At 70.9% G+C, this 57,671-nt stretch carries 50 protein-coding genes and 1 riboswitch (1 of these 51 running past the window's edge); of the genes, 30 read left to right on the forward strand and 20 right to left on the reverse strand.

The features are described 5' to 3' along the window. Positions 1–338 precede the first annotated feature (338 nt). The 21 genes from MT347_RS02765 (at position 339) to MT347_RS02855 (ending at position 23,863) form a co-directional block, all read left to right on the forward strand. Entirely contained in the window at positions 339–1,418 is a 1,080-nt protein-coding gene (locus tag MT347_RS02765) for a LacI family DNA-binding transcriptional regulator (RefSeq protein WP_243497878.1), read from the forward strand. Between the two features lie 40 nt (positions 1,419–1,458). Then, the gene (locus MT347_RS02770; protein WP_243497879.1) at positions 1,459–2,742 is read left to right on the forward strand and encodes an ABC transporter substrate-binding protein; all 1,284 of its coding nucleotides are present in this window, start codon (positions 1,459–1,461) and stop codon (positions 2,740–2,742) included. Between the two features lies 1 nt (position 2,743). Next, a complete protein-coding gene (locus tag MT347_RS02775) occupies positions 2,744–3,718 on the forward strand; it encodes a carbohydrate ABC transporter permease (RefSeq protein ID WP_243497880.1) in 975 nt (324 codons plus the stop codon). Beyond that, a complete protein-coding gene (locus tag MT347_RS02780; protein ID WP_243497881.1) occupies positions 3,715–4,542 on the forward strand; it encodes a carbohydrate ABC transporter permease in 828 nt (275 codons plus the stop codon). Before MT347_RS02775 ends, MT347_RS02780 begins: the two co-directional genes overlap by 4 nt. 2 nt (positions 4,543–4,544) lie before the next feature. Continuing rightward, positions 4,545–5,612 (forward strand): glycosidase, encoded by a 1,068-nt coding sequence (locus MT347_RS02785; RefSeq protein ID WP_243497882.1) that lies wholly within the window; start codon positions 4,545–4,547, stop codon positions 5,610–5,612. 368 nt (positions 5,613–5,980) lie between these two features. Continuing rightward, complete coding sequence (locus tag MT347_RS02790; RefSeq protein WP_243497883.1) at positions 5,981–7,969, forward strand: hypothetical protein; 1,989 nt, start codon at positions 5,981–5,983, stop codon at positions 7,967–7,969. Positions 7,970–8,458: 489 nt separating this feature from the next. Next, positions 8,459–10,117: a DNA-3-methyladenine glycosylase 2 family protein gene (locus tag MT347_RS02795; RefSeq protein WP_243497884.1), complete on the forward strand. Its 1,659-nt coding sequence runs from the start codon at positions 8,459–8,461 to the stop codon at positions 10,115–10,117. Continuing rightward, entirely contained in the window at positions 10,114–10,611 is a 498-nt protein-coding gene (locus tag MT347_RS02800) for a methylated-DNA--[protein]-cysteine S-methyltransferase (RefSeq protein WP_243497885.1), read from the forward strand. Before MT347_RS02795 ends, MT347_RS02800 begins: the two co-directional genes overlap by 4 nt. A 414-nt stretch (positions 10,612–11,025) precedes the next feature. After that, positions 11,026–12,888 carry an ABC transporter ATP-binding protein gene (locus tag MT347_RS02805; protein ID WP_243497886.1) on the forward strand — a complete coding sequence of 621 codons (1,863 nt, stop codon included), beginning with the start codon at positions 11,026–11,028 and terminating at the stop codon, positions 12,886–12,888. Continuing rightward, entirely contained in the window at positions 12,885–14,702 is a 1,818-nt protein-coding gene (locus tag MT347_RS02810) for an ABC transporter ATP-binding protein (protein ID WP_243497887.1), read from the forward strand. Before MT347_RS02805 ends, MT347_RS02810 begins: the two co-directional genes overlap by 4 nt. Before the next feature lie 321 nt (positions 14,703–15,023). Then, positions 15,024–16,133 (forward strand): daptide biosynthesis RiPP recognition protein, encoded by a 1,110-nt coding sequence (gene mpaB / locus MT347_RS02815; protein WP_243497888.1) that lies wholly within the window; start codon positions 15,024–15,026, stop codon positions 16,131–16,133. After that, positions 16,130–17,380, forward strand: coding sequence for a daptide-type RiPP biosynthesis aminotransferase (gene mpaD, locus MT347_RS02820; protein ID WP_243497889.1), 1,251 nt, complete (start codon positions 16,130–16,132; stop codon positions 17,378–17,380). The genes mpaB and mpaD overlap by 4 nt, the downstream gene beginning before the upstream one ends. Continuing rightward, positions 17,377–18,591, forward strand: a complete 1,215-nt coding sequence (locus MT347_RS02825; RefSeq protein ID WP_243497891.1) for an iron-containing alcohol dehydrogenase — start codon at positions 17,377–17,379, stop codon at positions 18,589–18,591. Before mpaD ends, MT347_RS02825 begins: the two co-directional genes overlap by 4 nt. Beyond that, entirely contained in the window at positions 18,588–18,725 is a 138-nt protein-coding gene (mpaA1, locus tag MT347_RS02830) for an MpaA1 family daptide-type RiPP (protein ID WP_243497893.1), read from the forward strand. The genes MT347_RS02825 and mpaA1 overlap by 4 nt, the downstream gene beginning before the upstream one ends. Positions 18,726–18,770: 45 nt before the next feature. Beyond that, positions 18,771–18,893: an MpaA2 family daptide-type RiPP gene (mpaA2, locus tag MT347_RS18085; RefSeq protein ID WP_268774746.1), complete on the forward strand. Its 123-nt coding sequence runs from the start codon at positions 18,771–18,773 to the stop codon at positions 18,891–18,893. Positions 18,894–18,955: 62 nt separating this feature from the next. Continuing rightward, complete coding sequence (gene mpaA3 / locus MT347_RS18090; RefSeq protein ID WP_279390918.1) at positions 18,956–19,078, forward strand: MpaA3 family daptide-type RiPP; 123 nt, start codon at positions 18,956–18,958, stop codon at positions 19,076–19,078. A gap of 71 nt (positions 19,079–19,149) precedes the next feature. Beyond that, on the forward strand, positions 19,150–19,971 hold the full coding sequence (gene mpaM, locus MT347_RS02835; protein WP_243497895.1) for a daptide-type RiPP biosynthesis methyltransferase: 822 nt from the start codon (positions 19,150–19,152) through the stop codon (positions 19,969–19,971). Further along, positions 19,961–21,652 (forward strand): daptide biosynthesis intramembrane metalloprotease, encoded by a 1,692-nt coding sequence (gene mpaP / locus MT347_RS02840; RefSeq protein ID WP_243497897.1) that lies wholly within the window; start codon positions 19,961–19,963, stop codon positions 21,650–21,652. The genes mpaM and mpaP overlap by 11 nt, the downstream gene beginning before the upstream one ends. Next, entirely contained in the window at positions 21,649–22,365 is a 717-nt protein-coding gene (locus MT347_RS02845; RefSeq protein WP_243497898.1) for an ABC transporter ATP-binding protein, read from the forward strand. Before mpaP ends, MT347_RS02845 begins: the two co-directional genes overlap by 4 nt. Continuing rightward, the gene (locus tag MT347_RS02850) at positions 22,362–23,090 is read left to right on the forward strand and encodes an ABC transporter permease (RefSeq protein ID WP_243497899.1); all 729 of its coding nucleotides are present in this window, start codon (positions 22,362–22,364) and stop codon (positions 23,088–23,090) included. The genes MT347_RS02845 and MT347_RS02850 overlap by 4 nt, the downstream gene beginning before the upstream one ends. Then, complete coding sequence (locus MT347_RS02855) at positions 23,090–23,863, forward strand: hypothetical protein (RefSeq protein ID WP_243497900.1); 774 nt, start codon at positions 23,090–23,092, stop codon at positions 23,861–23,863. Before MT347_RS02850 ends, MT347_RS02855 begins: the two co-directional genes overlap by 1 nt. Before the next feature lie 60 nt (positions 23,864–23,923). Here the strand turns inward: MT347_RS02855 and MT347_RS02860 are convergent, their stop codons facing one another. Continuing rightward, positions 23,924–24,376 (reverse strand): GNAT family N-acetyltransferase, encoded by a 453-nt coding sequence (locus MT347_RS02860; protein ID WP_243497901.1) that lies wholly within the window; start codon positions 24,374–24,376, stop codon positions 23,924–23,926. A gap of 219 nt (positions 24,377–24,595) precedes the next feature. On the opposite strand from MT347_RS02860, the gene MT347_RS02865 reads away from it, so the two are divergent. After that, on the forward strand, positions 24,596–26,815 hold the full coding sequence (locus tag MT347_RS02865) for an NADP-dependent isocitrate dehydrogenase (RefSeq protein WP_243497902.1): 2,220 nt from the start codon (positions 24,596–24,598) through the stop codon (positions 26,813–26,815). A gap of 638 nt (positions 26,816–27,453) precedes the next feature. Here the strand turns inward: MT347_RS02865 and MT347_RS02870 are convergent. From MT347_RS02870 to MT347_RS02880, 3 genes are all read right to left on the reverse strand, one after another. Beyond that, positions 27,454–28,836 carry a L,D-transpeptidase family protein gene (locus tag MT347_RS02870; protein ID WP_243497904.1) on the reverse strand — a complete coding sequence of 461 codons (1,383 nt, stop codon included), beginning with the start codon at positions 28,834–28,836 and terminating at the stop codon, positions 27,454–27,456. A gap of 81 nt (positions 28,837–28,917) precedes the next feature. Next, positions 28,918–30,303 (reverse strand): FAD-binding oxidoreductase, encoded by a 1,386-nt coding sequence (locus MT347_RS02875; protein ID WP_243497906.1) that lies wholly within the window; start codon positions 30,301–30,303, stop codon positions 28,918–28,920. Then, positions 30,300–30,686, reverse strand: coding sequence for a YrdB family protein (locus MT347_RS02880; RefSeq protein WP_243497908.1), 387 nt, complete (start codon positions 30,684–30,686; stop codon positions 30,300–30,302). Before MT347_RS02880 ends, MT347_RS02875 begins: the two co-directional genes overlap by 4 nt. A gap of 125 nt (positions 30,687–30,811) precedes the next feature. Continuing rightward, positions 30,812–30,897: riboswitch (ZMP/ZTP riboswitch) on the forward strand. A 57-nt stretch (positions 30,898–30,954) separates the two neighbouring features. Between MT347_RS02880 and glyA the strand changes: the two genes are divergently transcribed. The 3 genes from glyA (at position 30,955) to MT347_RS02895 (ending at position 34,172) form a co-directional block, all read left to right on the forward strand. Continuing rightward, positions 30,955–32,229: a serine hydroxymethyltransferase gene (gene glyA, locus MT347_RS02885; RefSeq protein ID WP_243497910.1), complete on the forward strand. Its 1,275-nt coding sequence runs from the start codon at positions 30,955–30,957 to the stop codon at positions 32,227–32,229. Positions 32,230–32,606: 377 nt separating this feature from the next. Further along, on the forward strand, positions 32,607–33,488 hold the full coding sequence (locus tag MT347_RS02890; protein WP_243497912.1) for a bifunctional methylenetetrahydrofolate dehydrogenase/methenyltetrahydrofolate cyclohydrolase: 882 nt from the start codon (positions 32,607–32,609) through the stop codon (positions 33,486–33,488). Positions 33,489–33,692: 204 nt separating this feature from the next. Next, positions 33,693–34,172 (forward strand): cytochrome C5, encoded by a 480-nt coding sequence (locus MT347_RS02895; RefSeq protein WP_243497914.1) that lies wholly within the window; start codon positions 33,693–33,695, stop codon positions 34,170–34,172. Between the two features lie 75 nt (positions 34,173–34,247). Here the strand turns inward: MT347_RS02895 and hxlA are convergent, their stop codons facing one another. Both hxlA and hxlB read right to left on the reverse strand, forming a co-directional pair. Further along, entirely contained in the window at positions 34,248–34,871 is a 624-nt protein-coding gene (hxlA, locus tag MT347_RS02900) for a 3-hexulose-6-phosphate synthase (RefSeq protein ID WP_243497916.1), read from the reverse strand. 32 nt (positions 34,872–34,903) lie between these two features. After that, positions 34,904–35,482 (reverse strand): 6-phospho-3-hexuloisomerase, encoded by a 579-nt coding sequence (gene hxlB / locus MT347_RS02905; RefSeq protein ID WP_243497918.1) that lies wholly within the window; start codon positions 35,480–35,482, stop codon positions 34,904–34,906. A gap of 100 nt (positions 35,483–35,582) precedes the next feature. Here hxlB and MT347_RS02910 point away from each other — a divergent pair, with 100 nt between their 5' ends. Next, on the forward strand, positions 35,583–36,416 hold the full coding sequence (locus tag MT347_RS02910; RefSeq protein ID WP_243497920.1) for a LuxR C-terminal-related transcriptional regulator: 834 nt from the start codon (positions 35,583–35,585) through the stop codon (positions 36,414–36,416). 13 nt (positions 36,417–36,429) lie between these two features. On the opposite strand, the gene MT347_RS02915 is transcribed toward MT347_RS02910, so the two are convergent. The 6 genes from MT347_RS02915 to MT347_RS02940 form a co-directional block, all read right to left on the reverse strand. Then, positions 36,430–37,257 (reverse strand): aldolase/citrate lyase family protein, encoded by an 828-nt coding sequence (locus MT347_RS02915; RefSeq protein ID WP_243497922.1) that lies wholly within the window; start codon positions 37,255–37,257, stop codon positions 36,430–36,432. Continuing rightward, positions 37,242–38,027 (reverse strand): fumarylacetoacetate hydrolase family protein, encoded by a 786-nt coding sequence (locus MT347_RS02920; protein ID WP_243497924.1) that lies wholly within the window; start codon positions 38,025–38,027, stop codon positions 37,242–37,244. Before MT347_RS02920 ends, MT347_RS02915 begins: the two co-directional genes overlap by 16 nt. A gap of 89 nt (positions 38,028–38,116) precedes the next feature. Then, positions 38,117–39,265, reverse strand: coding sequence for a 3,4-dihydroxyphenylacetate 2,3-dioxygenase (gene hpaD / locus MT347_RS02925; protein WP_243497926.1), 1,149 nt, complete (start codon positions 39,263–39,265; stop codon positions 38,117–38,119). A 158-nt stretch (positions 39,266–39,423) separates the two neighbouring features. Then, on the reverse strand, positions 39,424–40,938 hold the full coding sequence (hpaE, locus tag MT347_RS02930) for a 5-carboxymethyl-2-hydroxymuconate semialdehyde dehydrogenase (RefSeq protein ID WP_243497928.1): 1,515 nt from the start codon (positions 40,936–40,938) through the stop codon (positions 39,424–39,426). 89 nt (positions 40,939–41,027) lie between these two features. Beyond that, the gene (locus tag MT347_RS02935; protein WP_243497930.1) at positions 41,028–41,720 is read right to left on the reverse strand and encodes a GntR family transcriptional regulator; all 693 of its coding nucleotides are present in this window, start codon (positions 41,718–41,720) and stop codon (positions 41,028–41,030) included. Then, positions 41,720–43,318 carry a fumarylacetoacetate hydrolase family protein gene (locus MT347_RS02940; RefSeq protein ID WP_243497932.1) on the reverse strand — a complete coding sequence of 533 codons (1,599 nt, stop codon included), beginning with the start codon at positions 43,316–43,318 and terminating at the stop codon, positions 41,720–41,722. Before MT347_RS02940 ends, MT347_RS02935 begins: the two co-directional genes overlap by 1 nt. Positions 43,319–43,438: 120 nt before the next feature. On the opposite strand from MT347_RS02940, the gene MT347_RS02945 reads away from it, so the two are divergent. Further along, positions 43,439–44,821: an MFS transporter gene (locus MT347_RS02945; protein WP_243497934.1), complete on the forward strand. Its 1,383-nt coding sequence runs from the start codon at positions 43,439–43,441 to the stop codon at positions 44,819–44,821. A 265-nt stretch (positions 44,822–45,086) separates the two neighbouring features. Here the strand turns inward: MT347_RS02945 and MT347_RS02950 are convergent, their stop codons facing one another. From MT347_RS02950 to MT347_RS02975, 6 genes are all read right to left on the reverse strand, one after another. Continuing rightward, complete coding sequence (locus MT347_RS02950) at positions 45,087–45,731, reverse strand: thioredoxin domain-containing protein (protein ID WP_243497936.1); 645 nt, start codon at positions 45,729–45,731, stop codon at positions 45,087–45,089. A gap of 3 nt (positions 45,732–45,734) precedes the next feature. Then, entirely contained in the window at positions 45,735–46,415 is a 681-nt protein-coding gene (locus tag MT347_RS02955) for a cation diffusion facilitator family transporter (RefSeq protein ID WP_243497938.1), read from the reverse strand. Next, positions 46,412–46,756, reverse strand: coding sequence for a helix-turn-helix transcriptional regulator (locus MT347_RS02960; protein WP_243497940.1), 345 nt, complete (start codon positions 46,754–46,756; stop codon positions 46,412–46,414). Before MT347_RS02960 ends, MT347_RS02955 begins: the two co-directional genes overlap by 4 nt. 97 nt (positions 46,757–46,853) lie before the next feature. Next, positions 46,854–47,087: a hypothetical protein gene (locus MT347_RS02965; protein WP_243497941.1), complete on the reverse strand. Its 234-nt coding sequence runs from the start codon at positions 47,085–47,087 to the stop codon at positions 46,854–46,856. Between the two features lie 91 nt (positions 47,088–47,178). Continuing rightward, positions 47,179–48,831, reverse strand: a complete 1,653-nt coding sequence (locus MT347_RS02970; RefSeq protein WP_243497942.1) for a thiamine pyrophosphate-binding protein — start codon at positions 48,829–48,831, stop codon at positions 47,179–47,181. 228 nt (positions 48,832–49,059) lie between these two features. After that, positions 49,060–49,764, reverse strand: coding sequence for an IclR family transcriptional regulator (locus MT347_RS02975; RefSeq protein ID WP_243497943.1), 705 nt, complete (start codon positions 49,762–49,764; stop codon positions 49,060–49,062). A 97-nt stretch (positions 49,765–49,861) separates the two neighbouring features. Between MT347_RS02975 and MT347_RS02980 the strand changes: the two genes are divergently transcribed. Both MT347_RS02980 and MT347_RS02985 read left to right on the forward strand, forming a co-directional pair. Continuing rightward, positions 49,862–51,736 carry an FAD-dependent monooxygenase gene (locus MT347_RS02980; RefSeq protein ID WP_243497944.1) on the forward strand — a complete coding sequence of 625 codons (1,875 nt, stop codon included), beginning with the start codon at positions 49,862–49,864 and terminating at the stop codon, positions 51,734–51,736. 275 nt (positions 51,737–52,011) lie between these two features. Beyond that, positions 52,012–53,484: an NAD-dependent succinate-semialdehyde dehydrogenase gene (locus tag MT347_RS02985; protein WP_243497945.1), complete on the forward strand. Its 1,473-nt coding sequence runs from the start codon at positions 52,012–52,014 to the stop codon at positions 53,482–53,484. A 259-nt stretch (positions 53,485–53,743) separates the two neighbouring features. Here MT347_RS02985 and MT347_RS02990 read toward each other — a convergent pair whose 3' ends face one another. After that, positions 53,744–55,183 (reverse strand): helix-turn-helix transcriptional regulator, encoded by a 1,440-nt coding sequence (locus tag MT347_RS02990; protein WP_243497946.1) that lies wholly within the window; start codon positions 55,181–55,183, stop codon positions 53,744–53,746. Between the two features lie 118 nt (positions 55,184–55,301). Here MT347_RS02990 and MT347_RS02995 point away from each other — a divergent pair, with 118 nt between their 5' ends. Then, positions 55,302–57,206 (forward strand): phosphoenolpyruvate carboxykinase (GTP), encoded by a 1,905-nt coding sequence (locus MT347_RS02995; RefSeq protein WP_243497948.1) that lies wholly within the window; start codon positions 55,302–55,304, stop codon positions 57,204–57,206. 327 nt (positions 57,207–57,533) lie between these two features. On the opposite strand, the gene MT347_RS03000 is transcribed toward MT347_RS02995, so the two are convergent. Continuing rightward, positions 57,534–57,671, reverse strand: the 3' end of a protein-coding gene (locus MT347_RS03000; RefSeq protein WP_243497949.1) for an ABC transporter ATP-binding protein. 1,743 nt of this gene lie beyond the right edge of the window; 138 of the gene's 1,881 nt are visible here — the last part of the coding sequence; the start codon falls outside the window, past its right edge; it ends in the stop codon at positions 57,534–57,536.

Raw genomic sequence — 57,671 nt, forward strand, 5'->3', positions numbered from 1 at the left:
GGCTGATCCCGCCCCGGAACGGCCAATCCCGCCCCAAACGGCGAATCCCGCCCCAACGGCTGATCCCGCCCCGAGCGGCCAATCCCGCCCCAAACGGCGAATCCGCCCCAACGGCCAATCCCGCCCCAGACGGCGAATCCCGCCCCGGAACGGCCGACCCCTGCCCCAAACGGCTGATCTCACCCGCGGCACCCGCGCCATCCGGGCGCGGCAACCCGGTTGCGGCGAGCCGGACGCATCCTGAGCGAACTCTGCGAGCCCTTGTCCCTACTCCTGAACCGGTTTAGAGTAAGACCTGAACCGGTTTAGGCCGAGACCGCGACACGACGAGGTGACGGATGACGAACGACACGCGACCCACGATCGCCGACGTCGCCCGCCGCGCGGGAGTCAGCAAGGGGCTCGTCTCGTTCGCCCTGAACGGGCGCGCCGGGGTCTCCCCGGAGACGCGGGAGCGCATCCTGTCGGTCGCCGCCGACATGGGGTGGAGCCCGAGCCTGCGCGCGCGCTCGCTGAGCGTCGGTCGGGCGTTCGCGTGCGGACTGGTCATCGGCCGGAGTCCCGACGTCATCGCTGCCGACCCCTTCTTCCCCTCTTTCATCGCGGGCGTCGAAGACGAGTTCTCGGTCTCGGGGCAGGTGCTCGTGCTCGCCGCGGCCACCCCCGGCCGCCACGAGGAGCAGACCTACCGCGGTCTCGTCGCCGACCGCCGGGTCGATGGCGTCATCCTCTCCGACCTGCGCGCGGGTGACACCCGCGTCGCCCTGGTCGCCGGGCTCGGCATCGCGGCCGTGACGCTCGGCGCACCCGACGTGGAAAGTCCGTTCACGTCGGTCTCCGTCGACGACGGCGCCGGAATCCGCCTCGCGGTCGACCATCTCGCCGAGCTCGGTCACACCGACATCGCGCACGTCGCCGGTCCGACGGCGATGCTCCACGGCCGCAACCGTGCGGCGGCGTTCGAGGCGGCGGCCGCCGCCCGCGGCATCCGCTCGCGCGTGGTGTCCACCGACTTCAGCGCCGCGGACGGCGCCCGGGCCACCGACGCCCTTCTGGATGCCGATCGACCGCCGACGGCGATCGTCTATTCCAATGACAACATGGCCATCGCCGGCCTGGGGCGCGCGCAGAGCCGGGGCCTGGTCGTGCCCCGCGACCTGTCGATCACGGGCTTCGACGACGCCGAGATCGGCCGCCACCTCTTTCCGGCGCTCACCAGCGTCGCCACCGACGCCCGCGGGTGGGGAGCGGCGGCGGCCCGCGCGCTGATCGCGGCCACGACCGGCGCCCCGGCGGAGGAGCTCGTGCTCCCCGATCCCCGACTGCACGTGCGCTCCTCCACCGGAGCGCCCCCCCGCGTTCCCGCGCGCCGCGTCGCCGCACCGGCGCCGCGGCCCGACGGGCCACCCATCGCTTGACGTACCGCGGGAGCACCCCCGCATTCACAAGGAGGAAGACATGCGACGACGCATTCTCATCACCGCAGCCGCCGCCACCGGCATCCTGGCCCTGTCCGCGTGCAGCGGCGGGGGAGGGGGAGCCGGGGGCATGGACGCCCGCGGGGGCATCACCATCTGGTACTCCAACAACGACGCGGAGATCGCGTGGGGCGAGCAGATGGTGGAGGCCTGGAACGCCGACCACCCCGACGAGCAGATCACCGCGCAGGAGATCCCGGCGGGCTCTTCGAGCGAGGAGGTCATCGGGGCCTCGATCACCGCCGGCAACGCCCCGTGCCTCATCTTCAACACCTCGCCCGCCGCGGTACCGGGCTTCCAGCGGCAGGGCGGTCTCGTCAACCTGTCGGAGTTCCCCGACGGCGAGCAGTACATCACCGAGCGCAGCGGCGACCTGGCCGACCAGTACCGTTCCGACGACGGCGGCTTCTATCAGCTGCCCTGGAAGAGCAACCCGGTCATGATCTTCTACAACAAGGACCTCTTCGCCCAGGCCGGCCTCGATCCCGAGAACCCGAAGCTGTCAACGTACGACGAGTTCCTCGAGACGGCGCGGACGCTCAAGTCGGCAGGGGTCGCCCCGTACGCGATCAACCCGGCGCCCACGAGCGAGTTCTTCCAGTCGTGGTTCGACTTCTACCCGCTGTACGCCGCCCAGACCGGAGGCACTCAGCTCGTCGAGGACGGCACGGCCACCTTCGCCGACGCGAACGGAGAAGCGGTCGCGGAGTTCTGGCGCACGATCTACGGGGAGCAGCTCGCCGGCAACGAGCAGTACCAGGGCGACGCCTTCGCCGACGCGCAGGCCGCGATGGCCATCGTCGGTCCGTGGGCCATCTCGGTCTACGGCGACAGCGTGAACTGGGGCTCGGTGCCCGTCCCGACGGAGCAGGGCACGTCCGCTGACGAGACGTGGACCTTCAGCGACGCCAAGAACGTCGGCCTCTTCACCGCGTGCGAGAACAAGGCCACGGCCTGGGACGTGTTGAAGTTCGCCACCAGCGAGGAGCAGGACGGCGAATGGCTGAACGCGACCGGTCAGATGCCGCTGCGCCAGGACCTCACCACCGTCTACGCCGACTACTTCTCGGCCAACCCCGCCTACGAGCAGTTCGGCGCCCAGGCGGCCCGCACCGTCGAGGTGCCGAACGTGCAGAACTCGGTGGAGATCTGGCAGGCGTTCCGCGACGGGTACTCGAAGGCGGTCATCTTCGGCGAGGGCGACGTGTCGTCGTTCCTCTCGGATGCCAAGACCCAGATCGACCAGCTGGCGGCGGGGAACTGACATGACCACGTCCGTCGCCGGCACGCCCGGCCGCACCGGGGGCGACCCCGAGCGGCCCGGTCGTGCGGCGGGTGCGGAGACCGCGACCAAGAAGCGGCGTCGCCCGTTCGGAGCGCAGCCGCTCGGCATCCTGTTCTCCGCCCCGTACCTGATCTTCATCGGGGTCGTCTTCGCCTACCCGATCATCTTCGCGGTGTGGATGTCGTTCCACGACTACTTCTTCACCGCCCCCGGCGCCAACGTCGACCGACCCTTCGTCGGGTTCGACAACTACGTCACCGCCCTCACAGACCCGGCCGTCTGGCGCGCGTTCGGCAACGTCGGGATCTTCCTGCTCATCAACGTGCCGCTGACGGTGGTGCTGTCGATTCTGCTGGCCACGGCGCTCGACCGCGTGGCGCGAGCCCGCGCCTTCTTCCGCGTCGCGTTCTACGTGCCCTACGTCACGGCATCCGTCGCCGTCGTCGCCGTGTGGCTGTTCCTGTTCTCGAACACGGGACTGGTCAACAACGTTCTCGGACCTCTCGCGCCGAGCCCGTCGTGGCTGGTCAACTCGGCACTCGCGATGCCGACGATCGCGCTGTTCGTCACGTGGAAGGGGTTGGGGTTCTACATCCTGCTCTACCTCGCGGCGCTGCAGAACGTGCAGCGCGAGCTGTACGAGTCGGTCGCCGTCGACGGGGGCGGTCGCATCCGCCAGTTCTTCGCGGTAACCGTGCCGGGTGTGCGGCCGGCGACGTTCCTCGTCGTCCTGCTGTCGACGATCACGGGCGCGAACCTCTTCACCGAGCCGTACCTGCTCACCAGCGGCGGCGGGCCCAACGGCGCGTCCACCTCTCCCGTGCTGCTGATCTACCAGAAGGGCATCGAGCAGCAGAACCCCGACGTGGCCGCGGCCATCGGCGTGGTGCTGATCATGTTCGTGCTCGTCATCGCGCTGCTGCAGCGCCGATTCGTCGGAAGGGAAGAGTCGTGAGAAGCAAGATCGCCACCTACGGCATCCTCACCGTCGGCGCGCTCGCCTTTCTGTTCCCCTTCTACTACATGGTGATCGGGTCTCTGCAGACGAGCCCCGACACCTCGATCGGCGGTGCCTTCCCGCACCCGTCGAACCTGACGGTGGAGAACTACACCGCGATCGACGGGCGCATCAACCTGCTGCAGGGTCTCGCCAATTCCGGGATCTTCACCGGCGGCGTCATCCTCGGCACGATCGTGTTCGGGGTGCTCGCCGGGTACTCCCTCGCGGTGCTGAAGTGGCGCGGGCGCTCGGCGACCTTCGCGCTGGTGCTCCTGGTACAGGTGATCCCGTTCCAGCTGCTGATGATCCCGCTCTACGTCATGATCGCCCGCGACTACGGCCTGAGCGACAGCTACCTCGGCATGATCCTTCCGTTCTTCATCAACTCCACCGCGGTCGTGATCTTCCGGCAGTACTTCCTGCAGCTGCCCCAGGAGCTGTTCGACGCCGCACGCATCGACGGCGCGGGGGAGTTCCGGCTGCTGTGGAACGTCGCGCTGCCCCTGGTGCGCCCGGCGTTGCTGACCGTGGTGCTGCTGACCTTCATCGGCCCGTGGAACGAATTCCTCTGGCCGTTCCTCATCACGAAGGAAGCGGCGATGCAGCCCCTGGCGGTCTCGCTCGCCAACTTCATCTCCACCATCGCCGCCAGCACGTCCAACCCCTTCGGCGCGATGATGGCCGGCGCCGTCGTGCTGGCCGCCCCCGCAGTGGCGCTGTTCCTGATCTTCCAGCGCTACTTCACCTCGAACGACCTCGGATCCGGAGTGAAAGGATGACAATGACCCCCGCATCCCCCGTCCCCTACCGCCTCACGCGCGTCGGGGTGGTGATGACCCCCGAGCCCGGCAACCCCGACGAGGCGGAGGGCGTGCTCAATCCGGCATCCGGTCGTGGTCCCGACGGCCGTCTGTACCTCCTGCCGCGTCTCGTGTCGGAGGGCAACGTCTCGCGCGTGGGCCTGGCCCGCGTCGTCGTCGAGGACGGCGTGCCCGTCTCGGTCGAACGCGAGGGGGTCGTCCTCGCCCCAGACCGCGGGTGGGAGCGCGGCGCCGACAACGCCGGGACCGAGGATCCGCGCACGACGTGGATCGAGGCCCTCGGCCTGCACGTCATGACCTACGTCGCCTACGGCCCGCTCGGGCCGCGCACCGCAGTCGCCGTGTCGGACGACCTGCGCGAGTGGCGACGGTTGGGTCCGGTGCTGTTCCGGTACCAGGAGGACCTCGACATGGACCTCAACCTGTTCCACAACAAGGACACGGTGTTCTTCCCGGAGCCCGTGACGGCGCCCGACGGCACCGAGGCGCTCGCCGTGCTGCATCGCCCGATGTGGGACCTCGGCGAGACCAAGCCCGGACAGGGGGTGCGCGTGCCGGCCGGGGTGGAAGACGAGCGGCAGTCGATCTGGATCAGCTACGTGCCCCTCGCGGCCGTCCGCGACGACCTCTCGGCGCTGACCCTGTGGGGCCAGCACCACTTCGTCGCGGGACCGGAGTTCGCCTTCGAGGAGCTCAAGATCGGCGGCGGTCCGCCGCCGCTGCGCATCCCCGAGGGGTGGCTCGTGCTGCACCACGGGGTGACCGGCGTCATCGACGGCGCCTTCTCGCAGCAGCAGAAGGTCAACTACGCAGCCGGGGCTTTGATCCTGGATGCCACCGACCCCCGTCGAGTGCTCGCCCGCACGCCCGAGCCGCTGCTGGCCCCCGAGACCGACGACGAGCGCAGCGGGATCGTGCCCAACGTCGTGTTCCCCACCGCGATCGAGGAGATCGACGGCCGCCACTTCGTGTTCTACGGCATGGCCGACTCCAAGATCGGCGTCGCCCTGCTCGAGCGCACGGACTGACCGATCCGCCGCGCCCGATGCCGTGGTGGCGCGGGCGCGGCGGGCCTTCCCCGTCCGCGCGGCTCGTCGCTCCGGGCGGGTCGCCGCCGGGGCGAACGCAACGGTCGCCGCCGCCCGGCAGGGTCGACGCAACGGTCGCTGCCGGCCGGCGGGGCGAGCACAACCCGCGCCGCCGAAGCGGCAGCGCGAGCACAACGGTCTCCGCCGAAGCGGCGGCGGGAACGCAACGGTCGCCGCCGACCCGGCAGGGCGAACACAACGCAGGAGATTCCGCCCCGCGGCATCCGCTCACCGCGGAATTCCGCGATCCGCCCTTACGCGAAGAGCAGATCTCCTGCATCCTGTACCTCCATCGAAAGGAACCCCCCATGAACGCACGACGAAGTGCGCGCATCTCGGCGGTGCTGAGCGCCGCCGCCCTCGCGGTGACGCTGACGGCCGTCCCGGCCGCGGCGGCCTCCCCGTCGCCCGGAGCGTTGACGAACCTCGACCACCTCGACTTCTTGCTCGACGAGGCCACGCCGCCCGCCGAGGTCGCGGGTCACTCGACCTACCGCCAGGCGGAAGAACCCACGCTGCTCGCCCCCTGGACCTACGCCGACGCCCGCGACGGTGGCACCTTCGAGCGCGTGGGCGGCGGTCCGCTCGACCCCGCCACCGGCGACTGGGCGCAGGGCGCCTACAACGCCGACGACAACACCCGCGCCGCCGTCGTGTACACGCGGCACTGGGAACTGACCGGCGACGCCGAGAGCCGCCGGAAGGCCTACGAGCTGCTCCGCACCGTCGCCTACCACCAGACCACCGACGGCCCCTCCGCCGGGAACGTCGTGCTGTGGATGCAACCCGACGGCGACCTCAACCCCTCGGCGGAGCCCGTCGAGCTGCCCGACCCCTCCGACTCCGGACTGAGCTACTGGACGGCGCGCACGGTGTGGGCGCTGGGCGAGGGCTACGCCGCTTTCGTCGACGACGACCCCGCCTTCGCCGCCTTCCTGAGGGACCGTCTCGCGCTGTCGCGCGGGGCGATCGAGCGCGATGCCCTGTCGAAGTACGGCCAGTTCGTCGAGGCCGACGGCAAGAAGGTGCCCGCGTGGCTCATCGTCGACGGGGCGGATGCCACGGCCGAAGCCGTTCTCGGACTCGTCGCCGCCGTGAAGGCGGGCGACGACACCTCTGCCACCGCGGCGCGTCGACTCGCCGAGGGCATCGCCGCCATGGCATCCGGATCCACCCGTCAGTGGCCGTACGGCGCCGTCCTGCCGTGGGCGCAGTCTCCCGCGATCTGGCACGCGTGGGGCTCGCAGATGCCCGCCGCGCTCGCCGTGGCCGGTGACCTGTTCGACGATGACGCGCTCGTGCAGCCGGCGATCACGGATGCCACGGGCTTCACCACGACGCTGCTCACCGCGGGCGGACCCGACAACGGCTGGAACCCCAGCCCCACCGACCGGGTGCAGATCGCGTACGGTGCCGACTCGCGCGTGCAGTCGCTGCTCGCCCTCGCCGACACGACGGGCTCCGCCGCGTTCGCGGAACTGGCCGGGATGCAAGCCGCGTGGTTCTTCGGCGCCAACCACGCCGGGGCGCGCATGTACGACCGCTCGACCGGAGTGACCTTCGACGGTCTGCAGCCCGACGGCACCGTGAACCGCAACAGCGGAGCCGAATCGACGATCCACGGTCTGCTCACCGCCCTCGCACTCGACGCGCACCCCGCGGTCGCCGAGCGGGCAACGGCCCTCACCTCCGTCGACAACCGCGTCGGGCTCACCTACGTCGAGGCCGAGGATGCCACGCGCACCGACGGTGCCGTCTTCACGCCGGAGTCGTCGTGGACGGGGGAGTCGAGCTGGTCGGGAGACGCCCTGACGCTCCAGCCGCGGCAGACCGCGACCTGGGACATCGGAGCCTCCGACACGCGCCGCTGGATCGAGCCGGTGGTCTGGACCCGCCCCGGTGAGAAGACGCAATCGACCTGGCGCAGCGGCGGTCTGCTGAGCGTCACCGGCCCTGCCCAGGGGATCTCGCCCACGCCCGGGGCACTGCTGCCGTACGCCCTCACGGCCCCCGAGTCGGGGTCCGAGGTGCGGGTACGCGCTGTACGCGGAGAGCTCACCCTCGACGGGATCATCGTGCGGCCGTGGATCTCACGGCTGGTGCTCGGCGGCGACGCGCGCAGCGAGCTCGTGCACTCGAGCGCGATCGCGCCGCAGCGCACGACGATCGGTGCCGACGGCATCCCCTCGAGGGTGAACGTGTACGACGCCTCGGGTTCGCTCGTGCGCACCACCTCGTCGACCGGCTCGGTCAGTGTGATCGTGCCCGCGGGCGGCTTCGCGATCGCGCAGGGCTGAGCGCGAACGCGACGGCGGCCGGGTCCTGCGTGGCCCGGCCGCCGTGTCGTGGGGCCAGGCCGGTCGCGGGGCCCGGCCGCGTGTCGTGGGGCCAGGCCGGCGTGTCGTAGGGACCCGGCCGGCGTGTCGTGGGGACCCGGCCGGTCGTGGGGGCCAGGCCTGCGTGTCGCGGGGCCCGGCCGCGTGTCGTGGGGCCAGGCCGGCGTGTCGTAGGGACCCGGCCGGCGTGTGGGGCGGGGTCGGGCGGGGGTGCGCCGTCGTGTCGGCACGGGGCCGTCGTGTCGGGCGCGGGGAGGCGGGGGACGCGCGGGGAGAGGAGGGGATCGGGCCGGGGAGGATGCTGGGGCGTCGGGCGATCCTCCGCTCGCAGAATCTCCTCCCGTGGCGGCCGCCGGTCGGGCCCCTCGCCGAACAAGGGCGTGACCCGCCGGAACGGCCATGTCCGATTTCCGCCGGTCGATGTCGGAGGTCGGTGGCAGAGTGGATGCCATGACCCCCACCACCGTCGACGCACCGGGCTTCCCCGAGCGCTATCGCGCCATCCAGTCGCGTGACCGCCGCTTCGACGGGCAGTTCGTCACGGCGGTGCGCTCCACGCGCATCTACTGCCGTCCCAGTTGTCCCGCGCGCACGCCGAAAGAAGAGAACGTCACGTTCTTCGCCACCTCCGCGGCCGCCCACGAAGCCGGCTACCGCGCCTGCAAGAGATGCCTTCCCGAGGCCGCACCCGGCTCACCCCTGTGGGACGTGCGGGGTGACGTGGTGGCGCGGGCGATGCGTCTCATCGTCGACGGTGTGGTCGACCGCGAAGGCGTGCCCGGTCTCGCGCGACGACTCGGTTACTCCTCTCGTCACCTCACGCGGTTGCTCGCAGCTGAGCTGGGCGCCGGGCCCCTGGCCCTCGCGCGCGCCCACCGGGCTCACACCGCGCGCGCCCTGCTCGTCGGCACCGACCTCTCAGCGGCTGACGTCGCGTTCTCCGCCGGGTTCTCGAGCATCCGGCAGTTCACCGAGACGATCGGCGAGGTGTTCGGGATGCCGCCGCGAGAGCTGCGGGCGCGCCGACCGGCGGGCCGCGGCGCCGATGCCGCCGACGCCGGGGCTGTAGCGGGCGAGATCGATCTCGCCCTGCCGGTGCGCGGGCCGATCGACACGATCGGCCTGTTCGGATGGATGCGTGCCCACGCGGTGCCGGGCGCCGAGGTGGGCGGCGACCGCTCGTTCACCCGCGTGGTGCGCCTCCCGGGTGGGCCCGCCTGGTTCGAGGTGCGCCTCGCCGACGACGGTCGGCTCCGCCTCCGCGCACGGCTGAGCGCCCTGGCCGATCTGGGCACGCTCATCGCCCGCGTCCGTCGACTGTTCGACCTCGACGCCGACCCGCTCGCGATCGACGAGGCGTTGTCCCGGCATCCCGAGCTGGCACCCGCGGTCGCGGCGATCCCGGGTGTGCGCGTGCCGGGGGCGATCGACGCCGACGAGATGCTTCTGCGCGCCATGATCGGCCAACAGATCAGCGTCGCCTCGGCCCGCACGATGCAGGGGCGTCTCACCGCCCAACTCGGTGAGCCCGTGACCATCGGACCGGAGCCGATGTCGCTGTTCCCCGACCCGGCGGTGATCGCCGAACGAGGTCTCGAGGTCCTGCGCGGGCCCGCCGCCCGAATGAGGGCGATCGTCGAGGCGGCCGCGGCGCTCGTTGACGGAACGCTCGCGCTCGGACCGGGCGACGACGGCGTCGAGCAACGACAGCGCCTCCTCGCGATGCGGGGGATCGGCCCCTGGACGGCCGATTACGTGCGCATGAGGGTCCTGGGCGACCCCGACGTCCTCCTCCCGGGAGACGTCGCGGCCCGAGCCGGGGCGGCCGCCCTGGGGCTGCCCTCCGATCCGGCAGGCTTCACCGCCTGGTCCGAACGCCTCGCGCCCTGGCGCAGCTACGCGATGGCGCACTACTGGTACGCCGCTCCCGTCACCCAGGCGTGGCGATCACCGGCCGAGACCGCGGCCGCCGCCGTCGTCTCGCGACCGCGTCGATCGTCGCGGACCGCGTTGACCGACGTCGTCGTGAACGACGTGGCGATCGACCTGCCCCATGCCGCCGCGACCACGACTCCCCCTCCCCGACCCGAGAGCGAGATTTCCTCATGACCACCGCGACCCTGCAGTTCGTCGAGACGCCCGACGGCCCCTTTGCGATCCTGGCCGACGAGGACGATCGGGTCATCGTGTCGGGCTGGACCGGCGACCCCGAAGCGGTGGCGGCTCGCCTCCGTCCGGATCGCCGCCCCGCGACCGTCGTCGCCGGTGAGACGGCGGCGGCCGAAGCCGTCCGCGCCTACTACGCCGGCGACCTCGCGGCCATCGACGACGTCGCCGTCGCGCAGTGGGGCACGACGCTGCAGCTCGCGGGCTGGGTGGCCCTGCGGCGCATCGCCCCCGGCGACCCGCTCACCTACACGGGCTTCGCCGCGGCGCTCGGATCGCCCGCGGCGGTGCGAGCCGCGGCATCCATCTGCGCCCGCAACGCGGTCGCGCTGTTCGTCCCCTGCCACCGCGTGCTGCGCGGCGACGGCACGATGGGCGGCTTCGCGTGGGGTACCGACGTGAAGCGCGCGCTCCTCGCACGCGAGACCGCCGCCTGACCCGGTTGCGGATGGAAGGCCGCCGCCCTCGTCCGGTTTCTGATGGACGACCGCCGCATGATCCGGTTGCGGACGCGCGGGGCCGTGGTCCGGCCTGTCTGGAGACGCGTGCAACCGCGGCTCAACCCGGCTGCGGCAAGACGCTCTTGCCTCTGGCGCCCTCGCGGAGATATTCTGGAGGGCTGCCGTCCCCCCGCGGGAGCTTCACTCGACCAAGGAGGATGCTATGGAACCGATCGACGCCCCCGTCGCCCCGGCAGCCGCCTCCTTCGTCGTCGTGCGCCTCGCCCGACGCTCCTAGGGCCCCGGTCTGCGCTCCGGCGCCGCCGCTCCGCCCGGCCGACGATCCTCGTCGCGCCCCCGACTTCCCTGTCCGCGCCCGATCCCGGCGCCCGCTTCGACCCCACGAGGATCATGACCACCTCAACGCCCCCTCTCCGTCTCTCCACACCGCGCGCCCTCGCGCGATTGCTGCCCATCGCGCGGCCGGTGCTGCCGCGCCTCATCGCCGGTGCTGCCACCGCCCTCGTCGCGAGCCTGCTCGCCCTGGCCATCCCGCTCGTCCTCGAGCAGATCGTCGCCGGCCCGATCGCCTCGCTCGATCCGGGCGCTCTCGTCTGGGGGTCGCTCGCCGTGCTCGGACTCGGCCTCGCCGAAGCCGCGATGGTGTGGTTGCGCCGCTGGTTCGTGCTCGCGCCCGCCACCAAGGTCGAGTACGACCTGCGTCAGTCGTTCTACTCGCGCCTGCAGAGCCTCCCCGTCGCGTTCCACGATCGGTGGCAGTCGGGTCAGCTGCTCTCGCGCATGATGCAGGACATCAGCATGCTGCGCCGCTGGTTGGCCTTCGGCGTCATCCTGCTCGTGGTCAACATGCTGACCATCGGCATCGGCGCCGTCCTGCTGTTCCGCTGGCACTGGCTGTTGGGCGCGCTGTTCCTGGTGACCTCCGCTCCGGTGATCTACGTCGGCTTCCGCTTCGAGAAGCGTTACGGGGCGCTGACCCGCCAGAGCCAGGACCAGGCCGGTGACCTCGCCACCTCGGTGGAGGAGAGCGTCCACGGCATCCGCGTGCTCAAAGCGTTCGGCCGCGGCAAGCACGCGCTGCAGAAGTTCACCCGTCAGGCCGAGTCGCTGCGCGAGACCGAGATCGACAAGGCCCGTGCCGTCGGCTGGATCTGGTTCTGGCTCGTGCTGCTGCCCGACATCGCCTTCGCGGTGTGCCTGGGCGCGGGCATCGTGCTGACTCAGCTCGGAGAGCTGCAGGTGGCCGAGCTCGTGGCCTTCTTCGCCATGGCCACCGTGCTGCGCTGGCCCATGGAGTCCATCGGCTTCCTCTTCTCGTTCCTACTCGACGCACGCACGGCGACCGACCGCATCTTCGAGGTGTTCGACGAGCAGAACACCATCGTCGACCCCGAGAACCCGCGCACGATCACCGAGCCGCGAGGGGAACTCACGTTCGAGAACGCCCACTTCCGGTATCAGGATGCCGCCGCCACCGAGCGCGACCTGCTCGACGGCGTCGACCTCGTGCTGCGTCCGGGCGAGACGATGGCGCTCGTGGGACTCACCGGCTCCGGCAAGACGACGCTCACGACCCTGCCCGGTCGCCTCTACGACGTCACCGGCGGTCGCGTGCTGATCGACGGCGTCGACGTGCGCGACCTCACGCTCGCCGAGCTGCGCCGCCACGTCGGCATGGCCTTCGAGGACGCCACCCTGTTCTCGCAGACGGTGCGCGACAACGTCCTGCTCGGCCGTGAAGACCTCACGCCCGGCTCCGAACGCGCCGAGGAGATCCTGCGCGAAGCGCTGCAGGTCGCCCAGGCGCACTTCGTCTACGACCTGCCCGACGGTCTCGACACGGTCATCGGCGAAGAGGGGCTCAGCCTCTCCGGGGGCCAGCGTCAGCGTCTGGCGCTCGCGCGCGCCGTCGCCGCGCGTCCCGCCGTGCTCGTGCTCGACGACCCCCTGTCGGCGCTCGACGTCGACACCGAGGCGCTCGTCGAAGACGCGCTGCGCGAGGTGCTGAGCGAGACGACCGCCCTGGTCGTCGCGCACCGCCCCTCGACGGTCACCCTCGCCGACCGCGTCGCCCTCCTCGAGGACGGACGCGTCACGGCGGTGGGCACCCACTCCGACCTGCTCCGCGAGAGCGACCACTACCGCTACGTCATCTCGAGCCTCGAAGAGGCCGAGCGGGAGGCACGCACGGGGGCGATCCCGGTGATCACCGCCGACGACGATGCCCGCGCCGAGAAGGAGGCGACCCGATGACCACCGCGACCGTCTCCGGAACGAGCGGCGAAGACCGCTCCGACTACACGCGCGACGAGAGCCGCGCCATCCGTCAGCGCTCCCTCCGCCTGCTCGGCTCCCTCGTGTCGCCCCTGCGCAGGCAGCTCGTGCTCGCCGCCGCGGTGCTGGTGGTGTCGACGGCGCTGCGCGTCGCAGGTCCCGCGCTGATCGCCTTCGGCATCGACAACGCCCTGCCCGCCGTGATCGAGCGCAGCGACTGGATGCCGACCATCGGCGTCGTCGGGGTGTACCTGCTCGCGGGAATCGGCGGGGCGGTGCTCATCGGCTGGTACGTCGTCGTGGCCGCGCGCCTCACGCAGGCGGTGATGCTCGACCTCCGCAAGCGCATCTTCCTGCACACCCAGCGCTTGAGCCTGGAGTTCCATGAGTCCTACACCTCGGGGCGCATCATCTCGCGCCAGACCAGCGACCTCGACACCATCCGCGAGCTCCTCGACGGCGGTCTCAACGAGCTGGTGTCGGGCGTGCTCTACGGCCTGTTCACCCTGGCCGCACTGTTCCTCATCGACTGGCAGTCGGGCCTGATCCTCACGATCATGGGCCTGCCGATGTACCTGCTCATGCGGTGGTTCTACACGCGCTCCCAGGTCATCTACCGCGAGTCTCGCGTCATCAGCGCTCAGGTCATCGTGAAATTCGTCGAGACGATGACCGGCATCCGTGCCGTCAAGGCGTTCCGCAAGGAACCGCGCAACGACGAGGAGTTCGGCAAGCTCGCCGGCGACTACCGCGACGTCAACATGCGCTCGATCAAGCTGTTCGGCACGTTCGAGCCGGGCATCATGGCCGTCGCCGCCGTCTCGGTGGCGGTGGTGTTGTTGTGGGGCGGAGGCCGGGTGATCGCGGGTCCGCTCGAAATCGGCGTGCTGACGGCCGCCGTGCTGTACGTGCGCAACTTCTTCTCGCCGTTGCAGGAGGTCGCGTTTTTCCTGAACTCCTACCAGTCGGCCACCGCGGCGCTCGAGAAGGTGTCGGGCGTGCTCGAGGAGCGGCCCACGGTCCCCGATCCGACCGACCCGATCGACCTGTGGTCGGCGCGCGGGCACGTGCACTTCGACGACGTCACGTTCGGCTACTCCGACGACCGCGTCATCCTGCCGCACTTCTCGCTCGACATCCCCGCGGGACAGACGATCGCCCTGGTGGGCACGACCGGCGCCGGCAAGTCGACCTTGGCGAAGCTCGTGTCGCGGTTCTACGACCCCACCCGGGGAGCCGTGACGCTCGACGACGTCGACCTGCGCCGGCTGCACCCCAAGGATCTGCGCCGAGCGATCGTCATGGTCACGCAGGAGGCGTACCTGTTCAGCGGGACGGTTGCCGACAACATCGCCCTCGGCAAGCCCGACGCCTCGATGGACGAGATCCGCGCTGCCGCTCGTGCCGTGGGCGCCGACGGATTCATCCAGAAGCTGCCCGACGGCTACGACACCGACGTGAACAAGCGCGGCGGACGTGTGTCGGCGGGTCAGCGCCAGCTGATCTCGTTCGCGCGGGCGTTCCTCGCCGACCCGGCGGTGCTGATCCTCGACGAGGCGACGGCGTCTCTGGACATCCCCAGCGAACGCCAGATCCAGGACGCGCTGCAGACCCTGCTCGCCGACCGCACGGCCATCATCATCGCCCACCGGCTGTCGACGGTGGCGATCGCCGACCGGGTGCTCGTCATGGAGCACGGCCGCATCATCGAGGACGACACCCCCGCCGCCCTCATCGCGGGCACGGGCAAGTTCGCGAAGCTGCACGCCGCCTGGCGGGAGTCGCTGGTCTGACCTCTACCGTGCTGTCGTGTCGTCACTGGCCCCGCCGTCGCGTCATCTCTCGACCGTGACGTCCTGTCGTCGCTGGGCGTGATGTGCTGACGTTCCCTGACGGTGACGTCCTGTCGTCGCCGGGCGTGATGTCGCCGCGCGCGCTCGCCGTCGATCGGCCCGCTCGTCTGATGAGGTGATCGCCTCAGGACGACCGGGTGAACCGGAACTCTCACCCCTCGCGCGGCGAGCAAGGCATGTATACATTTCTTCTCAGTCCTCCGTCTCAACGGGGACCTCCGCGCTCCGGGAGCGCGGAGCTGCGGCGAGGGGAGGTGCCCGGTGGCCGGAGGAACCGTCGACGAGCGCGACGCCCGCGTCGTCCTGGAATGGATCACGGGGCGGCCCCGGTCGTTCCGGCGTGCGGTGTTCTGCGCTCCGGGCGCATCCGCCGGTCGGGTCGCGGTCGCGCTCGGCGCGGACGACATCCTTCTCGTCCCCGACGCCCTCCCGGTGGAGACGGCGGCGCGGGTCATCCGCTACCGGGGTGCGTTCGACGACATCGGCGACATGCTCCACGTCGCCGGTCACGCGGTCGAGCTGCAGCACTACGCGTCGGCGGCCTACGTCGAGCTCGTGGGTCCGACCGCCATGCGCTTCTTCGACTTCGACGGATGGCGTGCTTTCCTCGACGACGCCGATCTCGCCCGAGACGCGGGGGTCTTCGCCGGTCCGCTCGTCGACCCGAGACTGCGGCTCGCCGATGCCGGGACGGTCGACGCGCCGTTCGACGTCGCCCCGCCCGAAGCGCTTCACGTCCACGCCGATGGTCGCATCACCGCGGGCGCCCAGGGCGAGCGACTCGGAACCGTCGACACCGCCATCGACGACCTGTGGGCCGCCCGCCCGCGGTGGATGGCGCTGACGGGTGTCGTCTCTGAAACCGTCGTCGTCGACGGACTCGGCTCCCGGTCGTGGCTCGCGCGTTACCTGCGCGCCGCACAGGTCTGGGGCGTGCTCGGAATCCGACCCGGCGAGGGGCGGATCGACGGGTTCGGCTGGTCGGCGGACGCGGCGTCGGAGGGTGATGCGCAGCCGGGACCCGACGACGCCTTCCTCGTGGAGACGGCGGCGGGCGTGCTCCTCGCCGACCTGCGCACGCGTCGCCGGCAGCGCCTCTCAGACCTGACGGCCAGAGTCGTGGCGACCCTGCAGACCTCCAGCGATCCGAACCGTGCCACAGAGCGTCTCGCGCGGATGGAGCGGATCCCCGAGACGACCGCCGCGCAGTTGTGCGCCGAGGCCGCGGGGCGTCTCGGAGTCCGGGCCGGCGTGCCCCTGGCCTCCCGGCCCGCCCGCTCCGCGCGCGCGGTCTCGGCGTCGCCGGTTCCCGGGCCGGGGGCATCGGGCGCTGGTCGCTCGGCGACGGCGGTTCTCGGAGGAGGCGCGTGAGCGACGTCTGGCCGGCCCTGGTGCGCGCTGACGCGACCTTCGGCGCCGATCGGATCGCGATCTCGGCGCGCGGCCACCGCATCCGCTACGCCGACGGGTCGGAGCGCCTGTGCGCGACGAGCGGCCTGTGGAACGTGCCGCTCGGCTACGGCCACGAGGGTGTCGCCGACGCGGTCGCGAAAGCCCTGCATGATGCGTCGTATCTCACGCTGTTCCGCGCCGTCCACGGCCCCGCGCTCGAGGCTGCGGACGCCCTGCTCGACCTGACGGGGCGCGAGTCGTACCGCCGCGTGATCTTCTCGACATCGGGCGGTGCGGCCAATGACGCGGTGATGAAGCTCGTGCGGCAGTACCACGGGCAGCGCGGCGAGGGTGCGCGCACGATCGTCGTCGGCCTGCGCGGCAGCTACCACGGCACGATGTACGGCAGTCACGCGCTCAGCGGCGACGCGCTCGGCCAGGGCGCGTACGCACTCGACCGCCGCACGGTGCGTCACGTCGAGCATCGCGACGAGGGTGCGGAGCTGAGGGCGCTGCTCCGACGCGAGGGGCCCCGCGTGGCCGCCGTCGTCGTCGAGCCGGTGCTCGGCACCGGCGCTCACCCGCTCTCGAGAGCGTTCGTCGAGACGGTTCTCGACCTCCGCGACGAGCACGGCTTCCTGCTCGTCGCCGATGAGGTCGCGACGGGATTCGGTCGCACCGGGCCGCTCTTCGCCTCGGGGGAGTGGTCGCGCTCGCCTGATCTGCTGGTGCTGTCCAAGGCCCTCACCAACGGAGCGGTCGGAGCCGCGGCCGTCCTCGTCGGTGCGGGTGTCGCGGCGGAGTTCGCCGACCGCGGTGCCGTGTTCGTCCACGGCGAGACCCAGGCCGGGACGCCGACGTGCGCCGCTGCCGTGAGCGCCGTCGCAAAGGAGTTCCGCGGGCGCGGGACGCGGGATGCCGTTGCGCGTGTGAGCGCGGGCGTCCGGACGCTCGCCGACGGCCTCCTCCGCGACGGTCTCGCCGTCGAGGTCCGGGGTCGCGGTGCCTTCCTCGGCCTGGCGCTCGCAGACCCCGCCGAGCCCCGCCTGCCCCCTGCGCGCGTCGCCGGGCTGGTGGACGCGATCCACACGGCCGGGGCGATCGTGCATCCGGGGGTCGACGGCATCCAGCTCCTCCCCGCCTACGGCTACACCGACGCCGATTTCGCGGAACTCGACGCGGCCATCCGGGTGGGCATCGCCCGGACGACGGAGCGGTGGTCGTGAGCGCGATCGTGCACCGGCGACGCTCGACCCTCGTCGCCGGGTTCTCCGTCGCTCGTTCGGCGTGCGCGGCGGCGACGGCGGGACGTCGGACGGCTGTCGTGGTCGACGCGCGGCTCGTGCATCTGGCCGATGTCGTCGCGCATCCCGCGGTCGTCGTCGCCCTCGACACCGCCCGCGTCGACGCCTCGGCCGTCGATGCCGTCGCCGCGCGACTCCGGGACGCCCGGGTCGAGACGGTCGTCGCGGTGGGAGGGGGCACGACGATCGACACGGCGGCGGTCGCCGCGGTCGGCGTCGCGTCGCCCCGCACGCTGACGTGGGCGCTCGATCGGTCGGCGCGTGTCGCGGTCGTGCCGCTCCCGACCCCTGACGTCGCGGCGGTCGACGTCGTCGCCGTCCCCACCACCCTCGGCACGTCCGCGGAGACGAATTCCGTCGCGATCGTCCGTACGGATCACGGGCAGCGCCTGATCGTCGGCGAGGGCCTTCGCCCGCGCTTCGCCGTCCTGGACGCCGATCACTACACCACGCTCCCGGGCGTGCAGGTCCGGACCGGATGCCTCGAAGCGCTCCTGCGTCTGGCGGGTGCCAGTACGGCGGAACGCGCGCACCCCCGGGCGCATGCGCACGCCGTCGCGATCGGCCGCGCCCTCGTCGGGCTCGGCGACGGGTCCTTGTCGCCCGCGGCGCGGCTGATGATCGCGCGCTGGAGCGCAGCCACGCAGCGCACGGCCGCCTTGCGCGGGCGCGCGTCGTTCAGCCCCCGTCATTGGTACCTCGCCAATGAGGTGTCCTTCGTCGCCAGCACGACGAAGATGTGCGCGACGGCGTCGATCGTCGCCGGCGTGTGGCGATGCATCGAGGACGGCGACCCGCGCTGGGGATCGCCGCGGCCGTTGAAGGCGTTCTGGCGCGAGGTGGTCCGCGGGACGCAGCTCCCGACGGCTCCCTCGGTCGGCATCGATGCTCTTGTCACGCGATGGGCGCTCCCTCTCGCGACCCGACCCGACCCGGACGCCCTGGCGTCGATGGCGGTCCGCGTGGAGCGGTGGTGGGGTGGGCGGGCACCCGCTCTGCCCGGGCTCACGGCGTCCGACGTGCGCGCAGTGCTCGAGGGGGCCCGGTGGGCTCCGACCTCCGCACGCGCCGACGCGTCACGACTCGCCCCGGAGACCATCCCGATGAGATCGAGAGGAGGTGACCACACATGACGTCTCCCGCTCTTTCGCCGCAGCTGCAGTTCGAGGAGCTCGACGCCCTGGAGACCCCGAGCTGGGAGAGCTTCTATCAGGGCGTCCTGGGCGGACTCGCCGTCGTCGGTATCGGCATCGCCATCGCCACGTGAGGGTGAACCGATCGACCCCACGATTGTCGAGGAGGTGACATGCACATGACTTCCACCCTGGAGTTCGTCGAGCTCGACTCGATGGACGCCCCTGACGACGGATGGGATTGGTTCCGCGGCTTCAGCTACGGGGTGGCTCTCGGGCTCATCGCCCTGTCCGCCACCTGAGACCTCTCGCCGGATGCCGCGACCGTGGCATCCCTTCCTCTGCCTCACCGAGGAGGTGACACATGCCGAACGATCTCGCTTTGGGCTTCGAGGAACTCGACGCCCTCGACGCGCCGATGGAGTGGTGGGAGCACGCCAGCTACATCATCGCCATCGCCGCCGCGACGGTCGCCATCGCGACCTGAACGCCATCGAGGGGGAGACGCCGCCCGCGTGTCCCCCTCGACGGTCCACCACCACACCTCTAGGAGGAGCCATGACCGCACCGCTCACCGACTCCGTGCGCCACCGCCTGGCGGAAGCCGGATGCGTCGCCGACCCGAGCGACGTGTACGCCAGTGTCGGCGCACGGTTCTACGACGACCTCGTCGGGCCGGACCGATCCGAGATCCTCGAGGTGCTCGCCGTCGCGCGCCGCAGCGGTCCCGAGGTGCTCGACCTCGCCGCCGGGACCGGCCGGCTCACCGTCCCTCTGCTGCGCTCCGGCGCGCGTGTCACCGCCCTCGACCTCTCGCCCGACATGCTCGCGCGACTTCGCGACGCCGTCCCGCCGCAGGCGCCCTGCACGTTCGTCGTCGCCGACATGTGCGCGTTCGATCTCAAGCGAGCCTTCGATCTCATCGTGCTCGGCGCGACCTCCATCACGCTGCTCGGCGGCGCGGACCGTCGACGCCTCTACGCTGCCGTCCGTCGGCACCTCGCTCCCACCGGGAGCCTGCTGCTCTCGGTCGCGGGGTCTGGCGCGGTCGCCCAGCTACGCGTTTCCTCCGAGCGGGAGATCGCCGTCGAGACGGCACGCGGACGCGCGGCCTACCTGCAATCCCAGCAGGTCGAGGCGGGCGGCGCCACGCGCATCGTGAATTGGATGCCGTTCCCGCTGCCCGCGTCGCCGGGCCCCGTGCGCGTGTTGACCACACGACTGCAGCTCCTCGACGCGGCGACGGTGAACGCCGAACTGCGGGACGCCGGGTTCGCGCCGCCCGCGACGATCCCGGTGCGCACGAACGGGGCCGTCCCGGGTGAAGGCATGGTGCTGCTGCACACCCTCGCCGAGGACGGAGGCGCCGATGTCGCGTGATGCGCTCCGCCCGCCCGCCCGTGCACCGCACGCCGCGGTACCGCCGCGGCTCTCCGACACCGTGCGCATCGAGCCCGCGGCCGACGGTGGGCACTGGCTCGTCAGCGTCGACGGCGTGCCGGTGTCGCGGGCGTCCTCGACCGTCGCGGCGACCCTGAGTGCGATGGACGGCGCTGCCGCCGTCGATGACCTGCGCCGGCGCTTCGCCCCCGACCAGGAGCCGGAAGCGTTCGCCGCACTCGTGGAGCGTTTCCGCCGGGCCGGTCTGCTCGAGGGTGCACCGCGACGCCCCGCCGGGCGCGTGACCTATCGGCCGCCGCTGACGATCCAGCTCGCGACGCTGCGCGCCCCTTTCCTCTTCGATCGTCTGCATCGGCTGCTGCGGCCGCTCCTGCGCCGGTGGCTGGTGTGGCCGCTCGCGGCGATCGTCGTCCTGGGTGGCGTCGCTCTGCTGTGGCAGGCCGAGACGGCCGCCCGCGCGCTCACCTCTCCGCTCCCGCTGGCCGACCTGGGCCTCGTCGCGGCGGTGATGATCGCCGCAACCCTGGCCCACGAGGCCGCGCACGGCCTGACGCTTTCTCACGCGGGTGCGCGGCCGCGTCGCGCCGGGGTGATGCTGTTGTACCTCGGCCCGGCGTTCTTCGTCGACGTCACCGACGCGTGGCGCCTTCCCTCGCGCGCCTCCCGCGTCGCGGTGGCCTTGGCGGGTCCGGCGGTCCACGCCGTCCTCGGCGGGGCCGCAGCCCTGGGGGCGCTCGCCGTTCCCGACTCCGACCTGCGCCGGGCGCTGCTCGTCGTGGCGTGCACGTGCGGCACGGTGGTCGTGGTCAACCTGGTCCCGTTCGTCCGCTTCGACGGCTACCTGGCGCTCATGAGCGCGCTGGACGAGCCCCGTCTGCGCGCCCGCACGATGGGCGACGCCGCGGACGCCCTCCGTCGCGTCCTCTTCGGCGGCCCGGCGGGACCGCGGTCGTTTCCGCGTCGATGGAGCGTGCCCTTCGGGGTGCTGAGCGCCCTCGTGCCCACCGTCATCGTGGGGTTCGCCGTCGAACGGGCGGTGCGTGCCCTCGCCGGCACGGGACCGGTGGGCGCGTTCCTCGTCCTCGCCCTCCAATCGTTCGTCGTGGTCGCCGTCGGCGTACGGGTCGCGCGATGGCTCGCGGCGTGCTGGCGGCGGGGCGCAGGACGCTTCCGATTCGTCCTGCTGGCGGCGTTGTTGACCGCCGCCGCACTCGGCGCGGCGGCCTCCGTCCCGGTCGACGACGTCCGCACGACCGGCTTCGTCGTAGCCGACGACCGGGTGCTCCTCGTGTCGACGGACGATTCGCCCGCGCCGCTCGCCGTGGCCGACGGCAGTCCGGTCGACCTGTCGACGAGCGGAATCCTCTCCGCGCACGTCGCGACCGGGACCGCGTGGGCGACGGCGCCGCGCCTCCGGGCCGTGCCCCTCTCGGCGTTCTCGCCCCTCGAGGTGAGCGGAGTCGACGTGGACGCCGTCGTGATCGGCGCCGTCGATGTCGCCGAGAGCTCCGAACTGCCCGTCGCCGGCCGCGCGAGCCTCCGCCTCGGCTCCCGTTCCGCACTCGAGGCGGCGTGGACGACCCACGTCGTCGAGCCGGCGTCCGTCCTCCTCTCGTTCCTGAGCCCGCCGGACACCGATACGAAAGAGACCCGACGATGATCGACCCCGCTATCGAGGTGCGCCACCTCACCAAGAGATACGGTTCCCGCACGGCCGTCGATGACGTTTCGTTCGCCGTGCGTCGCGGCAGCGTCGTGGGGCTGCTCGGCCCGAACGGAGCGGGGAAGTCCACGACGCTGCGCACCGTCGTCGGGCTGTCCGCCCCGACCGAGGGCGAGTCGCTCGTCGACGGCGTGCCGTTCCGCCGTCTCGTACAGCCGTCGGCCCACGTCGGTGTGCAGATGGACGGATTCGGCTTCGAGCCCGGCATCACGGCGCGACGACACCTCGACATCGCATGCCTCGCTGTCGGTGCCCCCCGCCGGCGTGTCGACGAGGTGCTCGACGAGGTCGGGCTCGCCGGCGACGCCCGGCGTCGAGTGAAGTCCTTCTCGACGGGCATGGTGCAGAGGCTCGGACTCGCGGCCGCGCTCATCGGCTCGCCCCGCACGCTCGTGCTCGACGAACCCTCGAACGGCCTCGACCCGGACGGCATCCGGTGGTTGCGTCGCTACCTCCGATCCTTCGCGCAGGCCGGGGGATCGGTGCTGGTGTCGAGCCATCAGCTCGCCGAGCTCGAGCACACCGTCGACGAAGTCGTCATCCTCCAGCGTCGGGTGCTGTATTCCGGCGCGCTCGACGACCTGGTGCGCGGCCCCGGGGACTCCCTCGAGGATCGCTACTTCGACCTCGTCGAGGGGAGCCGCGCGTGATCGGGGCGATGCGTGCCGAGATCCTGCGCGCGCGCAGCGGGTTCAACACCCTCGCGGTCCTGCTGCTGGCGGGGTTCGTCCCCGTCATCGTCCTCACCAGCGACGACACCCTCGGGCGGATGACGAGCCTGGATGCCGAGACCGCCGCGGGTCTGCTCTTCGCACCGGTCGCGTGGACCTTCGTGGTGGCGGCGTTCGCGGGGGCGTTCGGCGTGACCCGCGAGTCCTATTACGGATCGATGGGCCGGACGGTCGTCCAGGTCGGGTTCGCGCGCGCATTCGTCGGCAAGGTCCTCGCGGCGATGGTCGTCGGACTGGTCCTCACCGCCGGCCTGATTCTCCTCTGGTGCGGTGTCGTCGCCGTGGTGCTGAACGCGAACGGGCTCGCGTTCGCTCCGTCCCCGGCGGTGTTCCGGACGGCGCTCGGCGCGCTTCCCGCGACGGCGCTGGGGTCCGTCTTCGGCGCCGCGGTCGGCTGGATCGTGGGCAACTACTACGCCGCGGCCGCCCTGGTGCTGGCAGGCCCGATCGCCCTCGAGCTCGCTCTGCTCGGCACTGCACCCGACGTGGCCCGCTTCCTGCCGGGGCTGTCGCTCGCTGCACTGGCGTCGCCGCAGAACCATCCCGTGCTGCTCTCGCCGGGCGGTGGTCTGGCCGTAGCCCTCGCCTGGGCTCTCGCCCTGACGACGGGTGCGTGGATCGTCGGACGACGGCGGTTCGCGTGATGGCCGCTCCCGTGGTGGACGGGCCCTCCCTGCCGCGGCGCGTGGGTCGCGCTCTCGCCGCTCAGGGGCGGAGCTTCGGGGCCGACCTGACCCTCGGCGGGATCGGTGCGGCCACGCTCGTGCTCTCCGCGTCCATCGCCGCGAGCATCCCCCCTGACGTCGCCGGGGCGCCCGAGAACGTGAAGATGCTCGTGGTCGGGCCGCTGTCGGCGGTCATCGGCGTCTATGCCGCTGTCATGGCCGCGATCTACGGCTCGTTCCGGTACACGGTGGACCGTCGCTCCGGGGTCGTCGCGCAGCGGGCGACGCTGCAGTCGCGCCCCTGGGCGCTCGTCGGTCGGGTGCCGTTCGCGGCGCTGGGCGGAGTGACGGTCGCTGCCGCGGCGGTGCTCGGCGGGCGTCTCGCGCTGGCGTCGACCTTCGGTCTCGCCGGCGTGGATCTCGGCGATATCCTGGCGATCCTCGCCGTGGGCGCGGTCGCCGCGGTCTGGGGACTCGGCGTCGGGCTCGTCGTCCAGGCGCATCTGCCGGCGCTGTTCATCGCCCCGTTCTCGATCAGCGCCGCGTTGATGGCGGCGTCCCTGTGGCCGGACATCTCGGCCTGGATGCCGCTACCCACGATGCTCCGCGGCGCCGGCCTCGATCTCGCGGCGCTCGGCATCGGCGAGACCGTCGGACCGGGACAGGGGCTCGCGTCCGCTCTCGCGACCGCATGGGTAGCCACCGCGCTCGCCGTGGGCGCGTGGTCGTTCCTGCGGCGAGACCTGCGGTGACCAGAGCGCCGTCGGCGCTCTTCGGGAACGACGGAGAAGTGGATCGTCCCGTCGGTCGCCTCAGACGCGCACGCGGGCGATGATCTCGCCGTATTCGGTCTCGCCGACCGCCGCGAAACCGACGCGCTCGAAGAATGCCTCGGGGCCGCCCACGCCGGGTTCGTAGATGACGTCGACGTGGTCCATGCCGCGGCCGCGGGCCTCGTCGAGCACGGCGGAGATCGCGTAGCTTCCCACGCCGCGACCCTGCTCGTCGGCGTCGACGTTGATACGCCACAGCACCGACTGGAAGTGCTCCTCGTGCGCTTCGGCGTCGAAGTTGGCGCTGACGAAGCCGACGACCTCGTCGCCGTCGAGGACGACGCGTTGCCACGAGGTCTGCGGGTTGCTCACCGTGGCGGCGATGCCGTAGCTGACCGGGGCGAGGAACTGCTCCTGGCCGGGCTTGAGCGACAGGGTGTTCACCGCCACGATCGTGGCGGCGGACAGTTCGACGAGACGCAGGTCAGCCATGCGCCCAGGCTAGCGGCACCATGACCGAGTCCCAAGATCGCATGCCGCCGCATGCGTTCCCGGTCACCCTCGGGGCGGCGATACGCTTCCGCGCGTTCACCCGCCGCAGTGCGGCTCTCACGCACGAGTGTGCACCGCAACTATCTCGACATCAAGAGACTTTCCCGCGGTGCGATAGGCTGAAACGTAACCCTGGCCGCCTCTACGGAGAGATCTGACGTGCCCGATTCCACCATCATTTACACGTACACCGACGAGGCGCCGGCTCTCGCCACCGCGTCGTTCCTGCCCATCGTGCAGGCCGTCACGAAGCAGGCGGGTGTCGACGTCGAAACCCGCGACATCTCGCTCGGCGGCCGCATCCTCGCAGCCTTCCCGCAGCGCCTGACGCCCGAGCAGCAGGTCGGCGACGCGCTCGCCGAGCTCGGAGGACTCGCGACCCTCCCCGAGGCCAACATCATCAAGCTGCCGAACATCTCGGCATCCATCCCTCAGCTCAAGGCCGCGATCGCCGAGCTGCAGTCGCAGGGCTACGACATCCCCGACTACCCCGACGAGGCGTCGAGCGATGCCGACAAAGACGTGCGCGCCCGCTACGACCGCATCAAGGGGTCGGCCGTGAACCCGGTGCTGCGCGAGGGCAACAGCGACCGCCGTGCGCCGCTCGCGGTGAAGAACTACGCCAAGAAGCACCCGCACCGCAACAAGCCCTTCGCCGCGGGCTCGAAGACGCGTGTCGCCACCCTGGGCCACGACGACTTCCGCTCCAACGAGAAGTCGGTCGTCCTGGGCGACGACGACGTCCTGTCGATCCAGCACGTCGGCGCCGACGGCACCACCACCACGCTGAAGGAGGGCCTCAAGGTCCTCGAGGGCGAGATCGTGGATGCCACCTTCCTCTCCGCCGCGGCCCTCGACGCGTTCCTCGCCGACACGCTCGCGCAGGCCAAGGCCGACGACGTGCTCTACTCGGTGCACCTCAAGGCCACGATGATGAAGGTCAGCGACCCGATCATCTTCGGCCACGTCGTGAAGGCGTTCTTCGCCGACGTCTTCGACCGCCACGGCGACGCCCTGACCGCCGCGGGTCTCACCGCCAACGACGGCCTCGGCTCGATCCTCGCGGGTCTGTCGAACGTCGAGGGCGGCGACGCGATCGCCGCCGAGATCCACGATGCTCTGGCATCCGGCCCCCGCCTGTCGTACGTCAACAGCGACAAGGGCACCACCAACCTGCACGTGCCCTCCGATGTGATCGTCGATGCGTCGATGCCCGCGCTCATCCGCAACGGCGGCAAGCTGTGGGGCGTCGACGGGGGAGAGGACGACACCCTCGCCGTCATCCCCGACTCCTCGTACGCCGGCGTCTACCAGGCGACCATCGAGGACGTCATCGAGAACGGCCCGCTCGATCCCGCGACCATCGGCTCGGTGCCGAACGTGGGGCTCATGGCGCAGGCCGCCGAGGAGTACGGCAGCCACGACAAGACGTTCGAGATCGCTGCCCCCGGCACCGTGCAGGTCGTCGCCTCCAACGGCGACGTGCTGCTCGAGCACGAGGTCGGCGCGGGCGACATCTGGCGCGCGACGCAGACCAAAGACATCGCCGTGCGCGACTGGGTGAAGCTCGCCGTCACCCGCGCTCGTGCCACGGGCGTTCCGGCCGTGTTCTGGCTCGATGAGAGCCGCGCGCACGACCGTAACCTCGTCGCCAAGGTGCACGAGTACCTCACCGACCACGACACAGAGGGCCTCACCATCGAGATCCTCGCCCCCGCTGACGCGACGAAGTACTCGCTCGAGCGCATCCGCCGCGGCGAGGACACGATCTCCGTCACCGGCAACGTGCTGCGCGACTACCTCACCGACCTGTTCCCGATCCTCGAGGTCGGCACGAGCGCCAAGATGCTCTCGATCGTGCCGCTGCTCGCCGGCGGCGGACTCTTCGAGACGGGCGCCGGTGGCTCGGCTCCCAAGCACGTCCAGCAGCTGCTCGAAGAGGACTACCTGCGCTGGGACTCGCTGGGCGAGTTCTTCGCGCTGGCGGCGTCGCTCGAGCACCTCGCCGACACGACGGGCAACGAGAAGGCGCGCGTCCTCGCGCAGACCCTGGATGCCGCGACCGGCACGTTCCTCGAGAATGACAAGTCGCCCGGTCGTGCCCTCGGCACGATCGACAACCGTGGCAGCCACTTCTACCTGGCCCTTTACTGGGCGCAGGAACTGGCGAAGCAATCGAGCGATGCCGACCTTGCGGCGACCTTCGCGCCGGTCGCTGAGAAGCTCGAAGCCTCGGAGCAGACCATCGTCTCCGAGCTGAACGCGGTGCAGGGCCACGCGGCGGAGATCGGCGGCTACTACCGCCCCGACACGGCCCTCGTCGAGAAGATCATGCGCCCCTCGGCCACGCTGAACGCGGTGGTCGACGGACTGCGTTGAGTCGCTGACTCGCTGACCCGTGAGGGGCGGATGCCATGGCATCCGCCCCTCTTGCGGCTCCGGTATCGGAACGGGTCGCGGCTCGAGCGGGAACGTCGCAGCCGGCACAACTTCCTGCACGCGTGAGTTCTCCGCGTCGCTCGGGTGGCTCCGCTCGACACAACGCAGGAGTCGTGCGCGACGCGGCACTGCACAGCGGGGCTCAGCGAGGTGGGGAGAGCGGAGTTCCTGCGTTGTGTCTCGGCCCGGGGAACCGTCGCACGGCGCGGCGTCCCCCCGCGGCGAGCACGGCAACCATCGCACGGCGCCGCACACACTCTCGCTCGGCAAGCGCGGGAACCGCCGCACAGCACCGCACCGTCCCGCACGGGAACCGCCGTGCGGGACCGTAAGCCCCTCGCCGGGCACACACGGGAGCCGCCGCACAGCACCGTACCCCCCCGCACGGGAACCGCCGCGCGGGACCGTAAGCCCCTCGTGCGGCGCGAGGGAACCGCCGCACGGGACGGGAGGGCCACCGCACGGGAACCGGCGCGAAGCGATCGCGGTCGGCGCGCTGTGCAAACGTGCGGCACTCGCGTCACCGACACGAAGAGGGGCGGATGCCGACCGGCATCCGCCCCTCGCACGTTCCGGGCTCAGTAGTGGACCGAGACCTCGGTGCCCTTGTAGGCCCAGTCGTAGAGTTCTTTGGCGTTGTTCACCGTGAGGTTGACGCAGCCGTGGCTCATCGGCGTGCCGAAGTTGTTGTGCCAATACGTGCCGTGGAACGCCTCATCGCCGTTGAAGTAGGCGACCCACGGAACATCTTTGGTGCACCAGTCGTAGCCGGGGACGCAACCCATGTCTTGCATCGAGGTCTTCCAACCGATGCGGTAGTCACCCGTGTGGGTCTCCCACCCGCTCTTGCCCGACGACATCGACCAGTTGCGGTAGACCTGGCCGTTCTCGTAGAGCGTCACGGACTGGGCGGCGAGGTTCACGTCGATGCGCCGCTCGGTCTTCTTCGTGTCGAAGGGTGTCTCGGTGACGGCGAGAGCGTACCGAGCGTTGCCGTCTGCGAGCTGCGAGGCGAAGGCGGCGGCGACGCCGCTCGTGTCGCCGAGCGAGCGGCCCGTTTGGCCCTCGGTGAGGGCCTTGATGACCTCTCCGCCGCTGTCGACGATGACGTCGGCGTTCACCGCTGCGCGGTCGACGCTCGCGCCGAGACCGGCGACGGCGTTCTGGATCGCGGCCTCGTCGGCCGAGATGGCGAACTCGCCCGCGCCGTCGGGGGTGACGGTGATCCACGATGCCGCGGTTGCGCGGTCGACAGGGACAGTGCGTTCGTCGCCGATGTAGAACCCGGCCGAATCGAGGATGCCGTTGAGCTTCGACACAGCGGCGTCGGCCTCTTCGGTGGTGACTGTGGCGTCGACGGGCACGAGACCGGCCTCGACGGTGGTGGAGGGGGTGCCGGCGTCGAAGGCCGTCTGCAGCGCGGCGGTGACGGTGGCGACGTCGATGCCCTCTCCGGCTTCGGCGGGGGTCGTCACATAAGCCTCGGAGCCGGCGTCGTACGCCAGCGACGCGTCGACCGGAGCGCGGAACGCGCCGGGGGAGCGCTCGCTCAGGACGGCGGCCGCCTCGGCGGCGTCGATCTCGACCGAGACGCCGGTGCCCTGGGGGAACCACGACGCGGGCTTCCACATCGGGTTGTCGGAGAACGCCTTCTCGGCGAGGGCCTCCGCGTCGACCGTGGCGCCGAGGTCGGCGCCGGTGACGGTGATCTCGCCCGCGGGGCTGTCGACCGTGACGGTCGTCTGCGCGAGACGGGTGTCGATGGCCTGCGCCGCCGCTCCCGCGGTGAGCCCGCCGATCTGCACTCCCGCGACGGAGGCGCCGGGGGCGATCAGCACGAGCGAGGCCGCGATCAGAGCCACGGCGGTTGCGCCGGCGGGGATGCCGATCCACAGGCCGGAGCGGTTCTTGCGCGTCTTGGGCTCGGCCGGAGCCCAGGCGTACGTTGCGCCGTCGGTCATCAGTGAAACCCCCCGGTTTGTCAGTCTTTCCATGCTACGTGAGCTCACTGCGCATTCGCCGGGAGGCACATCACGGTCTGATCACGCGGACGGGTGCTGCGGTCGAGGAGCGAAGACCTTTCCGGGATTCAGGATGCCGAGCGGGTCGAAGACCCGCGCGATGTCACGCTGCAGCTGCCACTGGTCTTCGCCGAGCTCATCGGCCAGCCAGCGTCGTTTCAGCACCCCGATCCCGTGCTCGCCCGTCAGCGTGCCGCCCAACGCGAGAGCGGCGCGGAACACCTCCTCGGCGGCATCCCACACCACGGGCGGGACGTCGGAACCCTCGAACACGAAGTTCGGGTGCAGATTGCCGTCGCCGGCGTGGGCGACCGCGGGGATGACCAGCCCGAACTGCCGCTCGATGCGTGCGATCTCGTCGAACATGTCGGGCAACGCGCTGCGGGGGACCGAGACGTCCTCGATGAGGGTGGTCCCGAGCGTCTCCATGGCGGGATGCATCGCCCGTCGCACGGCGAGGAGGGCTTCCCCCTCCGCGGCGTCGGCGGCGACCGCCACGCGCCCTCCCGCCGAGGTGAGCACGTCGGCGATCACCCGCGCTTCATCGGAGGCCGCGGGCCCGTCGGTCTGGATCGTCAGTTGCGCCGCGCCCGCCGGAAGAGTCGGCAGCGACAGCAACCGGTGCACGGCCGCGAGGCTCGTGGCATCCATCAATTCCATGATCGCGGGCTGCACCCCGGATGCCGTGACCGCGGCCGAGGCGACGGCGGCGGCGCGCACCCCGTCGAACAGGGCCGTCAGCGTGACGCGTTCGCCCTCGACGTGGCGGCGGAGCTTGAGGGTCGCCCCCACGACGACTCCCAGCGTCCCCTCGGAACCGATCACGAGGGAGGTGAGGTCGAGTCCGGTCACACCCTTGACGCTGCGATGGCCCAGATGCAGGAGGCGACCGTCGGCCAGCACGAGGTCGACGCCCAGCACCGCGTCGCGCACCACGCCGTACTTCGCGCACAGGAGCCCGCCGGCGCCGGTGGCGATGTTGCCGCCGACGGTCGAGATGGCGCGGCTGGCGGGGTCGGGCGCCCACCACACGCCGTGGGGTTCGAGCATCGCGTTGAGGTCGGCGTTCAGGATGCCGGGTTCGACGACGGCGAGGAGGTCGTCGGGTCGCACCTCGAGGATCCGGTCCATCCCGCGTACCGAGAGGCTGATCTCGCCGCTCCCGGTGTTGGCGCCTCCGGCGAGCCCCGTGCCGGCGCCGCGCGTGACGACGGGCGTGCGGGTGGCCGATGCGATGCGCAACGTCGCCTGCACGTCGGAAACGGATGCCGCGTGCACGACCGCGAGAGGCCGCCCCTCTGCGGCGTGGCCCGATTTGTCGGCGCGCACCGCCTCGAGGGCGGCGGGGGTGGTGTCGACGCGCTCGCCGAGCTCCGCGCGGAGCAGGGCGACGACGTCGGTGCTCACGCCAGGCGCCGGCGGCCGTTCAGGGCGCCGAAGACAACGGCGACGATGGCGAAGACCAGTCCGATCACGGCCTGGCCCATGCTCCACCACGCGATCGTCGCGGCGGCGTAGACGAAGAGCTCGACGATGGCGCGGATGAAGGGGTGTACGGCGAGGACGGCGCGGGGAGAGACGAACAGCGCCCAGACCAGGATGGCCAACGCGGGCGCGCCGATGCCGGCGACGATGTTCCAGGGGAACGGCCAGGCCGCGAAGCCCCAGATGGCCAGCGTGATGAAGGCGAAGAGACCGCAGACGACGCTGCCGATCTCGACCGCCGACGGCCGCGGACGCATGCCGGGGGCGAGGGGCGCCTGCGCGCGGACGTTGCGGGAGTCGGTCACAGCGCCATTTTACGTGGCTCCGCTGTCCCGGCCGCCGGGGTTCCTCGCCGTCGAGCCGACCGGCATCCTGTGGAGGAACCGAGGATGCCGGGACACGCCGAGACGCACGCCTTTTCCCGCTAAAGTGGCACCGTCGCGACTGGCGTTGAGGTGGGGAACCACCGGGGAGCGATTGCTTGACGGTATTCGACCGCACGCCTGGGTCGATGCGGTATCTCCGCGGGCTCGCCGAGTCTGCGGCATCCGGAATTCTCGTCAAGGAGATCGCATGACCGATCCGTACTTCAACGCCCCCCTCTCCGAGGTCGACCCCGAGATCGCCGAGGTCCTCGAGCGCGAACTGAACCGTCAGCGCGGTTTCCTCGAGATGATCGCCTCCGAGAACTTCGTGCCCGTGTCGGTGCTGCAGTCGCAGGGCTCGGTGCTGACGAACAAGTACGCCGAGGGCTACCCCGGTCGCCGGTACTACGGCGGCTGCGAAGAGGTCGACGTCGCCGAGTCCCTCGCGATCGAGCGGGCCAAGGCCCTCTTCGGCGCCGGGTTCGCCAACGTGCAGCCCCACTCGGGAGCCTCGGCGAACGCCGCGGTGCTGCACGCGATCGCCCGCCCCGGCGACACCCTCCTCGGTCTGGCCCTCGACCAGGGCGGTCACCTGACCCACGGCATGAAGATCAACTTCTCCGGCCGCCTGTACGACATCGTCGCCTACGGGGTCGACCCCGAGACCTCGATCATCGACATGGACGAGGTGCGCCGCCTCGCCCTCGAGCACAAGCCGAAGGTCATCATCGCCGGCTGGTCGGCCTACCCCCGTCAGCTCGACTTCGAAGCCTTCCGCGCGATCGCCGACGAAGTGGGTGCGCTCCTGTGGGTCGACATGGCGCACTTCGCGGGCCTCGTCGCCGCGGGCGTGCACCCCTCGCCCATCCCGCACGCGCACGTCGTGTCGACCACGGTGCACAAGACGATCGGCGGCCCCCGCTCGGGCCTCATCCTCACGAACGACGCCGATCTGGCCAAGAAGATCAACACCGCGGTCTTCCCGGGCCAGCAGGGTGGCCCGCTCATGCACGTCATCGCCGCCAAGGCGACGGCGTTCAAGCTCGCGCTGACGCCGGAGTTCAAGGAGCGCCAGGAGCGCACCCTGCGGGGCGCGTCGATCCTGGCCGATCGTCTCACCCAGGACGACGTCAAGAACGCCGGCATCGCCGTGCGCTCGGGCGGCACCGACGTGCACCTCGTGCTCGTCGACCTGCGCGAGGCCGAGATCGACGGCAAGCAGGCCGAAGACCTGCTGCACGAGATCCACATCACCGTCAATCGCAACGCGGTCCCGAACGACCCGCGTCCGCCGATGGTGACCTCGGGCCTGCGCATCGGCACCCCCGCGCTCGCGACCCGCGGCTTCGGCGACGCGGAGTTCACCGAGGTGGCCGACATCATCGCGCTCGCGCTGATCCCCGGCGCCGACGTCGAGGCCCTGCGCACGCGCGTCGCGACGCTGACCGACGCCTTCCCGCTGTACCCCGACCTGCAGCAGTGAGCCTCGCCGGGGCGGGCCGCGGTTTCGCGCGGCGGCTCGTCCCGGCATCCGCTGCTCACGACGGCGGTCCCGGCGCGCTCCGCCCCCGGAACGGCATCGCCCGGCCTCGCCGCGGTGGCATCCGGCATTCAGCTCGTTCGGTCTCGCGGTGGGGACCGGGCTGGGCCGATCCCCAGGGGCGGCGCTCGACACCGCTCCCCGGCATCCGTCGCTCGTCACCGGCGACGGTGGGCGCGACAAACGCCGATCCTCGCGAGACACGTTTCGACACGGCGTTTCCGAGGAGGATGGGCGTTTATCGGCGGGTTGGCGGGCCCACCTCAGCGCCCGGCCGAGCGCGAACCGACATCAACGACACACACAGAACGAGGGATGCCATGACGGCGACGATTCTCGACGGCAAGGCCGCTTCGGCGGCGATCAAGGACGAACTCGCCGAGCGGGTCGCGGCCCTGCGCGAGCGCGGCATCGTGCCGGGCATCGCCACGGTGCTCGTCGGCGCCGACCCGGCCTCGCAGCTGTACGTCGGCATGAAGCACCGGCAGTCCGAGGCCATCGGCATGAACTCCATCCAGGTGGAGCTGCCGGCGGAGTCCACGCAGGAGGACGTGGAGGCCGTCATCGACCGGCTCAACGCCGACCCCGCCTGCCACGGTTACATCGTGCAGCTGCCGCTGCCGAAGCACATCGACACCGACGCGATCCTCGAGCGGATCGACCCGGCCAAGGACGCCGACGGCCTGCACCCCACCAACCTCGGGCGCCTGGTGCTGAACGTCAACGCGCCCATCACGACGCCGCTGCCGTGCACGCCCCGCGGCGTCATCGAGTTGCTGCTGCGCAACGACTACGACCTGAAGGGCAAGGAGGTCGTCGTCGTCGGTCGCGGCGTGACCATCGGCCGCTCGATCGGGCTGTTGCTCACCCGCCGTGAGATCAACGCGACCGTGACCCTCACCCACACCGGCACCGCCGACCTCGCGAAGCACCTCCGCCAGGCCGATGTCATCGTCGCCGCCGCGGGCGTGAAGCACATCGTGCGCGCGGAGGACGTCAAGCCCGGCGCCGCGGTGCTCGACGTGGGCGTCACGCGCGAGACCGACCCCGAGACCGGGAAGTCGCGCGTGTACGGCGACGTCCACCCCGACGTGATCGAGGTCGCCGGCTTCGTCTCGCCCAACCCGGGGGGCGTCGGCCCGATGACGGTGGCGCTGCTGATGACGAACGTCGTCGAGGCGGCGGAGCGCGCGTCGGCGTGAGGCACCGCCCTCACCGGCGAGTCGCGGAGCCGGTCGTGCCCACGCGGACACCGTTCTGCGTGCGACTCGATCGGCGCCCGGTGACCCCTCACGGCGACCGTCAGACCGCGGTCCCGTGAACCGCGGCGCTCCGCCGGTTGAACAGACGGAGCGTCGCACGCAATGGGGGAGGCGCGGACGGTTCGGACGTGTCAGAGTTCATCCATGACTGAAGCCGTACTGAACGACCTCCTCCGCCGTGTCACCGAGAGCGGCCTGCTCGATGACGTCCAGATCGATGAAGACAGCGTCATCGGTGTCGGTCATCTGGATGCCGCGGGCGTCGAGGTGGAGGTCGACCTCGACCCCGAGCTCGAGGACGAGGAGACTCCCGACCTCGACGCCATCATGGCGGGGCTGAAAGACGTGCTGTCGGTGAGCGAGGACCGCTGGCGCGCGATCGTCGAAGAGATCGCGAGCGACATCGAGGACGCGCTCGACGACGGGGAGCTCGACGCCGACGTGGACCTGCGCACTGACCTCGAAGCGATCGGCGTCGGCGTGTTCGCCGACGCGATCATCGTCGTCTTCGCGGGTGAGACCTCGTTCCCCGACGCGCTCGTGCACGTGCAGCTGACGCCTGAGCTCGAGATCGAAGACATCGAGATCATCGGCGACGAGGATGAGGACGACGACGAGGACTGAGACGCGTCACGAGTGAGGGGGTCGAGCAGTGCGGCTCGACCCCCTCACTCGTTTCGTGCGACCGGGCGCGGGCGATCAGACGATCGCAGCGCGCAGGGCCGCCGCGGCGGCGCCCACGTCGGGCGCGCTGTAGATGGCGCTGCCCGCGACGGCGACCTGAGCGCCCGCCTTCTGCACATCGGCGATGCTGTCGGCGTTGACGCCGCCGGCGACCGAGAACGGGACACCGGCCGCCTCTCCGTCGCGCAGCAGGGTGCCGAAGGTGAAGCCCTCCTCCGCCTGCTCGTCGAGTCCCGCGTGCATCTCGACGAAGTCGGCGCCGAGGGCGACAGCCTCCTTCGCGCGCTTCGGCTTATCGGCCACGCCGATCAGGTCGACCACGACGCCCTTGCCGCGCTTCTTCGCGGCCGTGACGGCACCGGCGATCGTGCTGTCACCGGCGGATCCGAGCACGGTGACGAGGTCGGCGCCGGCGCGGAAGGCCATGTCGGCCTCGAGCTCTCCGGCATCCATGGTCTTGAGGTCGGCGAACACGATCTTGTCGGGGTGCGCCTGCTTGATCGCGGTGATCGCGGACACGCCCGCGCTCTTGATCAGCGGGGTGCCGAGTTCGAGGATGTCGACGTGCGGCGCCGCGGCGGCGGCGAGCTCCAGGGCGGCGTCGGTCGAGAGGGTGTCCATGGCGAATTGCAGTTTCATGCGGGTGTCCTTGCTTCTGGGGGAGGGGGAGGTCATTCGAGGTTCGCGTGGCGGGGCCAGAGGTCGTCGGCCGAGAGTCCGGATCGTCGCCAGAGGGCGTCGAACACCGCGTCGCCGACCAGCACGACGCTCTGCTCGAACAGCCCGCCCGCGTACTGCGTCGAGGTCGTCGCCGAGCGATCGAGCTTGGCCGCGGCGGGAACGACGATGACGGCTTCGGCGGCTCGCGCGAGAGGAGAGTCGGGGGCCGTGGTGATCGCGACCACGCGCGCACCGGCCTCGACGGCGGTCTCGGCGGCGCGGACGATACCGGCCGTCGTGCCCGACCCGCTGGCCGTCAGCAGTGCGTCGCCCGCGCTGATCGCGGGGGTCGTCGTCTCGCCCACGACGTGCACGTCGAGGCCCAGGTGCATGAGCCGCATCGCGGTCATGCGCAGGGCGAGTCCCGAACGGCCCGCGCCGAGCACGAAGACGCGGTCGGCGGAGGTGAGCGCGTCCAGCACCGGGTCGAGTTCGCCGGGGTGGGCCGCGACGCGCTCGACGACCGCGCTCACCTCAGCCGCGACACGGGCCAGGGAGGCCTCGACCGTGGCGTTTTCGTCGGAACTCATGTGTCCATGCTGCGCCGCCGGACCCCTGGGGAGCGCCGGTCTATGGCAGGGGGTGACCTACCCGATCGGGTAGGGAGTAGGCCTCGACTAGGGTAGGTGGATGACCGAATCGGTGGATCTGACGTCGCCCGCCTCCCGGGCGCTGGTCACCGAGCACGAGCGCATCGTCGCCGAGCAGGCCGATCGCCACGCCGTGACCCTGGAGTCGATTCTGGCGATCCTCCGCTCGTCTCGACTGGACGATCGCGCCGCGCGCACCCTGGCGACCGAGACCGCCGCCGCCGCGCTCGTCGGGCTGCGCACCGCGACCGACCGGCAGCGCAGCAGTCTGCTCGAACCGGTGACCGGCGCGTTCGCGCGCCTGCGCAGCGACCTGCGTCCGCTGGTGCGGCACAGCGACCTCGACGTGCAGTTCGTCGAGCCGCCGACGACGGGCAGAGCCCTTCCCGGGGAGGTGGCCCACGAGGCGCGCGCGATCGTGCGCAGCGCCGTGCTGGCTCTGCTCGATCGGGGCGCACCGCACCGCGTGCGCATCCAGTGGGACTGCGACGGCCTGCATCTGCTGATCGGCATCCGTGACGACGGCGAGGGGCGCCTCACCGCCCACGACGACTCCCTCCGCCCGATCGTCGAACGCGTCAGTGCGCTCAACGGCGCTTTCGAGGTGGCGTCGACACCCGGGTGGGGGTCGGAGCTGTCGGTGTCTCTTCCGCTCGATCCGCCCCCGCGTCCCGAGTTCCTCGACGAGACGGTCGACCTCAGCCCCCGCGAGCGGGAGGTGCTCAACCTGATCGTCGCGGGCTCGCGCAACCGCGTGATCGCCGAGAAGCTCGGGATCAGCGAGAACACGGCGAAGTTCCACGTGTCGAACCTGTTGCGCAAGGCCGGCGTCACGACCCGAGCGGAATTGGTGGCGCTGGGCGCGTCGCGCTGAGGCGTCCGCGTCCTCAGTAGCTGTCGCGCTCCTCGTCCCGTGCGCCAGCATCGGTCGCCGCTCCGCGAGCAGTGACGAAGCGCGCGGTGAGCGCCTCCGACGCCCGCGCGAGCAGAGCCACGTCGGCACCCACGGCGACGAAGTCGGCTCCCGCATCGAGGTAGGCCTCGGCCACCGCGGGGTCGAACGCGTTTACGCCGACGGGGGGTCCGGCATCCCGGCACGCGGCGAACACGGCGTGTACGGCGGCGACGACGTCGGGATGGGACTGCTGCCCGAGGAGACCCATCGACGCCGACAGGTCGGACGGGCCGACGAAGACGGCATCCACCCCCTCGACGGCGGCGATCTCGGCCGCGGCCGCGACGCCGGCGGTCGTCTCGATCTGCACGGTGAGCGAGACGTGGTCGGCGGCACTGGCGAGGTAGCCGTCGACGCGGTTCCAACGGGCGCTGCGGGCCAGGGCGCTGCCGACGCCCCGGATGCCGGCCGGCGGATACCGCGTCGCGGCGACGGCGGCGCGGGCCTCGTCGGCCGAGGAGATCATGGGCACGATGAGGTTCTGCGCGCCGATGTCGAGCACCTGCTTGATCACGACGGGGTCGTTGCCCGGAACGCGCACGACGGGGGTGATCGCGTAGCCGGCGGCGACCTGCAGCTGCACCAGCACGCTCTCGAGCGAGACGGCGGAGTGCTCCATGTCGATCAGCAGCCAGTCCAGGCCCGAGCCCGCGGCGATCTCGGCGATCACGGGGCTGCCGGAGCACACCCACATGCCGGCGAGGGGACGACCGGATGACGCGAGCGCGGCCCGGAAGGTCGGGGTCAGACGAAGCGGCACGAGATCGTTCCCATCGGTCCGTAGTCGCACAGCACGTCATCGCCGCGCGACACCCACATCGGGCGCGTGAACGATCCTGCCAGGATGATCTCGCCCGCCTCGAGGCGCGCGCCGTGCTGGTGGAATGTGTTCGCGAGCCACGCGACGCCGGTGGCGGGGTGGCCGAGCACGCCCGCGGCGACGCCGGTCTCTTCGATCTCGCCGTTGCGGCTGAGCACGCCGGGGACCCACCGCAGGTCGATCTCGTCGGGGCGTTTGCGCACGTCGCCGAGGACCATCGCGCCGTACGCGGCGTTGTCGCTGATCGTGTCCACGATCGTGCGGCCCTCGAGCTCGATGTGCGAGTTGAGCACCTCGAGGGCCGGGACGGCGTAGTCGATCGCGTTCAGGGCATCGTCGAGGGTGCAGTCGGGCCCCTCGAGCGGCTCCTTCAGCACGAAGGCGAGCTCGACCTCGACGCGGACGTTGGAGAAGTGGTCCACCGGGATCTCGTCGCCCGAGCGATAGACGGTGTCGTCGAACATCACGCCGTAGTCCGGTTCGGTGATGCCCGTCGCCTGCTGCATCGCCCTCGAGGTCAGCCCGATCTTGCGCCCCACGAGCGTGCGGCCCGCGGCGATCTGCGTATCCCGCCAGCGGCCCTGGATCCGGTACGAGTCGGTCACCGTGGCATCCGGGAATCTCGCCGTGATGCGCGGGATGACCGAGTGGGCGCGGTCGGCCTCGGCGAGTTCAGCGGCGATGGCGTCGATCTGTTCGTCGGTGAGCATGTGTCTCCTGTTCGTGCCGCATGAGTCGCCAGAATTTGTCGCTTCGGAGGCGTTCCAGGCGACAAATAATGGCGACTCGCGCGAAGGGGCTAAAGCTGGTTGCCGAGCTTGAACTCGTTGGCGGCGACCTCCTCGGGGGCGCGGGTATAGCTGAAGCCGTCGGCGCCGATCGTCACCGCCATCTCGCTGGAGTCGGTGCGCGAGCGGACCGGCTGGGGGATGCCGTCGAGGTCGAGCACGAGCGAGCCCTCGGTGTACCACGACGGCACCACGGGATTGCCCCACCAGTCGCGGCGCTGGTTGTCGTGGACGTCCCAGGTGATGACGGGGTTGTCGGGGTCGCCGGTGTAGTAGTCCTGCGTATAGATCTCGACGCGGTGGCCGTCGGGGTCGCGAAGGTACAGGTAGAACGCGTTCGAGACGCCGTGGCGGCCGGGGCCGCGCTCGATGGCATCCGATCGTCGGAGGGCGCCGAGTTTGTCGCAGATGGCGAGGATGTTGTGCTTCTCGTGCGTCGCGAAGCAGACGTGGTGCATGCGCGGGCCGTCGCCGCCGGTCATGGCGGTGTCGTGCACGGTGGGCTTGCGGCGCATCCACGCGGCGTAGACCACGCCCTCTTCGTCTTGGATGTCTTCGGTCACGCGGAAGCCGAGCGACTGCATGAAGTTCACCGCGCGCGGCACGTCGGGGGTGATCTGGTTGAAGTGGTCGAGGCGCACGAGCTCACCGGGGGAGTGCAGGTCGTACCGCCACGACAGGCGCTCCTGGTGCTCGGTGTCGAAGAAGAACTCGTGCGGGAAACCGAGCGGGTCGACGACCCGCACCGAGTCGCCGATGCCCTTCGTGAAGCCGTTCGGCTCGCGGCGCACGTCGCAGCCGAGCTCGGAGTAGAAGGCGACGGCTCTGTCGAGGTCGTCGGCCGAGCGCACGCGGTACGAGAACGCGGCCACCGCGGCGACCTCGCCCTGACGCAGCACGAGGTTGTGGTGGATGAACTCCTCGGTCGAGCGCAGGTAGATCGCCTCGTCGTCCTCCTCGGTGACGTGCAGGCCCAGCACGTCGACGTAGAAGATCCGGGATGCCGCGAGGTCGGTGACCACGAGCTCCATGTAGGCGCAGCGCAGGATGTCGGGCGCGGGGGAGGAGGGGGTGGGGATGGGGTCGTCGGAGTGGATCGGTGCCTCCTGGGTCACCCAGAACCCCGAGGAGGTCTTCTGTTCTTCGGTGTGCTTTGCCATGGTTCGCGTCCTTGCGTGTGTGTCGGCGTCTGTGGGTCGGGGTGGCTTCGACGAGCTCAGCCACCGCGGGGCGGAGGTCCCTGAGCCTGTCGGGGGGGACCGGGGTCAGTGCGCCTGTGAAGGGGCGGAGGTCCCTGAGCCTGTCGAAGGGGCCGGGGTCAGTGCGCCCTGCCGAACGTGGGGTTGTGGGCGCCGCCGAGCGTGATGTGTACGGCCTGCTGATCGGTGTAGAAATCGATCGAGCGGTAGCCGCCCTCGTGCCCGAGTCCCGAGGCCTTCACGCCGCCGAAGGGGGTGCGGAGGTCGCGGACGTTGTTGCTGTTCAGCCACACCATGCCGGCCTCGACGTTCTGGGCGAACAGGTGCGCGCGCTTCAGGTCGTTCGTCCAGACGTAGGCCGCGAGGCCGTAGCGGGTGTCGTTCGCGAGCGCGAGAGCTTCGGCATCCGTGTCGAAGGGGGTGATCGCGACGACGGGACCGAAGATCTCCTCCTGGAAGATGCGCGCGTCGGGGGCGACATCGGCGAACACCGTGGGGCGCACGAAATTGCCCTCGTCGAAGCCCTCGGGGCGGCCACCGCCGGCGACCAGGCGCCCCTCGGTCTTGCCGAGCTCGACGTACGACATGACCTTCGCGTAGTGCTCGGGGTGCACCAGCGCCCCGACCTCGGTCGCGGGATCGTCGGGGAGGCCGACGACCACGCGATCGGCTTGCGCTGCGTACCGCTCGACGAAGGCGTCGTAGACCGAGCGCTCGACCAGGATGCGGCTCCCCGCGGTGCAGCGCTCGCCGTTGAGCGAGAAGACGCCGAAGATGGTGGCGTCGATCGCGGCGTCCAGATCGGCGTCGGCGAACACGATCGCCGGGCTTTTGCCGCCCAACTCCATCGACAGGCCCTTCAGGAAGGGTGCGGCGTTGGCGAAGATCAGCTGACCGGTGCTGCTCTCGCCGGTGAACGAGATGAGCGGCACGTCGGGGTGCTTCACCAGCGCGTCACCGGCGTCCTCGCCGAGGCCGTTGACGAGGTTGAACACGCCCTCGGGGAGGCCCGCCTCTTCGAAGATGCCGGCCCAGAGCGACGCCGACAGGGGCGTGAACTCCGCGGGCTTGAGCACCACGGTGTTGCCGGTCGCGAGAGCGGGGCCCAGCTTCCATGACTCGAGCATGAACGGGGTGTTCCACGGGGTGATGAGTCCGACGACCCCGATGGGCTTGCGGTTGACGTAGTTGAGCTGCCGGCCGGGCACCTTGAACGCATCGTCGGTCTGGGCGACGATCAGGTCGGCGAAGAAGCGGAAGTTCTCGGCGGCGCGGCGGGCCTGGCCGAGGGCCTGCGTGATCGGCAGCCCCGAGTCGAAGGACTCCAGCTCCGCGAGACGCTCGTCGCTCGCCTCGACCAGGTCGGCGATGCGGTGCAGCACGCGCGAGCGCTCGCGGGGGAGCATGCGCGGCCACGGGCCCTCGGTGAACGCCGCGCGCGCAGCGGCGACCGCGAGATCGATGTCGGCCTTCTTGCCGGCCGCGGCCCGCACGTAGGTCTGGTTGGTGACCGGGTCGAGCACGTCGAACGTGTCACCGTCGACCGAGTCGACGAAGCGGCCGCCGATGTAGTGCTGGATGCGCTCGGGCAGGTCGGCCGGGATGCGGCGCGCGGTGGTGAGCGGGGTGGTCATGTGAGCTCCTTCGGTGGAGGGGTGGATGCCGGTGACGCAGTGTCCGTGGCGACGGTGCCGTCGGGGCGTGGGGTGTGCGGCATCCGGAATCAGAAAGCGGGGAGACCGAGCACCTGGTCGGGGTGCTCGTGGATCATGTAGGCATCGAGGGTCGCCGAGCGGTGGCGGCGCGACGCCTTCTCGATCTCGGCCAGGGGTGCCCCGGTCTCGATGAGCGCGAGGATGTTCTCGTGCTCGCGCACGGACTCCGCGGCGCGGCCCGGGACGAAGCTGAACGTCGAATCACGCAGGTGCCCGAGGCGTGCCCACTCGGCCTGCACCAGCTCGAGCATGCGCGGGTTGGCGCACTTGGCGAACAGGATGGCGTGGAACTCCTGGTTCAGGGCGGTGAACGCGCGCGGGTCGAAATGCTCGAGGGTCTCGACCATCAGCTCGTTGATCTCGCGCGCGCGGCGCACGTCGTTCGTGGTGAGGGCACGCGCGGAGAGTGCGGTCGCCGCCCCCTCGAGCAGGCTGAGCGCCTGCATGCTGAAGCGGTACGCGGTGTCGTCGACCATCGAGACGCGCGCGCCGACGTTGCGCTCGAACATCACCAGGCCCTCGGCCTCGAGTTGGCGGATCGCCTCGCGCACCGGCACGACGCTCATGTCGAGCTCGCCGGCGATCGTACCGAGCACGAGGCGGTAGCCGGGGGTGAACTCCTGCGAGGCGATGCGCTCCTTGACCCAGTGATAGGCCTGCTGCGATTTGCTGCGGGAGGTCGCGGGGGTCGTGGCATCCATCAGGCGTTCCTCTCGCCGTCGTAGCGGGCTCGCCAGGCGGCGTTCATCGGGAACAGGCCATCGAGGGGGTGACCGGATGCCACCTGGCGGGCGATCCAGGCGTCTTCCTCTTCCTGCGCGAGGGCGGCGTCGACGACCTCCTCGGCCAGGGCGGGAGGGATGACGATCACGCCGTCGCCGTCGCCGACGAGGATGTCGCCGGGCTCGACGGTGGTGCCGCCGCAGCCGACGGCGACGTCGGTCTCCCACGGCACGTGCCGGCGGCCGAGGACGGCGGGGTGAGGGCCGGCGGCGAACACCGGGATGCCGACCGCGGCGACGGCTTCGGCGTCGCGGACGCCGCCGTCGGTGACGATCGCTGCCGCGCCCCGCGCGTGGGCGCGGATGGCGAGGATGTCGCCGAGCGTTCCCGATCCGGTCTCGCCTCGTGCCTCGATGACGATGACCTCGCCCTCGCCGACCGCGTCGAACGCGCGTTTCTGCGCGTTCTGGCCGCCGCCGCGCGAGGCGAAGAGGTCTTCGCGGTGGGGGAGGAAGCGCAGGGTCCGCGCCGTGCCGACGAAGCGGCTGCCGGGGGTGAGGGCGTGCACGCCGTCGATCGTGACGTCGTCGAGGCCGCGCTTGCGGAGCTGCCCGCTGAGGGCGGCGACGGGGACGCGGGACAACTTGGCTCGCAGCTCCGGCGTGAGGCGTGGGGCCACGGCATCCATCTTCCCGGAGGTGCTCGGTGCGAGGTGGGGTGCCGGGTCGTCGGACGTCAGGACAGGGGAACCGGCGAGAACAGGACGATCCGCGTCGGGGCGTCCTGTTCCGGCGTGATCCCCTGTCCCCGCGAGGGCCCCTGCGGCCGCGGCCTCGGACGAGCCCCACGCCTCGGTGCGCTGGGTGTCGTCGACCGCGGGGAGTGAGCCGAGTCCGGCGTCGAAGGACCGCGAGCCCTGCACCACCGTGGTGCGGAGCCGGCCGGTCGAGTGCGCCCCGGCATCCACCTGCACCTCGACGGTCTGACCGGGAACGACCACCGACGAGCCCGCCGGGGTGCCGGTGAGGATGACGTCGCCGGTCTCGAGCGTGAAGTGCTGCGACAGGTCGGCGATGATCTGGGCGAGCGGGAAGATGAGGCCGGCGGTGGTGTCGTCCTGCACGAGGTGGCCGTCGACCCAGGTGCGCAGGCGCAGGGCTTCGGGGTCGACCTCGCGGGCGTCGATGAGCTCGGGGCCGAGGGAGGTGTAGCCGTCGCCGCCCTTGGAGCGGACATTCGAGCCCTTGTCGTTCGCGCGCAGGTCGTACAGACCGAAGTCGTTCGCGGCGGTGACGGATGCCACGTGCGCCCAGGCGGCATCCGGAGTCACCCACCGGGCGGGCTCGCCGATGATCAGCGCGATCTCGCCCTCGAACGCCAGGAGTTCGGTGCCGGCGGGGCGCACGATCTCGGCACCCGAGGGGGCGAGTGAGCTCGACGGCTTGAAGAAATAGGAGGGGGCAGCGGGTCGGCGGCCCCTCTGGTCGGCGCGCGAGACGTAGGAGAGGTGGACGGCAACGATCTTGCCCGGGCGTCCGTCGAGGACGGTGAACCGGGGGTCGGTGCGGTCGATCATTGAAGCTCCCTTGCGTCGTATCCGAAATCGTATACGATGACCCACGCCCCCGCAAACGGCGCCTCGTCACCGACGACGACGCCGGGGGGCCCATGACGACGATGTCTCGAAGGAGTCCCCATGTCTCGCTCGCAACCGCCGGGATTCACGCCCACCGGCACCATCTCCACGTCCACGGACCGCCGCCGTGTGGTCTTCGCCACCGTGGTCGGCACCACCGTCGAGTGGTACGACTTCTTCCTCTACGCCTCGGCTGCGGGACTGGTGTTCGGGCAGCTGTTCTTCGCGCCCGCCGGCCCCGGTGTCGCGCAGATCCTGTCGTTCCTGACAGTGGGGCTGAGCTTCCTCTTCCGTCCCCTCGGCGCGTTCCTGGCGGGCCACCTCGGCGACAAGTACGGCCGACGGGTCGTGCTGATGATCACGCTGATCCTCATGGGCGCATCGACCACCCTGATCGGCGTGCTGCCGACCTACGAGGTTATCGGTGTCGCCGCCCCCGCGCTTCTGATCCTCCTGCGCGTGCTGCAGGGCATCTCCGCCGGTGGCGAGTGGGGCGGCGCGGTGCTCATGGCCGTCGAGCACGCCCCCAAGACCAAGCGCAGTCTCTTCGGCGCGTCGCCCCAGCTCGGTGTGCCCCTCGGGCTGCTCCTCGCGAGCGGCATGCTCGGGCTCATGGCGCTCATCGCGCCCGGCGACGCCTTCCTCGCCTGGGGCTGGCGTGTGCCGTTCCTGCTGTCGTTCGTGCTGATCCTTATCGGGTACTACGTGCGTCGCAAGGTCGAGGAGAGCCCGGTGTTCGTCGAGATCGCCGAGCGCAAGGAGCAGACCCGGATGCCGATCGTGCAGCTGTTCCGCAAGCACGCGCTGCTCGTGCTCATCGCCGCGTTCGTGTTCGCCGGAAACAACGCCGTCGGCTACATGACCACCGGGGGCTACATCCAGCGCTACGCGACCAACCCCGACGGTCCGTTGGGTCTGGCGACGGCCGACGTGCTCGGCGCCGTGACCCTGTCGGCGGTGTCGTGGTTCGTGTTCACCTGGCTCGGCGGGTGGATCGGTGACGTCATCGGCCGCCGCACCACCTACCTGATCGGATGGGCGGCGCTGCTGGTCGGCGTCCTCCTGCTGTTCCCGCTCGTCAACACCGGCAGCATCGGCCTGCTCACGCTCGGTCTCGTGGTGCTGACCGTCGGTCTCGGCCTCACCTACGGACCGCAGGCGGCGCTGTACGCCGAACTGTTCCCGGCATCCATCCGCTTCTCGGGGGTGTCGATCTCGTACGCTCTCGGCGCGATCCTCGGCGGAGCGTTCGCTCCGACGATCGCCGAGTCGCTGGTCAAGGCGACCGGGTCCACCACCTCGGTGACCTGGTACCTCGCGGGCATGGTCGTGCTCGGCGCGATCGCGACGCTGCTGCTGCGCGACCGCAGCGGCATCCCCCTCGGGCCCGACCACGAAGTTGAGCAGGAGGTCAGCCCGATCCGCGGGTTGTCGCGGGTCTGACGCGGCCGCCCGGCCCCGCTGCGCTCATGTGCGGCGGGGCCGTCGGCGTGCGGGGTGGGGTCGGCGGGGGAGGGGACTGCAGAACTCCGGCGATCCCGATGGAACGGCTGCTCGCGGGCAGGGGCCGGGCCAGGGGTGCAGGAGGTGTGTGCCGACGTGGGACGGGACCCGCGAGCGGATGGAGAACCGAACGGCCCCGCGCCAGCGGCTCGTCTAGCGGTCGAGCGCGGCGTCGATACCGAACGGCACTGCGCCAGCGGCTCGTCTAGCGGTCGAGCGCGGCGTCGATCGCCGTCTCGAGATCGTTCCATCGCTCGATGACGAGCGGCCGCCCGTCGACGAAGAACGTCGGGGTGCTGCGTACTCCCAGCGCGCGTCCCTCTTCGAAGTCGGCCCGTACGCGTTGTTCAGTCTCCGGATCGGCGACGGCGGCGTCGTACGTCGCCATGTCGAGCCCGAGGTCGACGGCATATTCGCGGAAGAGATCGGCGCGAGACTCTTGTGCCTCTCCCCACTCGGCCTGCGTCTCGAAGAGGCGGTGATACATGTCTTCGAAGCGACCCTGTTGTGCGGCGGCTTCGGCGGCGACGGCGGACGTCGTGGAGTTGAAGTGGCCGGGCAGGGGGAAGTAGCGGACGACGTAGGTGATCTGTCCGGCGTACTTCTGACGCACGTCCTCGACGACCGGGTAATACGCGCCGCAGGCCTCGCACTCGAAGTCGAGGAACTCCACGACGGTGACCGCGCCGTCACCCGCGTCGTCGAGCACGTGAGAGTCGGCTCCCACCACGGCGGCGGCTGCCGGGTCGGGGGCCTGCGCGCGGGTGACGAGGAACGCAACGAGGCCGATGACCACGACGACGATCAGGGCGGCGAGCGTGATCAAGAGGGGCTTGGGCTGTGTCTTCACGGGTCAGTCCCTGTGCTCGTCGCCGTGGTCGTTGTGCTCCTGCTCGAGGAGCATTCCCGCCGAGGTCGCGCATGCGTCGCCGCGCCATGCCTCGATGCCCTCCCGGATGGCGAAGGCGGCGATGACGAGTCCGGCGACCGCATCGGCCCACCACCATCCGAGCATGCTGTTGAGGACGAGTCCGATGAGTACCGCGGCGGACAAGTAGGTGCACAGGAGGGTCTGCCGGGAGTCCGCCACGGCGGTGGCCGATCCCAGCTCGCGACCCGCGCGGCGCTCCGTCAGCGACAGGAACGGCATGATGACCACGCTCAGAGCCGTGAGGACCATGCCGATCGTCGAGTGCTGCACGTCGGCTCGGCCCACGAGCGCGATCACGGACGTCGCCGTGACGTACGCGGCGAGGGCGAAGAATGCCACGGCGATCACGCGGAGTGTGCCCTTCTCCCACCGTTCCGGGTCGCGGCGGGTGAACTGCCACGCGACCGCGGCGGCGGAGAGGACCTCGATCGTCGAGTCCAGGCCGAATCCGATGAGCGCGGACGAGGAGGCGATCGTGCCCGCGGTGATCGCGACGATCGCCTCGATCAGGTTGTACGCGATCGTTGCGGCGACGATCCATCTGATGCGGCGGTGGAGGGTGTCACGGCGGTCGACCGCGGGGCGGGGAGCGGCCGTGGTCATGCGCAGGTGCACCCTTCGCCGGAGCAGCACCCGGGCTCCACGTATAGGACGACATGCAGCAATTCGTCCAATGCAGGCGCGAGGTGTGGGTCCGCGAGCCGGTATCGGGTACGTCGCCCCTCCGGCACGGCCTCCACCAGCCCGCATCCTCGCAGGCACGCGAGCTGGTTCGACATGACCTGTCTCGAGACGCCGAGCGCGTCGGCCAGGTCGGAGGGGTACGCGGGCTCCTCTCGCAGAGCCAGCAGAACCCCCGCTCGAGTCGTGTCGGAGAGCGCGTGCCCAAGGCGGGCGAGCGCCGCGGTGTGTGTCAGCGTGGCCGTGAGTGTCGCGGTGGACATGTGGCGATAGTACAGGTATCGATGAATAAAGATTGTCGTGTACTCACCGCCGACACGCGTGACGGCCTGCCATTCACGGCGGCGCGGCTGGGTTCGATTACGCGGGCGACCTGCGCATCAGTGCGCCCGCTGCGAGGACGATGATGCCCACGACGAAGGCGATCGCCGCGATCCCCATCGCCGCGGCGTCATGCGGCAGCATCGCGCAGCCCGCCGACGTGTCCTCATAGTCGCAAGTACGCCAGGGCTGGAAGAAGTACAGCACCACAACGGCGCCGCTGACCAGTGCGATCGCAGTGCCTGTGGCGACCGCGCGCGTTCTCATCCCCATGCGACATCACCGTAGCGGCGGCTCGCGACCCCGGCGCGCGTTCGGCCGTTCGCACCGGTCTCTTCTTCGGTCGCGGCGACCCGGCTCCCGCTCACGAGTTCACCCTGATGATCTCCCGCTGGTACGGCGCGATGACGTCGCCGCTGATACGCAGGTCGAGCAGCAGGAAGGCGCGGTCCTCGGGATCGCGCCGCGTCCACTCGGCCAGGGCTTCGAGATCGGCCACCTCGCGCACGACGACGCCCTCGGCGCCGAAGCCGCGCGCGACGGCCGCGAAGTCGACCTCGGGGATCAGCATGGGCTCGCGGGCGAGGCCCTTCAGGCCGTAGAGGTTGATCTCGGCGCCGTAGGCGGCGTCGTTCCACACCACCGCGATGCCGTGGCCCCGCGCGGAGCGCACCGCGCTCTCGAGGTCGGCGATCGCCATGAGCCCGCCGCCGTCGCCGGTGGTGAGCACGACGGTCGATTCGGGCCGGGCGGCGATGGCTCCCGCGACCGAGGGGAAGCCGAGTCCGATGGACTGATAGGCGGTGCCGACCATCATGACCCGATCGGGCGAGGCGACCGGCCAGTACATGTTGGACCAGCCGAGGAAGTGCCCGCCGTCGGAGACGACCACGCGATCCTCGGGCAGCAGCTCCGCGATGCGCACCGCGGCCGAGCGGGGGTCGAGGCGGGCGTCGGGGGCGAGACCGTCGCCCGGCTCCTGCTCGCGGAGGGGCGCCACGTCGACGCGGTCGCGCCAGCCGGACGACACCGCACCGTGCGCGTGCAGGCGCCGCACGAGCGCCTCGGCCGACAGAGCGGCATCCGCTCGCACGAACCCGCCCACCTGCGCGTGGGTGGCGGTGGGGGCGACGTCGATCTGGAAAACCTGCGTGCTCGGGGCGAAGAGCTCGCCGAAGCGCATCGTGAACTGGTTGAGCCCCGCGCCGAACACGACCGCGACGTCGGCCTCGCGTACGAGCTCCATGGCGCCGGCGGCGCCGAACCCGCCCGTGACACCGAGGTCGTGGGTGGTGTCGGGGAAGATGCCCCGACCGAGGGCGGTGGATGCCGTGATCGCACCGGTCACCTCGGCGAGACGCCCGAGCGCTGCGCCTGCGCCGGCGAGCCACGCGCCGCGGCCGGCGAGCAGCAACGGGCGCTCCGCACCGGCGAGGGTGTCGGCGATGCGGTCGAGGGTCGCCTCCGCCGCGGGTCCCCGTGGGGTGAGGGGCGCGGGGAGCGTCACGGTGCCGGCATCCGTCAGCGCACCCGCCTCGCGTGTCACGACGTCGTACGGGATGGCGAGAACGACCGGCACGCGATAGGTCAGCGCGTGTTCGAGCGCGATGAGGACGGTGGCCGTGGCATCCCGATCTCCGACCGTGTACGTGCGCACGCCGACCGCCGAGGCGAGGGCGACCTGATCGACGCCCCACGGCCGGGGGCCCGAGGTGGGCTCGTCTCCCACGACCAGCAGCAGGGGGATGCGGGCCTGGGCTGCCTCGGCGAGGGCGGTCAGGGTGTTGGTGAAGCCGGCTCCGTACGTCGCGGTGGCCGCAGCGATGCGTCCCGACGCGCGGTAGTGCGCGTCGGCGGCAACGACTCCGCCGGCCTCGTGACGCATCGCGGTGAAGGTGACGTCGGTCTCGCGGTGCAGCACGTCGAGGAAATGGGCGTTGCCGTTGCCCATCACCCCGAACACGTGGTCGAGGTGGCGGGCGAGGGTGTGGGCGACGTGCGCGGAGACGATGGGCATGCGAAGCCTTTCGCGAAACAGGAACGGGAATGAGCCGTATGTGTCTCGCGCGGGTCTCGCGCTACGTGCCCTTTTTTCGAGCAGCGACGCACGACATCGGGCGCCTGACGGGAGCGATCCTATGCGATCCCGACGCACCGCGCGACGGAGCGGGCACCGGTCGCCGTCCCGACGGACCCGCGTGAGCGTGCCGGGAAGATCGTGCCCGCGATACGTGCGCCACGGCTCTCAGAGCGCCGCGCGAATCACCTCGGCCGCAGCCTCGAGTCGAGCCGCGATCGCTGCGTCGTCGGCATCCGCCCTGACGTGCACCGCGGCCACGGCTGCGGGCTCGCGGCCCTGCACGGCGAGCGGCACGGCCACCGCTCGTAGCGAGGGGATGACCTCGTCGTGGCTCGTCGCCCACCCGCGCTCGCCGGCCGTGACCACCTCGGCGGCGAGCCTCGCGTCGAGGCCGTCGGGCCACCGGCGCGGGGGGAGTTGCGCGAGGATCACGCGCCCGGGGGCGCCCCGGGTCACCGGATGCCGCGACCCCGGCCGTTGCGCGACGGCAGTGACCGCGTGGCGGGGCTCGACGCTGGCGAGGGTGACGCACTCGTCGTGATCGAGCACGACGAGGAAGCACGTCATGCCGAGGTCGTTCGCCGCGGCCGTCAATTCGGGCAGTGCCTCTGCCTGGAGGTCGGCGGCGACTCCCGCAGCCAGCGCTGCCAGGCCCGTCCCCAGGCGCACCGCGCCCGCGGCATCCCGGGTGATGAGACCGTGGTCTTCGAGCGTGCGGAGGAGTCGGTAGGCGACCGAGCGGTGCAGCTCGACGCGCGCGGCCAGCGCGTCGATCGAGAGCGGCGCGCGCGCGTCGGCGAGCTCTTCGAGCAAGCGGATGCCGCGGCTCAGGGTCTGCGAGGCGGGGGAGGCATCTTGCCGTGAGGGCATGGACCGGGCTACTCTCTCGTTCGGTAGCAGAACACTGAGTTCGAATATAGAACACGTGCTGTGCGACCGCAACCCGACACCGACGTCAGGAGAAGCGATGCAGTTCCACCACCACGGCTACGTCTCGGGCGACCCGCGCGTGCAGAACGCCGCAGGCACCGGTCTCGACCGCCCCGCCGAGCTCCCAGACCGGGTGGACGTGCTCATCGTCGGATCCGGCCCCGCCGGCATGCTGCTCGCGGCGCAGATGGCGCAGTTCCCGCAGCTCACCACGCGCCTCATCGAGAAGCGCGAGGGTCGACTGGCCCTCGGTCAGGCCGACGGCATCCAACCGCGCAGCGTCGAGACGTTCCAGGCGTTCGGCTTCGCCGACCGCATCACCGCCGAGGCGTACAACATCGGCTGGATGAACTTCTGGGCGCCCGACCCGGAGGACCCCTCGCGCATCGTGCGCACGAGCCGCACCGAGGACTACGGCCTCAAGATCAGCGAGTTCCCCCACCTCATCGTCAACCAGGCGCGCGTGCTCGACTACTTCGCCGAGGCGGCAGCCCACGGCCCGGCGCGGATCGTGCCCGATTACGGTGTCGAGTTCCTCGGGCTCACCGTCGGCGACGAGTCCGTCGAGGTGCGCGTGCGCACGGCGGAGGGGGAGCGCACGATCCACGCGAAATACGTCGTCGGCTGCGACGGTGCGCGGAGTGCCGTGCGGCAGGCGATCGGCCGCACGCACGTCGGCGCCGCGGCCCGCCACGCTTGGGGCGTCATGGATGTGCTGGTCGAGACCGACTTCCCCGACTGGCGTATCAAGTGCGCGATCAACGCCGCGGCGGGCAACATCCTGCACATCCCGCGCGAGGGCGGGTACCTCAGCCGCATGTACATCGACCTCGGCGAGGTCGCGGAAGACGACGACCACCGTGTGCGTCGGACCCCGATCGACGAGGTGATCCGCCGGGCGAATGAAATCCTGCACCCGTACTCGATCGACGTGAAGCAGGTCGCGTGGTCCAGCGTGTACGAGGTGGGTCACCGGGTGACCGACCGGTTCGTCGACGACCTCGACAGCCCGCGCGTCTTCCTCACCGGCGACGCCTGCCACACCCACAGCGCAAAGGCCGGACAGGGCATGAACGTCTCGATGCAGGACGGCTTCAACCTCGGCTGGAAGCTGGGCCACGTGCTCACCGGGCTCGCACCGGCGGAGTTGCTGCGCACGTACGACCAGGAGCGCCGACCCGTCGCCCAGCAGCTCATCGACTTCGACCGCGAGTGGTCGTCGCTGATGGCCCGGAAACCCGGCGAAATCACCGACCCCGACGAACTGGCGACGTACTACCTCGCCACCGCGGAGTTCCCCTCCGGCTTCGGAACGCACTACGCCCCCTCGGCGCTGGTATCCGAGGCGCCGGCGCAAGACCTGGCATCCGGATTCCCCGTCGGCAGGCGATTCCACAGCGTCGAGGTCGTGCGGGTGTGCGACGGCAACGCCGTGCATCTCGGTCATCACGCTCGCGGCGACGGTCGCTGGCGGATCTACGCCTTCGCGGATGCCGAGGGCTCGGCGCTGCGCGAGTGGGCGGGGGCCGCACGGGACATCGCGGAACGTTTCACGCCCAAGAGTGCCGACCTCGACTCCGTGTTCGATGTGAAGGTGATCTTCCCCGGACGCTGGGAGGACGTCGTCGACGTGCCGGCGCTCTTCCGCCCGCGCTCGGGGCCACTGGGGCTCACCGACCTCGAGAAGGTGTTCGCCGCGGCCCCCTCGGCCTGGACCACCGCCGACATCTTCGCCGAGCGTGGCATCGGTGCCGAGGGGGCCGTGGTCGTCGTGCGCCCCGACCAGTACGTGGCGCACGTGCTGCCCCTCTCGGCCCCGGAGGAGCTGGAGCGCTTCCTGGCCGGGGTGATGGCCGCACCCGCCGGCTCCGTCGCGCCCCGGACCGTCGCGGCCCCTGCGCGGAGCGCATAAACGCGTTTCGCGCCCCGGACCGCCCCGGCCGCTGCGCGGCACGCATAAACGCCATTCGTGCGCGGAAACACGGTGTCGCAGCGTTTATGCGCACGAATCGCGTTTATGCCGGAGTAGAGCGCGCAGGAGCCGGCGCCGCGTACCCGCAACGCTCACGCTCCCGCCCGCCGTCCACCGCGGCTATTCCCGCATCCGCTTTGTACACCACGTATATCGGCCACGCTGCACGTGCTGACGAGAATTGGCGGGAACCCCGCCCCGATCCAGGAGGACCCATGACCGATTCGCGCGAGAGCGAGCTGCTGGCATCCGTACCCACCGGCCTCTTGATCAACGGCGAGTGGCGAGAGGCGGCCGGCGGCAAGACCGTCGCCGTGAACGACCCCGCCACCGGTGACGTCATCCACGAGATCGCCGACGCCACGGTCGACGACGGCGTCGCGGCGATGGATGCCGCGGCCGAGGCGTTCCCGTCATGGGCGGCGACCCCGGCTCGGCAGCGTGCCGAGATCCTCCGCCGCGCCTTCGATCTGCTGCAGGAGCGCAAGGAAGACGTCGCGCTGCTCATGACGCTCGAGATGGGCAAGCCCCTCGTCGAGGCGCGCGGCGAGGTCGCGTACGGCGGGGAGTTCCTGCGCTGGTTCAGCGAGGTCACCGCGCACACCCAGGGCCGCTACGGCGCGAACCCCGAGGGCACCGGCCGCATGATCGTCTCGCATCACCCCGTGGGTCCCTGCTACCTCATCACCCCGTGGAACTTCCCCCTCGCCATGGCCACCCGCAAGATCGCCCCCGCGCTCGCCGCCGGCTGCACGGTGGTGATCAAGCCCGCGACCCTCACGCCCCTCACGACGCTCTTCTTCGCGCAGATCCTGCAGGACGCCGGTGTCCCCGCCGGTGTCGTCAACGTGGTCACCACGACCAGCACCGGGCCGGTGTCGGAGCGCATCATCTCCGACCCGCGCCTGCGCAAGCTGTCGTTCACCGGCTCCACCCCGGTCGGTGTGAAGCTGTTGCAGCAAGCGGCGCCCGGCGTGCTCCGCACGTCGATGGAGCTCGGCGGCAACGCCCCGTTCGTCGTGTTCGAGGATGCCGACCTCGACAAGGCCGTCGAGGGGTCGATGCTCGCGAAGTTCCGCAACATCGGCCAGGCCTGCACCGCGGCCAACCGCTTCCTCGTGCAGCGCAGCGTCGTCGAGGAGTTCACCCGACGCGTCACCGAGCGCGTGCAGGGTATGAAGATCGGCCGCGGCACCGAGGAGGGCGTGCAGATCGGCCCCCTCATCGATGACCGCGCGGTCGACAAGGCCCGGACCCTGGTAACGGATGCCGTGGAGCGCGGCGCGACGGTCACCACCGGCGGGTCGCCCGTCGAGGGACCCGGCACTTTCTTCGAGCCGACCGTCGTGTCGGACGTGCAGCCGGGGAGCGACATCCTGCGCGAGGAGATCTTCGGGCCCGTGCTCGCGATCATCCCCTTCGACGACGAGGACGACGCCGTGCGCCTCGCCAACGACACCGAGTACGGCCTCGTCTCCTACGTCTTCACCGAGTCGTTCGCACGCGGACAGCGCATGATCGACAAGCTCGAGACCGGGATGATGGGCCTCAACGTCGGCGTCGTCTCCAACGCCGCGGCCCCCTTCGGCGGCTGGAAGCAATCGGGCCTGGGACGCGAGGGCGGCGACGAGGGCATCCACGAGTACCTGCAGACGAAGTACACCCTCACGGCGAACCCCTACGCGTGAGACACCGGATGCCACGACCCCGCGCTCTCCAGAGCATCGGGGTCGTGGCATCCGTCGTTTTCGCGGGCTCCCCTGGACACAACGCAGGAGTTCGGGCGAGGGGAGGCCCACCAGCCCGGCCGAGGGAGCGCGTGACCGCGGAAGTCCTGCGTTGTGTCCGCCCGCCGGACCTCGAGCGAGTCGCCGGAATGTGTCGCCGCCAGATCCCCGATGGCGTCATGACCGGGCACCTCGCGCGAGGGCCTCGGTGCCGCGCGCGTCAGCCGTCCGCGTGGCGATCCAGGAACGCGAAGACCTCGGTGTCGTCGACCCCCGGGAACATTCCGCGGGGGAGGGGCGAGAACATGTGCCGGTGCACGCGGGCGCTCGGCCATGCCTTGCCCTGCCACCGCTCCGCGGCCTCGGTGTCGGGGCGCCGGCAGCACGACTCGTCGGGGCAGTGCGACACCCCGCGCGTGGAGGTCTCGCGGCCGCGGAACCACCGGGCGTCGTCGAAGGGCACGCCCACGGTGATCGAGAAGTCGCCGTCGCTCGTGGTGCCGGTCTGCGTCGAGCACCAGAAGGTCCCGGCGGGGGTGTCGGTGTACTGGTAGTGCTCGGTGGTGCGATTGTGTTCGGCGAAGGCCGATCGCGCCGAGAACTTCTTGCACACGATCTGCCCCTCGACCGAGCCCGTCACGTCGGTCGGCAGAGGCAGTGCGTCGTTCTCGTACACGCGCGAGATGGCGCCGTCGCCGTCGACGCGCAGGAAATGCAGATGGATGCCGAGGTGCGCCGTCATGAGGTTGGTCATGCGCATCGCCGCGGCTTCGTGCGTGACGCCGAACGCGTCGCGGAAGTCCTCGACGGCGAGGTTGCGGTCTTTCTTCGCCTGCGTGAGGAACGCGACCGAGCTGGTCTCGGGCATGAGGCAGCACGCGGCGTAGTAGTTGATCTCCAGGCGCTGCTGCAGGAAGTCCGCGTAATCCGTGGGCGGTCGATGCCCGAGCAGGCGGTGCGCCATCGCCTGGAGCGCCATCGATCGCAGGCCGTGGCCGCCGGGGATGGAGGCCGGCGGCAGGTAGATGCGGCCGTTCTCGAGGTCGGTGACCGAGCGGGCGGAGTGCGGGAGGTCGCTGACGTAGATCAGCTCGAAGCCGAGCTGCTCGGCCATGATGCTCACCGTGCGGTGGGTCAGGGCGCCGGTGGCGTGCCCCGCGGCTTTGAGCTGCTTCTCGGCGAGCCGTTCGATCTCGGGCAGGTGGTTGCCGGTCTCGCGCATGCGCAGGCGCAGCTCGGTGTTGGCGCGGCGGGCCTCTTCGGGGCTGGCGATGGTCGCGCGCTCGCGACGCTGCAGCTCGCGATGCAGGCCCAACACGGCTTCGATCGTGTCATCGCTCGTGCCCTTCGTCACTTTGACCGGGGGGATGCCGAGCTGCCGGAAGAACGGGCTGGTCTGCGCCCGGTCGAGCTCGATCTCCAGCGCCGCGCGCCGGTTGGGTGGTTCCGTCGAGAGGAGTTCGGCGACCTCTGTCTCGGTGGCGCGCGCAATCTCCTGCAGCAGGGACAGCTTGGGTTCGCGTTTGCCGTTCTCGATCAGGCTCAGTTGACTGCCCGCCACCCCGACCAGCGCTCCGAGCTCGTCGAGGGTCAGTCCGCGCGACAGGCGGTGGTGACGGATGCGGTGACCCAGGGTGGTGAGTTCGAACGTCGACGCCATTCCTTGACTATATCGAAAGAACATCGTTTCTTACACGTCCAGTGACGCGAAAGTGGGGTTCCAAACCCTCCAACATGGAGGAACGACACCGAGTTTGCTCTCAACCGAGGAGAACGACATGGCTCTCGCCGACATCTTCAGCACCCGCGCCGACCGCTCGTCGGCCTCCGCCCCGCGCACCGCTGCGCCGGCCCGTGCCGCCCGCCCCGGTCACGGCGTCCGCCCCGCCGTCGAGGGCCCGGGGCTCGCCGCGCTCACCGCCTGGGTCGACCAGGTCGCCGCCCTCACGCAGCCCGACCACATCCACTGGGTCGACGGCTCGCCCGCCGAGCACGACGCGCTGCTGCGCGAGATGGTCGACGAGGGCAAGCTCATCAAGCTCAACCCCGAGTGGCGCCCCGGTTCGTACCTGGCCCGTTCGCACCCCGGCGACGTCGCCCGCCTCGAGTCGCGCACCTACATCGCCTCCGAGAGCGAAGAGGATGCCGGCCCCACCAACAACTGGATCGCTCCGGCCGAGATCCGCGAGACGCTGAACGGCGTCTTCGAGGGCTCGATGCGCGGGCGCACGATGTACGTCGTCCCCTTCTCGATGGGCGCGGTCGGCGGTCCCCTCAGCCACATCGGCGTGCAGATCACCGACAGCGCTTACGCCGTGGCATCCATCGGTGTCATGACGCGCGTCGGAACCGCGGTGCTCGAGCAGGTCGCGACGGGCGCTCCGTGGGTCAAGACGGTCCACTCGGTCGGTGCACCGCTCGCTCCGGGCGAAGCCGACGTGACCTGGCCGTGCAACGACGAGAAGTACATCGTCCACTTCCCCGACACTCTCGAGGTCTGGTCGTTCGGCTCGGGATACGGCGGCAACGCGATCCTGGCCAAGAAGTGCTTCGCGCTGCGCATCGCCTCGGTCATCGGCCGCGACGAGGGATGGCTCGCCGAGCACATGCTGCTCATCCGCGTGATCGACCCGAAGGGCAAGGCCTACCACGTGGCCGCCGCCTTCCCGTCGGCGTGCGGCAAGACGAACCTCGCGATGCTGCGCCCCACCATCCCCGGCTGGCGGGTCGAGACCCTCGGCGACGACATCACCTGGATCCGTCCCGGCGAGGACGGACGTCTGTGGGCCGTCAACCCCGAGGCCGGATTCTTCGGTGTCGCACCGGGTACCGGCGAGTCGACCAACGTCACCGCGATCGAGACCCTGTGGGGCAACACGATCTTCACCAACGTGGCACTGCGCCCCGACGGCGACGTGTGGTGGGAGGGGCTGACCGACGAGGCGCCCCCGCACCTGACCGACTGGGAGGGCAACCCGTGGACGCCCGCGTCGGGTCGCCCCGCCGCGCACCCCAACTCGCGATTCACCGTCGGTGCCGCGCAGTGCCCGCAGATCGCCGCGGACTGGGAGGCACCCGAGGGCGTGCCGCTCGACGTCATCCTGTTCGGTGGTCGTCGTGCGACGAACGTTCCGCTCGTCGTCGAGGCCACCGATTGGTCGCACGGGGTCTTCATCGGTTCGACGGTGTCGTCCGAGAAGACGGCGGCGCAAGAAGGCACCGTCGGCGAGCTGCGTCGCGATCCCTTCGCCATGCTGCCCTTCTGCGGCTACAACATGGGCGACTACTTCGGCCACTGGCTGAAGGTCGGCCAGAAGCTCCGCTTCGACCGGGCGCCGCGCATCTTCCAGGTCAACTGGTTCCGCAAGGGTGACGACGGCCGCTTCCTCTGGCCCGGATTCGGCGACAACGCCCGCGTCATCGACTGGATCATCCGCCGTGTCGACGGTCAGGTCGACGCGGTGGAGAGCCCCATCGGTCGTCTGCCGAAGATCGAGGACCTCGATCTCTCGGGTCTCGACCTCCCGGATGCCGATCTCGCGGAGCTCTTCTCGATCGACGCCCGCTCGTGGCTGGCGGAGGCCGACCTCACCGAGGAGTTCTACGACACCTTCGGGTCACACCTCCCGGCAGCGCTGCGCGCCGAGCTCGCGTCTCTCCGGTACCGCCTGCAGCGGTCCTGAATCGGCCGGCCCCGCCGGCATCCTGCTCTCGTCCCGCCCCGCCGTTTCGCGCGGCGGGGCGAGCGTCAGACACGACGCCCCTCCCGTTCTTGGCGCGCGGGAGGGGCGTCGTCGCGTCCTCGCGCGGCTCGCCGGGCGGGCGCGTCGTCCTGGCCGCGCCCGGCCTGCTGAGCGCGGCGCCGCCGGGGCGGTCTGCCGCGAGATCGCATGTCGCCGACAAGTCGGTTGCTGGCTGCCGCCGATATCTCGACGGAACGCCGTCTCGCGTTCTCCACGGTCGCGCGCAACGACCCGGTTGGCGCGCGGCGCGCGGCGCACCGCCCGGCCTCACACGAGCAGCTGGTGCTTCGCCAGATCGCGGTACAGGGGAGTGGATGCCACCAGCTCGCTGTGCGTGCCCTGGCCGACGACCCGGCCGTGATCGAGCACCACGATGAGATCGCTGTCGACGACGGTCGACAGGCG

Origin of the sequence: Microbacterium sp. VKM Ac-2923, assembly GCF_022815605.1 — a bacterium.
Taxonomy (GTDB): Bacteria; Actinomycetota; Actinomycetes; order Actinomycetales; family Microbacteriaceae; genus Microbacterium.

Coding starts and splice junctions, on each gene's coding strand:
- hxlB (WP_243497918.1), bottom strand. CDS start 35,482: ATGAGTTCCGACGAAAACGCCACGGTCGAGGCCTCCCTGGCCCGTGTC.
- MT347_RS02920 (WP_243497924.1), bottom strand. CDS start 38,027: ATGCTCACCGACGAACAGATCGACGCCATCGCCGCTGAACTCGCCGAG.
- MT347_RS02870 (WP_243497904.1), bottom strand. CDS start 28,836: ATGACCGACGGCGCAACGTACGCCTGGGCTCCGGCCGAGCCCAAGACG.
- MT347_RS02860 (WP_243497901.1), bottom strand. CDS start 24,376: ATGGCTGACCTGCGTCTCGTCGAACTGTCCGCCGCCACGATCGTGGCG.
- mpaM (WP_243497895.1), top strand. CDS start 19,150: ATGACCGCACCGCTCACCGACTCCGTGCGCCACCGCCTGGCGGAAGCC.
- MT347_RS02795 (WP_243497884.1), top strand. CDS start 8,459: ATGACCCCCACCACCGTCGACGCACCGGGCTTCCCCGAGCGCTATCGC.
- MT347_RS02810 (WP_243497887.1), top strand. CDS start 12,885: ATGACCACCGCGACCGTCTCCGGAACGAGCGGCGAAGACCGCTCCGAC.
- MT347_RS02985 (WP_243497945.1), top strand. CDS start 52,012: ATGACCGATTCGCGCGAGAGCGAGCTGCTGGCATCCGTACCCACCGGC.
- MT347_RS02990 (WP_243497946.1), bottom strand. CDS start 55,183: ATGGCGTCGACGTTCGAACTCACCACCCTGGGTCACCGCATCCGTCAC.
- MT347_RS02940 (WP_243497932.1), bottom strand. CDS start 43,318: ATGATCGACCGCACCGACCCCCGGTTCACCGTCCTCGACGGACGCCCG.
- mpaP (WP_243497897.1), top strand. CDS start 19,961: ATGTCGCGTGATGCGCTCCGCCCGCCCGCCCGTGCACCGCACGCCGCG.
- MT347_RS02890 (WP_243497912.1), top strand. CDS start 32,607: ATGACGGCGACGATTCTCGACGGCAAGGCCGCTTCGGCGGCGATCAAG.
- hpaD (WP_243497926.1), bottom strand. CDS start 39,265: ATGGCAAAGCACACCGAAGAACAGAAGACCTCCTCGGGGTTCTGGGTG.
- MT347_RS02800 (WP_243497885.1), top strand. CDS start 10,114: ATGACCACCGCGACCCTGCAGTTCGTCGAGACGCCCGACGGCCCCTTT.
- MT347_RS02790 (WP_243497883.1), top strand. CDS start 5,981: ATGAACGCACGACGAAGTGCGCGCATCTCGGCGGTGCTGAGCGCCGCC.
- hxlA (WP_243497916.1), bottom strand. CDS start 34,871: ATGAAACTGCAATTCGCCATGGACACCCTCTCGACCGACGCCGCCCTG.
- MT347_RS02965 (WP_243497941.1), bottom strand. CDS start 47,087: ATGGGGATGAGAACGCGCGCGGTCGCCACAGGCACTGCGATCGCACTG.
- MT347_RS02805 (WP_243497886.1), top strand. CDS start 11,026: ATGACCACCTCAACGCCCCCTCTCCGTCTCTCCACACCGCGCGCCCTC.
- mpaA3 (WP_279390918.1), top strand. CDS start 18,956: ATGCCGAACGATCTCGCTTTGGGCTTCGAGGAACTCGACGCCCTCGAC.
- MT347_RS02975 (WP_243497943.1), bottom strand. CDS start 49,764: ATGCCCTCACGGCAAGATGCCTCCCCCGCCTCGCAGACCCTGAGCCGC.
- mpaA1 (WP_243497893.1), top strand. CDS start 18,588: ATGACGTCTCCCGCTCTTTCGCCGCAGCTGCAGTTCGAGGAGCTCGAC.
- MT347_RS02970 (WP_243497942.1), bottom strand. CDS start 48,831: ATGCCCATCGTCTCCGCGCACGTCGCCCACACCCTCGCCCGCCACCTC.
- glyA (WP_243497910.1), top strand. CDS start 30,955: ATGACCGATCCGTACTTCAACGCCCCCCTCTCCGAGGTCGACCCCGAG.
- MT347_RS02855 (WP_243497900.1), top strand. CDS start 23,090: ATGGCCGCTCCCGTGGTGGACGGGCCCTCCCTGCCGCGGCGCGTGGGT.
- mpaA2 (WP_268774746.1), top strand. CDS start 18,771: ATGACTTCCACCCTGGAGTTCGTCGAGCTCGACTCGATGGACGCCCCT.
- MT347_RS02955 (WP_243497938.1), bottom strand. CDS start 46,415: ATGACCACGGCCGCTCCCCGCCCCGCGGTCGACCGCCGTGACACCCTC.
- MT347_RS02845 (WP_243497898.1), top strand. CDS start 21,649: ATGATCGACCCCGCTATCGAGGTGCGCCACCTCACCAAGAGATACGGT.
- MT347_RS02785 (WP_243497882.1), top strand. CDS start 4,545: ATGACCCCCGCATCCCCCGTCCCCTACCGCCTCACGCGCGTCGGGGTG.
- MT347_RS02765 (WP_243497878.1), top strand. CDS start 339: ATGACGAACGACACGCGACCCACGATCGCCGACGTCGCCCGCCGCGCG.
- MT347_RS02960 (WP_243497940.1), bottom strand. CDS start 46,756: ATGTCCACCGCGACACTCACGGCCACGCTGACACACACCGCGGCGCTC.
- hpaE (WP_243497928.1), bottom strand. CDS start 40,938: ATGACCACCCCGCTCACCACCGCGCGCCGCATCCCGGCCGACCTGCCC.
- MT347_RS02770 (WP_243497879.1), top strand. CDS start 1,459: ATGCGACGACGCATTCTCATCACCGCAGCCGCCGCCACCGGCATCCTG.
- MT347_RS02895 (WP_243497914.1), top strand. CDS start 33,693: ATGACTGAAGCCGTACTGAACGACCTCCTCCGCCGTGTCACCGAGAGC.
- MT347_RS02910 (WP_243497920.1), top strand. CDS start 35,583: ATGACCGAATCGGTGGATCTGACGTCGCCCGCCTCCCGGGCGCTGGTC.
- MT347_RS02945 (WP_243497934.1), top strand. CDS start 43,439: ATGTCTCGCTCGCAACCGCCGGGATTCACGCCCACCGGCACCATCTCC.
- MT347_RS02935 (WP_243497930.1), bottom strand. CDS start 41,720: ATGGATGCCACGACCCCCGCGACCTCCCGCAGCAAATCGCAGCAGGCC.
- MT347_RS02980 (WP_243497944.1), top strand. CDS start 49,862: ATGCAGTTCCACCACCACGGCTACGTCTCGGGCGACCCGCGCGTGCAG.
- MT347_RS02995 (WP_243497948.1), top strand. CDS start 55,302: ATGGCTCTCGCCGACATCTTCAGCACCCGCGCCGACCGCTCGTCGGCC.
- MT347_RS02775 (WP_243497880.1), top strand. CDS start 2,744: ATGACCACGTCCGTCGCCGGCACGCCCGGCCGCACCGGGGGCGACCCC.